We start from the raw sequence: 56,236 nt of genomic DNA on the forward strand, positions 1-56,236 counted from the left end.
TGGTCTCGGGGCTGGTGCTCATGGTCGGGCGCTGACCGTACGACGCTGCGGGCCGGCTTCCCGGGGCTCCGCCCAGGACCCTCCCCCAGACTCCGTCCGGGGGGACCCCACGCCTCAAACGCCGGCGGGGCCGGGTTTTGCCTCCCGCCGCCGGCAGGGCTCACCGAGTGGCCGCCACCCTCAGTGAGGAGGCGCGGGCGATGATCCGCGGCTCGGGGGCCGTCACCACCCTCGGGGCGTCGACGTCACCGCGCAACCGGGCCAGCAGCAGCGCCACCGCATCGGCCGCCGCCCGGTCCAGGCCCAGGTCGACGGCGGTCAGCGGCGGCTCGCAGGTGCGGGCGCGCAGACCGTCGTACCGGGTGACGACCATGACGTCGTCCGGGACGGCGCGCCCGCTGTCCCGGACCGCCCGCACGGCGCCCACCGCGAAGGCGTCCACCAGCGCGCACACCGCGTCGATCCCGGGGTGCTCGGCGAGCAGGGCGGCGCACCGCTCGTAGCCGGCCCGTTCGCCGCCCGCCTCGGGGGCGGTCGCCACGATCGGCTCCCAGCCGTGCGCCTCGGCGGCCCGCTCGAAGGCCGCCCGCGCGTCCACGGACGAGTGCCGTGCGCCGGAGCCGATGAGCAGGGCCGGCCGCCGGGCGCCCTGCTCGTACAGGTGGGTGAGCAGCAGCTCGGCGACCAGCCCGCCGCGCAGGTCCACCCACGAGGCGTCCTCGTCGGGCGACACGGGCCGGCCGAGTGCCACGTACGGCAGTCCGCGCTCCTTGAGCACGGCCACCGCCGCGTCGTCCGCGTCGGGCTCCACGACGATGGCCCCGTCGATGTCGACGGAGTACAGGGCGGACCCGGACATCACGGGCGGCACGAGGACCAGCGCGTAGTCGTGGACGAGGGCGCTCTCGGCGGCAGCGGCGGCCACCTCCATGTAGAACCCCAGCCGGGACGGCCCTCCGGCCACCGCGAACGGCATGGACGAGGCCAGCGCGATCGCCTTGGCCTGCCCGCGCCGCAGCCGCTGGGCCCGCAGGTTGGGCCGGTAGCCGAGCTCGCCCGCGACCTGCTTGATCCGCTCCCGGGTCCGGGGGTCGACCTTGCCGATCCCGTTGAGGGCGTGCGAGACCGTCGTACGCGACACCCCGGCGACCCGCGCGACGTCGGCGATCGTCGGCGGCCTCGGGCCGGAGCCGGAAGTGGACATCTGCGGCGTCGCTCCCCTCACTCTGAGCACTGGTGACCCCTCCATCATCGCCGACGGGCCCGGCGCCCCTCACAGAGGACCGCCGGGCCCCCCGGTCCGTCGCCGGGAGCCGGGCGTCACAGCCTCCGGCAGAGCAGGGCGTCCGGGGTCTTGCCCTTGGCCCAGGCCCCGGTGAAGGCGATGCCCGCGGCGTACTCGTCCACCGCGCACTGGCCCTTGTAGGTGCCGTACGCGAACTCTCCGCCCGGGCCACCGGCGGGCCGGTTGTCACCCCGGTCGAACCAGACGGTGCGGCCGGCCGTGCCGAGGGTCCTGCCCGCCTGGGCGCACAGGACGGCGGAGACCGCCTGGCCTCGGACGCTGTAGCCGGTCATGAACTGGTTCGGCCCGCACTGGTACTTGGTGTAGCCGCCCGCCCAATCACCTTGCTGGACGTGGCGTTCGTCGCGCACGGCGGTCGGCGCCGGGCCGGTGGCCGCCAGAGCGGGGGCCCCGGCATCGGTGCACAGCCCGCGCCCGTCGCGGTGCGCCACGCCGAGGAGCCGCTGTCCGTCGGGGCAGGCCGCCTTGCGGGCCCCGGAGTCCCAGTCCCCGAGGGTCCGTACGCGTGCCGACTGGACCGCGTCGGCGTGGTCGAGGTTGAGCATGTCCCAGGTGTCGGTGACGGCGACCTGGCCGCTCTTCTGCGGCGAGGCGATCAGCCGCTGCCAGTCGGCGGCGCGCCAGTCGCCGCCGTCCAGGATGCCGGAACGGCGGCCGCCGGCATCGAAGTTGAGGATCGACCAGGTGCCGTGTCCCGTCCATCCGACCAGGGGCCAGTAGGCGAAGTCGGTGTCGTTGGCGATGAGGTGGTCCACGAGGTTGCCGAACCAGGCGCGGGCCTGCGGGTTGGTCTCGTCGCTGCCGATGCCGAACTCGCTGATCCACAGGGGTGCGGTGAAGTGGGCGCCGGATTCGGCCGTGACGTAGAAGGCCTGGCGCCGCAGGGTCGCGAACAGGTCCTCGCGGGAGAGTTCCTGGTAGCGCGGGTCGTGGGTCTCGCCCATGCCGGTCGCGCCGGTGTGGTTCGGCCCGGTGTAGCCGTAGAAGTGCGCCGCGTACACCAGCTTGTTCGAGGCGACGAGGGTGTGCGAGAGGGTGCGTACCGGTTCCAGTGTGGGCCGCCCGTGGGGCAGCCCGTCGGCCGGGATGCCCTGCCAGTTGATGCCTTCGACGATCACCAGCAGGTCGGGATTGGCCTCGGTGAGGAGCCGGTCGCCGAGGTGCTGGGACGCGGCCCACCAGTCGTGTCCGTTGCCCCAGTTCCAGTTGGGGTCGTCCGTGACGGTGCGGCGGACCTCGTTGTAGAGGTCGGCGCCGACCACGCGCTTGTTGTCCTTGTAACGGCGGGCGAGGCCCAGCCAGTCGTCCTCCCACCGGTCGGTGGACTGGCTGGTGTTCCAGCGTTCGTTGCCGTCCAGGCCGCAGCAGAAGCGTGAGGTGTTGGTGTGGTTGTTGAGGATCACCGCGAAGCCCTCGGCGGTGGTGGCGGCGATGACGGCGTCGAAGACCTGGAGCGGGGTCTTGCCGCGCAGCTGCGGGTTGGCGGCGACCGAGGCGTCGGACACCACGCGCTGATCGTGCAGCATCTCGTTGGAGAAGGGCAGCCGGATGCTGTTGATGCCGAGGTCGTGGAATCCGGCGAGGATGCTCGCGATCGGCGCGCGGTCCAGGCCGAGCGGCATCTGGTCGGCCTTCTCGCCGTCGTGGTGGTTGGCGGCGTCGTTGATGTCGCCGGAGCCGTTCCACGATCCCTGGGCCCCGTGCCAGTTCGCGGACTTGAGCTTGAAGCGGTTTCCGTCGGCGTCGACGACGTAGCGGCCCCGGGTGCTGAGGGGCGGGCGCCAGGAGTCGGACAGGTCGGCCTGGATGCCGCCGGCCGTGGCGGTCGCGGTCGTCGTGGACGCGAGCGCGGACGCGCCGGCCGGGGTCGCGCCGGGCACCACGGACAGCAGCGCGGCGGCGAGTAACGCCGGTAGCAGGGGCCAGGCTGGTCTTCTCACTGGGCACTCCAGGGGCTGGGGGGTGGTCATATGCGGGGCAGGCAGCGGGGTGGATCGACGCATCGTCGACCCGGCTGCCGTGGCCAGGGAACACGGCTGCGCCGAAAAGGTGAAGCGCTGCGGGAGCGGCGGCCGTCACGCCCCTGCGCCGGCGGCCCCCGGCTACCGCGTCGCGGGTGTCGGCGTGAGGCGGCGGGCGCCCGCGCCGGGGGCGGCCTCGATGACGCGCGGCGGCCGGTGGCCCGCGGTGGCGAAGGCGGCCGTCATGCAGTCGCCCACCGCTCTCTCCCGCCCGGCCTCGACCAGGGCGATGACCGAGCCCCCGAAGCCGCCTCCCGTCATCCGGGCGCCGAGTGCCCCGGCCTCCAGGGCGGCGGCCACGGCGAGGTCGGTCTCCGGGCAGGAGACGCGGTAGTCGTCGCGGAGCGAGGCGTGGCCGGCGGTGAGGATCGGGCCCAGGGCCGCGGCGTCGCCCGCCCGCAGCCGGGAGACGGCTTCGGCGACCCGGGCGTTCTCGGTCACCACATGGCGGACCAGGGGCACGAGCTCCGCCGGCAGGGCCTCCAGGGCGCGCGTGAGTTCCCCGGCGGGCAGGTCGCGCAGGGCGGGCAGGCCGAGCAGCGCGGCCGCGCGTTCGCAGCCCGCGCGCAGCGCGGCGTACGCCCCGTCGCCGAGGTCGTGGGTGACCCGGGTGTCGATCACCAGCAGCCGCAGCCCTTGGCCCGCCAGGTCGAAGGGCACCTGCCGGTGGTGCTCCGGGGTGCGGGCGTCGAGATGGAGGGCGGCCTCGGCGGTGCAGCAGACGGAGGCCATCTGGTCCATGATTCCGCAGGGGACTCCGGCGAAGGCGTTCTCCGCGCGCTGGGCGATCCGGGCCAGTTCGGGCCCGCGCAGGTGCAGTCCGTACAGCTCGTCGTAGGCGACGGCGACCGCGCACTCCAGCGCGGCGGAGGAGGACAGGCCGGCGCCGGTGGGCACCGTGCTGTCGAAGTGGAGGTCCGCGCCCCCGACGGGGTGTCCGGCCTCGGCGAGTGCCCAGACCACGCCGGCCGGGTAGCCGGCCCAGCCCGTCACGACGCCGGGGGTCAGCGCGGCCACGGCCAGTTCGGTGATCCGGCCGTCGCCCTGCGCGCTGTGCAGCCGCAGCCGTCCGTCCGTACGGGCCCGGGCGGCGAGCAGGGTGGTCTGCGGGAGGGCCATGGGCAGGGAGAAACCGTCGTTGTAGTCGGTGTGTTCACCGATCAGGTTGACCCGGCCGGGGGCCGCCCAGACCCCGTCCGGGGAGCCGCCGTAGAGGCGCCGGAAGGTGTCCGCGACCCGGTCCGCCCGGCTGTCCTCGTCCCACCGGGCGGTCACGACAGGGCCTCCCGCAGTCGCCGCGCGGCCGCCTCGGGGGCCACGTCGTTCATGAAGGCCTCCGTACCGGATTCCGTCCCGGCGAGGAACTTGAGCTTGTCCGGTGTGCGGCGGACCGTGAACAGTTCCAGGTGCAGGGCCAGTTCCCCGCCCCGGGTGCGGGGCGCCTGGTGCCAGGCCGAGACGTAGGGCGCGGGAGCCCACCGCTCCGGCTGCCCCGGCAGGGGGAACAGCCGGTCGAAGCGGCGCAGCAGGTCCAGGTAGATGCCCGGGAACTCGGCCCGCTCCGCCTCGGTGAGGCGGTTCAGGTCCGGGACGCGGCGGTGCGGGTAGAGGTGCACCTCGTACGGCCAGCGGGCGGCGTACGGCACGAAGGCGGTCCAGTGCTCCCCGGCCGTCACGACCCGCTCGGTGGCGGCGCGGGCGTCGCAGAGGAGGTCCTCGAAGAGGTTGCGGCCGGTGGTGGCGCGGTGGGCGGCCGCGGCGGCGGTCATCTTGGCGGTGCGCGGGGTGGTGAAGGGGAAGGCGTAGATCTGGCCGTGGGGGTGGGCGAGCGTCACCCCGATCTCGGCGCCCCGGTTCTCGAAGCAGTACACCTGCTCCACGCCCGGGAACGCGGAGAGCTCCGCGGTGCGGTCGGTCCACGCGTCGAGGACCAGGCGGGCGGCGGCCGGGGTGAGGTCGGCGAAGCGGGCCTCGTGCTCGGGGGTGAAGCAGACGACCTCGCAGCGTCCGGCCGCGCCGGCGAGGGAGGGGAAGCGGTTCTCGAAGACGGCCACCTCGTAGTCGGCGGCGGGGACTTCGCTGAGCCGGCCGCCCCGGGAGGGGCAGAGCGGGCATTCACCGGCGGGCGGGTGGTAGGTGCGGTCCTGCCGGTGGGAGGCGATGGTGATCCAGTCGCCGGTCGCCTCGTCCCGCCGTAGTTCCGGTTCGCCGCGTACGCGGTCGAGGGGGCGCAGGTCGGGCGCGTCGCGCACGGCGCTTTCGTCGGTGTCGAAGTAGATCAGTTCGCGGCCGTCCGCGAGTTCCACGAGGGTCTTCTTCACCGACCAAGAATAAACATCTTCAAACATGACCCAGCAGCCTGTGGGGCGGGATTTCCTCACACTCCCACAACACCTCCGTGCTACCTTGCGACCTTCCGACCTGATGCGCCGACACCCCCGGGAGTGACCCGTGGCCGAGCAGGCTGCCCAACTGGCCCACCAGCGGCGGACCCTCATCCTGGACGCGGTCCGGCGCGACGGCGCCGTGCGGGTGGCGGACCTGGTCGGCCGGCTCGGCGTCTCGGACATGACGGTCCGCCGGGACCTGGACGCCCTCGCCCGGCGCGGCCTCGTGGAGAAGGTCTACGGCGGGGCCGTCGCCCCGGCCGGGGCCAGCGGGCACGAGCCCGGCTTCGACGCCAAGGCCGATCTGGAGGGCGACGCCAAGGCCGCCATCGCGGACACGGCCGCCACCCTGGTGGAGCCGGGCGGCGTGGTCGCGATCTCGGGCGGCACCACCGCGTACGCGGTCGCCACCCGGCTGCTCGGCGTCCCGCGGCTCACCATCGTCACCAACTCCCTTCCGGTGGCGGAGCTGGTGCGCACCGCCGACCACGACGGCGGGCCCGACGCCCCGACGCTGCTGCTCACCGGTGGCTCCCCCACCCCCTCGGCCGCCCTGGTCGGCCCGCTCGCCGACCTGGTCATCGCTTCCCTCCACGTGGACCTGCTGGTGCTCGGCGCGCACGGGGTGGCGGAAGGCGCCGGGCTGACCACTCCCAACCTCATGGAGGCCCGGACCAACCGGGCGCTGGTCGCCTCGGCCCGGCGCGTCGCCGTCGTCGCCGACCACAGCAAGTGGGGGGTGGTCGGGCTCAGCGGCTTCGCCGCACTCGATCAGGCCGACTGGTTCGTGACCGACGCGGGCCTGCCCGCCCCCGCCCGCGCCGTCCTCATGGAGACGGTGGGTGAACTCCTCGTCGCGGGCGAGGAGCGCTGAGCGATCGTCAGGCGCCCTTTCCCCGCAGGAACTTCCGCAGCTTCGTCAGCGGCCACGCGTTGATGACGTCGTCCTTGGTCAGCCAGCCGCGCTGGGCCGTACCCACCCCGTAGCGCATGTACGGCAGATGCGTGGTGGAGTGCGCGTCGGAGTTCACCGCGAACTTCACGCCGTACCGCTTCGCGCTCAGGATGTCCTCGTCGCACAGGTCGAGCCGCTCGGGATGCGCGTTGATCTCCAGAGCGGTACCCGTCCGCGCGCAGGCCTCGAAGACCGCGTCGAAGTCGGCGTCGATGCGGGGGCGTTTGCCGATCCTGCGGGTCGTGGGATGGCCGATGACGGCGACGTACGGGTTCTCGCAGGCGCGGATGAGGCGGCGGGTGAGCTCCTGCCTGCTCTGGTCGAAGTGGGAGTGGATGGATGCCACGCACAGGTCGAAGTCCGCGAGGAACTCGTCGGGCCAGTCCAGGGTGCCGTCCGGGCCGATGTTGAGTTCCGTGCCGTGCAGCAGCCGCATCTTGTGGTGCGCGCCGTCCAGGGCGCGCACCGCCTCGCGCTGGGCGAGGATCTTCTCGCTGGTCATGCGCTGCATGTAGAGGTTCGGGGCGTGGTCGGTGACCGCGTAGTACGCGTAGCCGCGGGCGGCAGCGGCGGCGACCATGTCCTCCAGCGGGGCCAGGCCGTCGGTGAGGTCGGTGTGGGTGTGCAGATCCCCGCGGATGTCCTTCTCGTCGAGGAGGTCGGGGAGTTCACCGCGCAGCCCGGCCGCGATCTCGCCGCGGTCCTCGCGCAGCGTCGGCGGTATCCACGGCAGTCCGAGCCTGGCGTAGATCTCCTCCTCGGTGGCGGAGGTGACGCTCGCGCCGCTCTCGGCGTCGAAGAGCCCGTACTCGGAGAGCTTGAGGCCCTGGCGCACCGCGAGCGCGCGGGTGCGGATGTTGTGGGCCTTGGAGCCGGTGAAGTACTGCAGCCCCGCGCCCCAGGAGGCGGGCGGCAGGACCCGTAGGTCCACCTGGAGGCCCGTGGCGGTCCGTATGGAGGTCTTCTTCTCCCCGCCGGCGATGACCTCGGCCGTGGAAGGGAGGGCGGTGAGGGCGTCCATGAACGGAGCCGACCGGCGGGCCGCCACCAGGATGTCTACGTCGCCGATGGTCTCCCTCATGCGGCGCAGGGAGCCCGCGTACGTGCAGCGGACGCAGCCGGGGATCTCCGACAGTTCGGCGACGAGCTGCTCGGCGATGTCCATGGCCGCGCTGACGAGGATCCGGCCCTCGCCCGCCTTCTGCAGCACGGAGATGCCGTGCAGGATGTTCTCCTCGGTCCGCTCGCCGAAGCCCTTCAGGTCGCGCAGCCGCTCCTGGTGGATGGCGTCGAGCAGCTGGTCGACGGAGCTGATGCCCAGCTCCTCGTACAGGGTCATGGCCTTGTGGGGGCCCAGCCCCGGGATCGCGATCAGCTCGCGCACCCCTGCCGGTACGACCGCCCTGGCCTCGTCGACGACGGACATCCGGCCGGTCCGCAGGTACTCCAGGATCTTGTCGGCGACCGACTTGCCGACGTGCGGGATCTCGCGCAGGGCCTTGGCGTCGAGCGTCGAGACGTCCTGCGGACAGCCGCCGACGGCACGGGCCGCCTTCTCGTAGGCGCGCGCCTTGAAGGCCTCCCCGCCCCGGATCGCGATGAGGTCCGCGTACTCCTGCAGCAGTGCCTCGACCTGGTCGTTGGCTCGGGCCATGCCTCCAGGGTGCCCCGCAGGCGCCGGGCGGGCACCCCGGACGGCCTAGCCTGGAGGGATGGGCGGTGAACTCCTGACGCTGTTCCTCGCCGGTGACGTGATGCTCGGCCGCGGCGTCGACCAGATCCTTCCGCACCCCGGCGACCCGGCCCTGCCGGAGGCGTACGTCTCCGATGCCCGTACGTACGTCGAGCTGGCGGAGGCGGCGAACGGCACGATTCCGTGGCGTGCGCCCTATTCCTGGCCCTGGGGGGAGGCGCTGGGCCTCCTCGACGCGGCCGCGCCCGACGCCCGGGTCCTCAACCTGGAGACCTCGGTCACCCAGAGCGACGACATCGCCCCCGGCAAGGCGGTCCACTACCGGATGCACCCCGCCAACCTGCCCTGCCTGGCCGCCGTCCGGCCCGATGTCTGCGCCCTCGCCAACAACCACGTCCTGGACTACGGCCGCCGCGGGCTGGCCGAGACCCTCGATTCGCTCGCCGCGGCGGGACTGCGGGCGGCGGGCGCGGGCCGGGACCTCGCCGAGGCGCGGCGGCCCGCCGTCGTACCCATCCCCGGGAAGCGGCGCCTGCTGGTCTTCTCCCTCGGGACGGCGTCGAGCGGCGTCCCCCACGGCTGGGCGGCCACGGCGGACCGGAGCGGGATCTATTTCTCCGACGAGTCCTCGGACGCGGCCGCGGCGGATGCGGCCGGCCGCATCCGCCGGGCGAAACGATCCGGCGACCTCGTGGTCGTGTCGATCCACTGGGGGTCCAACTGGGGCTACACGGTCCCCCGCGACCAGATCCGCTTCGCGCACACCCTCGTCGACAGCGGCGCGGACGTGGTCCACGGGCACTCCTCGCACCATCCGCGCCCGTTCGAGGTGTACCGGGGCCACCTGGTCCTCTACGGCTGCGGCGACCTGATCGACGACTACGAGGGCATCGGCGGCAACGAGCGGTACCGGGACGATCTGCGGCTGCTGTACCTCGTCGCGCTGGAGCCGGACACCGGCCGGCTCGACCACGCCCGCCTCGTCCCCCTCCAGGCCCACCGGATGCGGCTGCGGCACGCCTCACTCGAGGACTCCGTGTGGCTCCACGAGGTCCTCGCCCGCACCGGCCGCACCTTCGGCACGCACCTGGCCCGCGACCCGGAGGGCGCCCTCACCGTCCGCGGGGGCTGAACGCCGGCCCCGGTGGGCCGTGCGGTCACCGTCCCGGGAGGGTGAGTTCGCGTCCCAGGTGGAAGCTCTCCCGCTCGTCGACCACGTACGGGGCCATGACCTCGCGCCGGCGTCTCTCCGCGTCGGAGGACCGCCACGCGTCGCAGGCCTGCCGGGATTCCCAGAGCGACACTCCGGTGACCTCGTGCCCGTCCTCGGACCAGTACGCGAACGCGCCGCGCATGCCCTCGGGGCGGGATTCCGGGCGCCAGGCCCGCTCGAACTCCTCCAGGGTGCCCTCCTTGATGCGGCGCGTCGTCACCCAGACGAAGTGCTCCTCCATGGCAGCCTCCTCAAGGGTCATCGTCCCGACCCCTCTCTTCGACCACCGTAGGTCCGTCGGGCCCCTTCCGCCTCAGGGCATGGACCGGACGGGACGCCGCGGCCCCCGGTCAGTCCACCCCCAGCAGGCGGCGCCGGTCCTCGGGACTGGAACGGAACGCGGCGCAGGACGCCCGGTGGACGATGCGGCCCTTCTGCATGACCGCGACGTCCTGGGAGACGGAGAGGGCGAGCCCCAGGTTCTGCTCGACGAGGACCACCGCCATGCCCTGCGCGCCCACCTCGCGGATCACCTCGCCGACCTGGGCGACGATCGCCGGGGCCAGGCCGTCGGACGGTTCGTCGAGCAGCAGCAGACGCGGATTGCCCAGCAGGGCGCGGGCGATCGCGAGCATCTGCTGTTCCCCGCCGGAGAGCTGGTCGCCGCGATGGCCGAGCCGCTCCCCCAGCCGCGGCAGCAGGTCGAGGACGCGGTCCCTGGTCCACGGGCCCCGCGCCGGACGCCGCGAGGCGATCGCCAGGTGCTCCGCCACGGTCAGCGGCGCGAACACCCGGCGCCCCTGCGGTACGACGCCCACCCCGGCGCGGGCGATCACGTCGACGCGGGCCCCGGCGATCTCCCGGCCGCCGAGGGTGACGCTGCCCCCGTACGGCCGGACGAATCCCGCGACGGTGGAGACGAGGGTGGTCTTCCCGACCCCGTTGCGGCCCAGGACGGCGACGGTCCGGCCCGCGTCGAGGTCGAGGTCGACGCCGCCCAGGACCACTCCGCCGGCGTAGCCGGAGCGCAGCTCGCGGATGCTGAGGAAGGGTGTCACGAGGAGACCTCCATGGTGCCGAGGTAGGCGCTCTGGACCTCGGCGGAGCCCCGCACCTCGTCCGGGGAGCCGGTCTTCAGGTGTCTGCCGAGGTGCATGACCGTCACCGTGTCGGCGAGTTCGAAGACCATGTCGAGGTCGTGTTCGATGAGGAGTACGGTCACGTCGCGGGGCAGGGCTGCGATCAGCTCGGTCAGTCGCGCCGTCTCCGCCGGGGACATGCCGGCGGCGGGTTCGTCCAGCAACAGCAGCCGGGGTTCGGTGGCCAGGGCGACGGCGACTTCCAGCTGCCGCCGTTCGCCGTGGGAGAGGGCGGCCGCCGGGGTGTCGTGCCGGGTGGGCAGGCCCACGCGTTCGAGCAGCGTGCGCGCCCGGGCGATCGCCTCGGCCCGGGCGCTCACCTTCCGCAGGCCTCCGAGTCCGAATCCGGTTCCGGCGGCCCGGCGCACCACGGCGAGCAGGACGTTCTCCAGGACGGTCTCGCGCAGGAAGAGACTGGAGTGCTGGAAGGTCGCGGCGACGCCGAGCGCGACGCGGCGCTCCACGGGCAGCCGGGTCACGTCCTGCCCGTCGACGAGGATGGTTCCGGCGGTGGCCGGGAGCGTTCCCGAGATCAGGCCGAACAGCGTCGACTTGCCCGCGCCGTTGGGGCCGATGACCGCGTGCCGGGCACCGGGCCGCACGGTGAGGTCGACCTCGTCCAGGGCTCGGAAGGAGCCGAAGTGCCGTGACACCCGGCGCAGTTCCAGTAGATCGAGATCCGTCACGCCGTCCTCTTCCGGGTGGTCCTGTGCGGGAGCCGTACACCGGCCAGCCCGCGGGGCAGCGTGTAGACGGCGATGACGAAGAGCAGTCCGAGCAGCAGCGGCCCGCGTCCGGCGACGGCTTCGAGGTTTCCGAGGTAGTCCCGGGTGAGCCAGACGAGTGCGGCGCCGGTACAGGCCCCCCACATCGAGCCGGCGCCGCCGATGACGACGGCCAGCAGCGCCAGGGCGGCGATCTCGAATCCCGCGTCGCCGGGCGAGACGAACCGCTGCACCGCCACCCACAGGGCCCCGGCGGCGCCGGCCAGCGCCCCGGCGCCGCAGTACACGGTCAGGGCGTAGCGCCGGGTGGGGTAGCCGATCGCCCGCATCCGGTGCTCGTTGTCGCGGATCCCGCGCAGGGCGAGGGCGAACGGTGTCGAACCCAGCCGGGAGACGGCCGCGAAGAGCAGCAGGAACACGGCCAGGACGTAGAAGTAGACGAGCCCGTCGAGCTCCAGCGGGGGCATGCCGGGCAGCGGTACGACGGGCGGGATGCCGGAGATCCCGTCGGAGCCGTTCGTCAGGGACTTCCAGTTGACGGCCGCGCTGTAGGCGATCTCGCCGATGGCGAGCGTCAGCATCAGGAACACGACGCCCCGGGCCCGCACGGCCAGCCATCCCGTGGGGACGGCGACCAGCGCGGAGACTCCCGCGGCCATGAGGAGTTGCACGGTCCCGATGTCGGTGATCCTCGTCGCCACGATCGCCGCCGTGTAGGCGCCGACGCCGAAGTACGCCGACTGGCCGAGGGTCGGCAGTCCGGTCAGGCCGGTGAGCTGGTTCACGCTCAGGGCGAGCAGGGCGAGCACCAGGATCCGCGACAGGGTGCCGACGGCGTACGGGCCGAGCACGAAGGGGGCCAGAGTGAGCGCGACGACGACGGCGGTCACCGACAGGCGTCGTACGGAGGGTCTGGACGGGTTCATGTGCGCACCGCCGAGGGGACGAGGCCGTTCGGGCGGACCACGAGGACGGCCAGCATGGTGCCGAAGAGGAGGAAGGGGGCGTACTCGGGGAGCAGCGCCACCCCGAGCGTCTGGACCTGGCCGATGAGCAGGGCCCCGGCGAGCGCGCCGCGCACGGATCCGAGGCCACCCACGACCACGACGACCAGGGAGAGGACGAGCACGGTCTCGTCCACGCCGGGCCCGGGACCGAGGATCGGCGCCCCGAGGACCCCGCCGACGGTGGCCAGGGCCGCGCCGAGGGCGAAGACCCCGTAGAGCACCTTGCGGATGTCGACGCCCAGCACGCGGACCATGTCCCGGTCGGCGACGGTGGCCCGTACCAGTGCTCCGAGGGAGCTGCGTTCGAAGAGGAGGTGCACGAGGAGCGCGAGGCCTGCCGCGACGCCGATGAAGACGAGCCGGTAGACCGGGTACGTGTGGCCGAGGAGGTCCACCGTCCCGCGCAGGGACGCCGGCGGATCCGTGGGCAGCACCTCGCCGCCGAAGCCGGCGGCGAGGAGGTCGGCGACGATGAAGGTGATGCCGAGCGTCAGCACGGCCTGGTCCAGGTGCCCGCGCCGGGCCAGCGGCGCGGTGAGGGCGGTGAGCGCCGCTCCGCCCATGGCGCCCGCCAGAGCGCCGGCCGTCAGGGCGAGGAGCAGACCCCACAGGCCGCCGTCGGAGAGCGCGTAGGCCACGTAGGCCCCGACGAGGTAGAGCGTGCCGTGCGCCAGGTTGAGCACGTCCATCATGCCGAAGACCAGGGACAGGCCGACGGCGATCGTGAAGAGCAGCAGACCGAAGGCGATCCCGTCGACGACGCTGACGAAGTTGCCGTCCAACCATCCGGCCATGTCAGCCGCCCAGCCGGCCGAGCTCGGAACGGACGGTGTTGGCCCCCTGCTTGACCTCGCGCAGGTACCAGGGCTGTACGGGTGTGCCGTCGCTGTTGAACCGCCACGTGCCGCGGGGGCTGTCGATGTCTCCGACCTTGGCGATGGCGGCGTTGACGGATTCCGAGGTCACCTCGGAGCCGGCCGCCTTGATCGCCTTGTCGAGCACCTGCGCCGCGTCCCACGAGGCCATCGCGTAGGTGGTGGGGGCGGAACCGTAGGCGGCCGTGTAGGCGGGGGCGAACTGCTTGTTGGCCGGGTTGTCCAGGTCGGCACTGTAGTTGAGCGCGGTGAGGATGCCCTCGGCCGCGTCCCCCTGCCCCTTGAGCACTCCGCCCTCGGTGAGGAAGCCGGGTGCGTAGAGCGGGATCCTGCCGGCCAGTCCGAAGTCCCGGTACTGCTTGACGAAGTCGACGGCCGCGCCGCCGGCGTAGAAGCAGAAGACGGCCTTCGCGCCGGACTTCTCGATCTGCGAGAGGTACGGCTGGAAGTTCTTCGTCCCCGGGAACGGCGTGTAGACCTCGTCCCCCGCGAGCGTGCCGCCCGCCGGGAGGAAGGTGGACTTGAAGCCCTCCACCTCGTCCTTGCCCGCCTGGTAGCCGGCGGCGACGAGGAAGACCGGACCGCCGGCCTTCTCGGCGACGTACGTGCCGAGCGCCTTGCCGGGTTCGTCGTTGACGTACGACGTGCGCCAGACGTAGGTGGTGGCGGTCAGCGTCGTCGGGGAGGCGTTGGAGCCGACGAGCGGGACCTTGCTGCTCTCGAAGAGGTCCTTGACCCCGTTGATGGTGGCCGAGCTCACCACTCCGCTCACGGCCAGCACCCGGTCCTGCTTGACGAGCTTCTCCGCCGCCGGCTTGCCGGAGTCGGCCGTCTCCCCCTCGTCCGCGACCACGATCTCCACCTCGCGACCGCCGAGTCTGCCGCCGTGCTGTTTCACGTAGAGCTCGAAGCCCTGCTTCATGTCGTCGCCCAGCGCCTTGTAGGTCCCCGACTGCGGGACGAGGAGCCCGAGCTTCACGGGACCGCTCTGCTCGTCGTCGCCGCCTGCGCCGAGGCTGGCGCCACCGCATGCCGTGGCCAGCAAGAGGGCCGCCGCTGCGGCGATCGGGCCAACGGGACGAAACCGACCTGCCATGGGATCTCCGTATGTCGTCTCCGGGAAGTGACACGTGTCTATCGTGTTTTTTGGACGACCGTCAAGACTTCACAAGACGTGAACGATGCCATAACACTGACCCTCGTCAATTTGACTCAATGCCACTTCGGCGACGGGCTCTTGACCAGTCAGGGAGTGAAGCACCATGACCGACGATCCATCGCGGCGCGAAATCCTCAGGAACAGCGGGGTGTTGGCGGGAGCCGCACTGCTCTCCGGCATCCCCGGCGTCGCCATCGCACAGGCCGCCCCCCGCACGGACGCGTCCTCCCCCGAGGTGGAGCTGCCCGCGGGCCGTCTGCGCGGAGCCCTCGAAGGAGGCCTCGCCGTGTTCAAGGGCGTGCCCTACGCGGCGCCCCCGGTCGGCGCCCTTCGATGGCGGCCGGCGCAGCCCCACCCCGGATGGCAGGGAACGCGCGACGCGACCGCCTTCGGCCCGAGCGCGCCGCAGCTCTACCGGGAAGGGGGCGATCCCGTACTCGGATCGCACGGCTCGCCCCCCTTCGACGAGGACTGCCTCACGCTCAACGTCTGGACCCCCGGGGCCGATGCCGCCAAGCGGCCGGTACTGGTGTGGATCCACGGCGGCGGCTTCGTCTCCGGCTCCGGCGCGGTGCCCGGCTACTCCGGCGAGACCTTCGCGCGCAATGGCGACCTCGTCGTCGTGAACCTCAACTACCGCCTCGGAGCGCTGGGTTACCTCTACTTCGGCGAGGACGGGGCCGGCGGGAACTTCTGGCTCACCGACCAGCTCGCCGCGCTGCGCTGGGTCCGGGACAACATCGCCGCGTTCGGCGGCGACCCGGACAACATCACCCTCGCCGGCCAGTCCGGCGGTGCGCTGTCGGTCGCCGCGCTCGCCGGCGCCGCCCGGCCCAAGGGCCGCCCGCTGTTCCGGCGGGCCATCCTGCAGAGCCCGCCGCTCGGCCTGAAGATCCCCACCCGTGCCGAGTCGCTCCAGCGCACCGCCACCTTCCTGGACATCGTCGGGGCCGCGAACGTGACGGAGCTACGGGCCGTGCCGTGGCAGCGCCTGATGGCCGCCACCGTGGAGATGTTCGGGCGCACCGCACGGTGGGGATACTGGTCGACCCCGTTCCTGCCGGTACTCGACGAGGGCACGCTGGACCGCGACCCCGTCGACCTGCTGATCGGCGGGGCCGGGGCGGACATCGACGTCCTGATCGGCTGGACCAGGGAGGAGGCCAACTTCGCCTTCGCGCTCAGCGAGCAGTACGCCGCCGCGACCAAGGACCAGGTGCTCGCGCGGGCGCGGGACACCTTCGGGAACCGGGCGGACCGGGCGTACACCGCCTACGAGGAGGCCCGGCCGGGCGCCCGCCCGGTCGACGTCCTCATGGACCTGATCACCGACGACCTCTTCCGCATGCCCGCCGTGGCGCTGGCCGAGCGGCGCGCGGCCCGCGGACGGCCGGTCTGGGCGTACCAGTTCAACCTGCCGACGCCCGCGCACAACGGTCAACTGGGCGCCGCGCACTGCCTGGAGCTGCCGTTCGTCTTCGACAACTTCGACAAGTGGTCGCAGGCGCCCTTCCTCACGGGGCTGAACCCGCGGGTCCGCGACGGTCTCGCCGCGACCGTGCACGCGTCCTGGATCTCCTTCATCCGCACCGGCGACCCCAACCACGACCCCATGCCGCGCTGGGACCGCTACGACCGGGACTCCCGTACGACGATGGCCCTGGACTCCGTGACCGCCGCCGTCGGGGACCTGGCGGGGTACTGGCGCCGCCTGCACCACCCGGGCTAGGACCCGGGCCCCGCCTCCGCCAGGCCGGTGACCTCCTGCACGTGCAGGAGGCTCGGCTCGGCGAGCACCTCGTGCAGCTGCTGGAAGATCCTGCGCGCGGCGACCGCGTTCCAGTCCGCGGGGAGCAGCTCGCCGGGCAGGCCGGGGTCCAGGTAGGGCAGCCGGCGCCACTGGGTGAGCATGGGGACGTAATGGCGGAAGGCCTCGCCGCCGTCGATCTCGCGCTGCTGCGCGAGACCTTCGGCGACGGGGCCGTACGCGTGGGTGAAGGTGGCGTACTGTGCCTGGATCGCCGGGAAGTCCCACCACGAGCTGACCGTCTCGGGCAGGTCGCTGAAGGCGGCGTAGTCCGCGGCGAACAGATGGACGTAGTCGCTGAGTCCGAGCCGGATGAGCATGTCACGGGCGTCGTCGAGCAGCCGGCCCGGCGCCAGCCACACGCCGGGGGCGATGTTCCCGAAGCCGAGCCAGGTCAGCCGGGTGCGCAGCTGGTAGCGGTAGGACCGCTCGGACTCGGGTACGGAGAAGACGGCCATGGCCCAGCCGTCGCTCAGCTTCGCCGGTTCCAGGCTGCCGAAGATGCGCCGGTCGCCCTCGTCGAAGACGGGCTGCGCGGCCGGGCTCAGCCGGTAGCCCGTGGCGCCGCGGCGCTCCGCTTCGAGGACGCCCTTCTTCTTGAGGCGGGAGATCGCCGAGCGCGCCGCCGGGCCGTCGACGTCCAGTTCGGACATGAGGGTGATCAGGTCGGCGACCGAGATCCAGCCGCCGAGGCGGCGCAGGAACGCCCCGTAGACCGTGTTGATCAACGAGCTGGGCCTGAGGGGACTGTCCGCCATGATCGCCTTCCGTCGTCTGCGGCAGCGATCCTACCCAGCCGGCGGCCCGGCGCCGTCACCGCGCATAGGCGCCCGACAGGAGATGGCCCGCTCCGGGGGCCACGGCCGGCAGGTCCAGGGCGCGGAGCATCTGGTGGGCCGTGCACACCGCTGCCGAGACGACGGGCTTGCCGAGGAGCTGTTCGGCCTCCTCGATGGCCCCCAGCGAGGGCATCTGGACGCAGGCGGAGAGCACGACGGCGTCGGCGTCGGCGTGGTCCAGGGCCCGGGCGAGCCCCGGCAGGCGCGCGGGGTCGTGCGCGGCGACGTCCAGGTTGTCGGGGATCTCCAGGGCCTCGTAGTCGAGGACCTCGATGCCCTCGTGGGTGAGGTAGTCGACGACCGTCCTCGTCAGCGGGCGCATGTACGGGGCGATCAGGGCGATCTTCTTCGCCCCGATGGTGTGCAGTCCGTGGACGAGGGCTCCGGCGCTGGTGACCACGGGGGCGGGGGCGCCGTTCTCGACGGTGCGGGCGTGCAGGCGTGCCTCGGAGGTGCGGTGGTAGCCGAGGCCCATGCTCATGATGGCGACGAGGCAGGCGTAGCCGAGTACGTCGACGCGCGCGTCGGAGAGTTCGACGGCGCAGCGGTCGGAGTCGGCGTCCATGGCCTTGAGCTGTTCCGGGGTCACATGGGTCATGCGCATCCGGCTGGAGTGGAAGGTGAACCGTTCCGGGGCGATGGCTTCCCGGGCGCGCAGGATCGCCGGGACCTCGGTCTCCATGGTGACGTTGGAGCTCGGCACGATCTGGCCGATGCGGTAGGTGCGGGGGCGGGACATGTGCGCTCCTCAGCGGGCGTCGACGACGGGGTTGTTGAGGGTGCCGATGCCCTCGACGGTGGCCTCGACGGTGTCGCCGGGGCTCAGGAACTCGGGCGGGACCATGCCGGCTCCGACTCCCGCGGGAGATCCGGTGGCGATGACGTCGCCGGGTTCGAGGGTGACGCCGGAGGAGATGTCGGCGATGAGGCGGGCGATGGGGAAGAGCATGTGGCGGGTGTTCGACTTCTGCTTGGTGACGCCGTTGACGCGCAGGGAGAGGTCGAGGGCCATGGGGTCGGGGATCTCGTCGGCCGTGACGACGGCCGGGCCGAAGGGGGCGTAGGAGTCCTGGCCCTTGGAGAAGAACCACTGGCCGGAGCGGCGCTGGTCGCGGGCGCTGATGTCGTTGACGATGCTGTAGCCGAAGATGTGCTCGTACGCGTCCTCCTCGCTCACGCGGAAGGCGGTGCGTCCGATGACGACGGCGAGTTCGCACTCCCAGTCGAGCTGGGTGGTCAGGTCGGCGTTGTGCAGGATCGGTGCGCCGGGGCCGGTGACGGCCGTGGCCGGCTTGCTGAAGAGCACCGGGCGCGAGGGCCGCTCCTTGTCGGTGTCCAGGCTGCGGCTGGACTCCTCGACGTGCTCGACGTAGTTCAGTCCGACTCCGATGATCTTGCCGGGGCGCAGGGGTGCCGCGAGCGACACCTCCTCGATCCGGTGCACGGCCGCGCCCGGCCAGGCCGCGGGGCCGCCGGCCAGCAGGCCGCGGGCGGCTTCCTGAGCCGTCTCCCCTGCCCGGATGAAGGACAGGAGGTCCGCGGGCAGTTGTGCGCCGGCCGCGGAGGCCAGGGAGGCGAGGTCGACGACCAGGTCGTCGACCTGCGCTCCGAGCAGGTGGGGCGAGCCGTCGACGGTGTAGGTGACCAGCCGCATGGGTGGGTGCTCCTTGCAGGTGAGGGGTGCCGGTGAAGGGTGCCGGTGAAGGGTCGGTGCTCCGCCGCGCCGGCGCCGGTGTCAGGGCCGGCGGCGTCCGGCGCGGCGGAGCGGTTCAGGAGGACGCGGGCTGGTGGCCGCCGTTGTCGGTGTACGCCTCTTCGCGGTGGAAGCCGAGCGAGCGCATCACGGGGAAGTCGTTGAAGGAGAAGAGGCAGGCGTCCTCGGACGGGTCGAGGTTCTCGTGTTCGTGCCAGGCCCAGGAGGGCACGCAGAACATGTCGCCCTGCTGCCACTCGAAGCGCTGCCCGGCGATCACCGAGACTCCGCGCCCCTTGGCCGCGGTGTAGATGACCGAGCCGGTGTGACGGTGGGCCTTGGTTGCCTGGCCGGGGCGCAGGAGCTGCATGTGGGCGCCCATGGTGGGCATGACGGAGCCGCCGGTGAGCGGGTTGGTGTACTCGGCGATCACTCCGTCGTACGGGGATCCCTCGGTGGCCTCGGCCAGGTTCCGCAGGGCCTCGTAGGTGGGCTCCCAGGGGAAGGCCAGCAGTGGCGAGTAGGGCCGGGTCCACTTCTCCGAGCCGTACGGCAGCAGGTTCGCACCGTACGTCAGCACGGAGGAGTTGATGACCTTCCCGGGGGTCTGGTACAGCTCGGGGTGGACCTCGTAGAACCCGGCGTCCAGGGCGTTGACCAGCGGGATGTCGAGGCCGTCCTGCCAGATGACGGGGGCGTCGTCGGCTTCGTTGCCGTGCTCGTGCCAGGTGCCGTTCGGGGTGATGGCGAAGTCTCCGGGTCCGACCTTCAGCTTCTGGCCGTCGACGATGGTCCAGGCGCCCGTGCCCTCGTGGACGAAGCGCAGCGCGGCGGCCTGGTGGCGGTGGGCGGTCATGGCCTCGCCGGGGCCCATGATCTGCAGGCCGGTGTAGAGGAGTCCGACGGCGGCGCTGACGTCCTTGCGGCCCGGGTTGACGAGCATGACGACGCGGCGGCCAGCGTCGTCGGCCTTGACCAGGTCCAGGGCCTTGCGGACGAGGGGCCGCAGTTCGCTGTAGCGCCACAGCACGGGTACGGACTTGGGCTGCGGGTACCAGGGCTCGATGTCGTTCGCGACGGTCCACAGCGCGCCCGCTTCGAGCTGGGCGAGTTCCCCGTAGAACGCGGCGAGTTCGGGTGAGTCGGATACCCGGGCGCGTCCCAGCCGCGTGTCGTCGTACTCGGTGGTCATGCGTCCTCCTTCGTGAGTCCGGTGGTTCCGGTAATGCCGGTGATGTCGGTGGAGAGGGGTGCCGCCGTGTGCGCCGGGTCCGTCGCGAAGGTCACCGGGGTGCGGGGGCGGTTGTCGACGTGGAGCCGGAAGACGTCGAAGCGGTTGTAGTGGCCGACGATGTCGTGCATCTGCTTGGGCTGGATGCACCGGGCCAGGTCGATCTCGGCGTAGACGATGCCCTCCTCGTCGACGAGGGGTTCGGTGACCGGGCGGCCGTCGGGGCCGAAGATCCCGGACAGGGCGCTGCGGGGGCGGGTGAACTGCTTGCGCAGTTCCTCGTCGTCGCCGGCGACGGCGTCGACGATCTCCGGTGAGATGGTGGAGCAGGCGACGACGGAGAAGACCTTGCCCTCGAAGCTGTGGGCGGCGGTGCGGACGGCGATGGCCTCGGCCATGTCGTAGTCGGCGGGTGCGACCGGCAGGGCGATGTAGCAGGAGGCGTGGACCAGTTCGCCCTGCGCGAGGAGGGTGAAGCGGGCCAGGGTGTTGGTGTTCTCGCCGCAGGCGAGGGCGCCGAGCGGGCCGACGGGCGTGGGGTGGACCTTGAGGGAGCTGCCGTCGCCGCCGGTCCAGGTGAGCTTCTCGGCCCAGGTGGGCACCAGTTTGCGGTGGACGCCGAGGAGTTCGCCTTCGGGGCCGATGGTGAGCAGGGTGTTGTAGAGGACGCCGAGGCTGTGCGGGCCGCGCTCGTTGACGCCGATGACGAGGACGATGCCGTACTGGCGGGCGGCGGAGCGCAGTTGGTCGACATACGGGCCGGGGACGTCGATGGCGGAGCGGTAGAGGCGCTCGAACCAGGGCGAGCCCTGGACGGGGTTCATGGTCCAGTTCCAGTACGGGTATCCGGGGACGAACACCTCCGGGAAGACGACCAGTTCGGCGCCGCCCGCCGCCGCCTGCGCGATGAGCCCGACCGCCTTGTCGACGGTCGCCGCGGCGTCCAGGTAGACGGGGGCCGCCTGCACGGCCGCGGCGGTGAAGCGGGGCAGATTGTCCATCGGTTCTCCAGGTCAGCAGGCGGATACGTTGGCGGGGAGGCGCGGAACCCAGCGCTGGTGCACCGGCGTGGAGGCCGCGCGGAGCAGCTGGAGGCGGGGCGGCACGCGGTCGGTGCGCGCGCCCGGGGGGCGGCCGCTGCCCGCCCGCCAGGAGGCGGGCCAGGGTGCCGCCGGGCCGCTGTAGCCCTGGGCGGCCGCGGCGTGCAGGGTCCACAGGGGGTCGTGCAGCTGGGCGCGGCCGACGGCGCACAGGTCGGCCCGGCCGGCCAGGATGATGGAGTTGACGTCGTCGTACGTGGAGATCGCGCCGACGGCGATGGTGGGCAGCTCGGTGGCGTTGCGGATCAGGTCCGCGTACGGGGTCTGGTAGCTGCGGCCGTAGCGGGGCCGCTCGTGGGCGACGACCTCACCGGTGGACACGTCGATCGCGTCGGCGCCCGCCTCACCCAGGGCGCGGGCGATCTCCACCGCTTCGGCCTCACCGGTGCCGCCGTCGGCCCAGTCGGTGGCCGAGATGCGGACCAGCAGGGCCTTGCCCTCGGGCCAGACGGCGCGTACCGCGCGCAGTACCTCCAGGGGGAAGCGCAGCCGGCCGGTGAGGTCGCCGCCGTACTCATCCGTCCGCTCGTTGGTCAGCGGTGAGAGGAAGCCGGACATCAAGTGGCCGTGTCCGTACTGGAGTTCCAGGACGTCGAAACCGGCGCGGTGGGCGCGTGCGGCGGCGGTGGCGAAGTCGCGCGTGATGGCGTCCATGTCCCGGCGGGTCGCTTCCCGCGGGATCGCGGAGTTCTCGTCCCATGCCTGCGGGGAGGCGGCGAGGAGCGGCCAGCCGTCGGCGCCGAGCGGGACGGCCCGGCCGTCGGCCCTGGGCACGCCGGTCGCGGCGCGGCGGCCGGCGTGGGTGAGCTGGATGCCCAGGCAGGTGTCGGACTGCCCGTGCACGAAGTCGGTGATGCGCCGCCAGGCGGCCTCCTGTTCGTCCGTGTACAGGCCGGGGCAGCCCCGGGTGGCCCGGCCGTCGGCGCTGACCGCGGTCATTCCGGCGAGGACCAGGCCGCTGCCGCCCAGGGCCCGGGTGCTGAGGTGGACGAGTTCGAAGTCGCCCGGCACCCCTTCCCGCGCGGTGTAGAGCGCGGTGGGCGGTACGACGACCCGGTTGCGCAGGAGCAGGCCGCCCAGCCGGAACGGCCGGAACATCGGCGGGACGGTGGTGGCGGCGGGGGTCCCGGGCCGGGCGGCCGTCAGGGGGCTGTCGTCGGCGTGCCAGGTGTCGACCGCGGTGGTGAACCCCTCGTCGCGTACGCGCAGGTTGTCGTAGGTGACGCGGCGGCTGCGGGTGAGGAGGTTGAAGGCGAACTGCGGGGGCTCCTGGTCGGTATAGCGGCCGACGTTCTCGAACCATTCGAGGCTGGCCTGGGCGGCGCGCTGGGTGGATTCGACCACCGGCCGGCGTTCGGCTTCGTAGGCGGCGAGCGCCGAGGTCACGTCGGGGTGTTCGTGCAGGCAGGCGGCCAGGGCCAGGGCGTCCTCCATGGCGAGCTTGGTGCCGGAGCCGATGGAGAAGTGGGCGGTGTGCGCGGCGTCGCCGAGCAGGACCACGTTGCCGTGGCGCCAGGAGGCGTTGCGGATGGTCGTGAAGCGGATCCACTTCGAGGCGTTGGGGATCAGGCGGTGGCCGTCGAGGTGCTCGGCGAGGATCTCCTCGCACCGTCGCACGCTCGCCTCGTCGCTCTCGCCCCGCGCGAATTCCCGGTCGGCGAGGGCCTCGAAGCCCGCTCGCCGCCAGTCGTCCTCGGCGATCTCCACGATGAAGGTGCTGCGCCGGTCGTCGTAGGGGTAGGCGTGGACCTGGATGCTGCCGAAGTCCTGCTTCTCGACGATGAAGGTGAAGGCCTCGAAGACGCGGTCGGTGGACAGCCACATGTAGCGGGAGTGCCGCTCGTCCAGGTCGGGGCGGAAGCTGCTCGCGTAGGTGTCGCGGGCCGTGGAGCGGATCCCGTCCGCGGCGACCACCAGGTCGTAGCCGGCCGAGAGTTCCTCCACGGGCGGGGCCTCGGTGCCGTAGTGCACCCGCACGCCGAGCTCGGCGCAGCGGTTCTGCAGGATCTCCCGCAGCCGGTTTCGGTCCAGGGCGGCGAAGCCGTGGCCGCCGGAGACGTGGACCTCGCCGCCGTAGCGGACGTCGATGTCGCTCCACCGGGCGAACCGGGCGGACATGGCGGCGAACACGGCGGGGTCGGCCTGCGCGATGCCGTCCAGCGTCTCGTCGGAGAAGACGACGCCGAAGCCGAAGGCGTCGTCGCGGGCGTTGCGCTCCCAGACCGTGATCTCCCACTCCGGCGAGAGCCGCTGGGCCAGGGCCGCGAAGTACAACCCGCCGGGGCCTCCTCCGATGACTGCTACACGCACGGTGTTCCTCCTTGTGGTTCCGTAAAGCAGAATATGCTGCATATTTGGCGACCGTCAAGAATGCAGCACATTCTCTCGGGCGATGCGCCGCCTCGGGTCACGCGAACAGCTCGGGGGCCTGCGGACCGGCCTGGGTGAGGACCTCCCGCACGTCGGCGGGCCAGGCCTCGGACCCCTTGGCGCGCGCGGCCGAGTGGGCGATGACCATGCGCCCGGTGGCGGCCGGCTCCTCCCCCTCACCGCGGACGGTGAAGGCGTAGTGCAGGGAGCTGGTTCCGACCTTGACGACCGCCAGTTCGGTGCGGACGGTCTCGCCGAACCACAGCCGGGCGCGGTAGTCGGCCTCGAAGTGGACGCGGGGGGTGCTGCCGAAGAGGTGGGCCAGGCCCAGCCGCCTCAGCAGGACGGCCTCGGCCGCCTCGACCCAGCGCACCACGGTGGAGTGGTGGTAGTGGCCGGCCGCGTCCGTGTCAGGCCATTCGACGCGCCGCTCGACGACGACGCTGGGCAGGTTCCGCGCCGGGGCCGGGGGGCCCGCGTGCGCGCGCTCGCGCAGCTCGGCGCGCCGGAGCTTTCCGTTGCTCGTGCGCGGGAGGTCGGTGACGAACTCGACGGCGCGCGGGTATTTGTAGGGCGCGACGGTCTGCTTGACGTGGTCCTGGAGTTCCTTGACCGTCGCCGCGTCGGGCGCGACGCCCGGGCGCAGGATCACGTACGCCTTGACGACCATGCCGCGCTGCTCGTCCGGGGCCCCGACGACGCCGCATTCCTCGACGTGGGGGTGGGTGGCGAGCGCCTTCTCCACCTCGGGACCGGCGATGTTGTAGCCGGAGGAGACGATCATGTCGTCGCTGCGGGCCACGTACCAGAAGTAGCCGTCGGCGTCCCGGACGTAGGTGTCGCCGGTGATGTTCCAGCCGTGCCTGACGTACACGCTCTGGCGCGGGTCCTCCATGTACCGGCAGCCGGTGGGGCCGGTGACGGCGAGGAGTCCGGGCTGCCCGTCGGGGACGGGGTCGCCCTGTTCGTCGACGACGCGGGCCCGGTAGCCGGGAACGGGCCTGCCCGTGGAGCCGGGGCGTATGTCGCCGTCGGCGGCCGAGATGAACACGTGGAGCATCTCGGTGGCGCCGATGCCGTCGATGATGCCCAGTCCGGTGGCGGCGTGGAACTGCTCCCACACGTCCGCCGGCAGCGCCTCCCCCGCGGACACGCAGCGGCGCAGGCCCGCCAGCCGGCGCACCGCGCCGGCCGCCATGATCGCCCGGTAGGCGGTGGGGGCCGTGAAGAGCACGGTGACCCCGTGCTCCTCCACCAGCTCGGCCAGCCGCTGCGGCGCGGCCTGCTCGATCAGCAGGGTGGCCGCGCCCGCGTACAGCGGGAAGACCACCAGTCCGCCGAGTCCGAAGGTGAAGGCGAGGGGCGGGGTCCCGGTGAAGACGTCGTCCCGGTGGGGGCGCAGGACGTGGCGGGAGAAGGTGTCGGCGTTGGCCAGGACGTCCCGGTGGAAGTGCAGGGTCGCCTTCGGCCGCCCGGTCGTGCCCGAGGTGAAGGCGATCAGGGCGACGTCGTCCGCGGCCGTGGCGACGTTGGCGAACCGGCCGTCCTTCGTGGCGCAGCGCGCGACGAGGTCCTCCTCGCCGGGGCCGCCGTAGGCGACCACGGCCAGGCCGGGGGTGTCGGCGGCGGTGAGCTCGTCGAGGTAGCGGTGGTCGCACACGGCGACGGCCGGCCGGCTGATCTCGTGCAGCTGCGCGAGCTCGCCGGCGCGCAGCAGCGGCATGGTGGTGACGGCGACGCCGCCGGCCTTCAGGACACCGAACCAGGCGGCCACCAGCCACGGGTTGTTGGGGCCGCGCAGCAGCACGCGGTTACCGGGTACGAGACCGAAGTCCTCTGTGAGCACCCGGGCGACCTGGTTGGCACGTTCCAGCAGGTCACCGTAGGTCCACCGGTCCGTGGGCGTCAGCAGGCAGGGCCGGTCGGCGCCCCAGCGCCGAACGGTGTCGTCGAGGATCCGCTGGGCGCAGTTGAGCCGGTCCGGGTAGTGCAACTCCGGGAGGTCGAAGTGCAGTTCGGGCCAGAGGGGGAAGGGCGGGAGTCGATCACGACAGAACGTGTCGACGTGGGCAGAGGGGGAGAGCTCCATGGGGCGGCACCTCAATCTCGGGGCAGCGGGGAGAGTGGAGCAAGTATCTCGGTAATCTGGCGACCGTCAATGATGCGCGATACGGGATTGCGTTAACAGCGTGTTACGCAGTCCGGGTCGACGGCGGCGTTCCGTCGGGGTATAGATCACAAACAGGGACAATTCACCCGGCACCTGGGAGGCCGACATGGCGCGGCTGTACGTCGACGGCGACCTGCTCGTCGTGCATCTGTCCTGGTGGGAGAAGATCTCGGCCCGACAGGAGGGGCCGCGGGTTCCGCTGGCCGCCGTGGCCGATGTCTCCGTCGTACGGGACTGGTGGCGCCCGTTGCGCGGCGCACGGGTCCGCGGCAGGCTCGTGCCCTCCGTGCGGTGCCTGGGGACCTGGCGGCACGCCACGGGCCGGGACTTCGTCGCCATCCGCGCCCGCCACCTGCGGGTGGTCCGCGTCGACCTGCGGCCGCCGTCGCCGTACGCCCGTATCTCCGTCAGCGACCCCGAGTCCGACGAGACGGCCGCGGCCCTTCGAACGGCCCTGGACCGGCGGTCGGGCACGGACCCCCGGCAGGCCTCCGTCCGCGCGTAGGGCGCGGCAAGATATCAGCCTTTCGGGTACCAGCCCGGATGTTTATCCAATAGTGATGGCCCTCCCGCAACGGCACCACAAGGGGCACTAGCGTCCCGTGACACCCCGGGAACGCGGGTGTGCCCCGCACGGCGCGTGCGGCCCCCCTGCCCCGCCACCCTCCCGGCCCACGGAGCAAGGAGGCACTGTGCTGTCATTCCGCCGGAGGTCCATCAACAGCCTGTCGGTGGCCACGAGATACACGATCGGAAGCGGCTTCGTCATCACCGCCCTGGCCGTCACGCTGATCGCCCTGCTGATCCCGGTGGACAAGTTCGGCGGCCGGACCGCGGGCGCGGCCGCCCGCCCGGCGGCCGAGGACGACGGCGCCGGGATCCTGAGCACGGCGTACGGGCCGCTGACCCCCGCGGACCGGGACTTCGTCCGCAAGGTACGGCTCGCCGGACTGTGGGAGCTGCCCGCCGGCCGGCAGGCCCAGCAGCGCGGCACGCGCGCCGCGGTGCGCACGGCCGGGGAGCACCTCGTCGAGGGCCACACCGAACTGGACCGGCAGGTCATCCAGGTCGGCCAGGCCCTCGGCATCGACCTGCCCAACCAGCCCTCGGAGCAACAGCAGGACTGGCTCGGCCAGTTGACCCGCGCCAAGGGCGACGAGTACGAGCGGCTGTTCATCCAGCTGCTGCGCCGGGCGCACGGAAAGGTGTTCGCGCTGCTCGCCCAGATACGGGCGCAGACACGCAACTCCATGGTCCGCGCGCTGGCCACCTCCGCCAACACCACGGTCCTGGACCACATCACGGTCCTGGAGGACAGCGGGCTCGTCGACTTCGACGCGCTCTCCGACGCCACCCCCGCCCCCGTCCCCGTCACGTCCCCTCCCCCGTCCGCCCGACGAAGCGAAGTGAAGTGATCGCATGAGTGAAAAGGGCCATAAGCGCCCCCGGTTGTCGAAGAGGCTCCTGGCCACCGTCGCCGCGCTGCTCCTCGGTGGCGGCGGGGTCGCCGCCGTCGCCGGCAACGCCAACGCGGGCCAGGAGCAGGACCGTACGGCTCGGGTGACGGCCACCATCGACTGCCCGGACGTGGGCGACAAGCTCACAGCCGTACCCGACCAGGCCCGCTCCGAGGTCGACGACAGCCTCGCCGAGCTCGACGTACAGGTGGCCGACGCCTACCGGCGGCTGGCATCCGGAGAAGCCCGCGGCGACGCCCTCCTCGGGGACCTGCGGGCACAGCGCGACAAGACCATCACCCGCATGACGGACGCGATAGCCCGGTCCGCGAGCCGCCCCGAGGAGCTGAAGTCCCTCGCCGGATGCCGGATGAAGCAGGCGTCCGCGCAGGAGGACGACGCCGCTGCCGATCCGGAAGCCGCCCGCGCCATCGGCGGCAAGGCCGGACCGGCGCGCAGCGACTTCGTCTCCATCACCAAGGTCCGGCCGAACGTCCGCACCCCCGCACCGGCGGCCGGCGCCTCCACGGGGTCCTTCAGCTCGCGGTGCGGCCGCAACGAGAACGGCCACTCCAACCCCGACAACGTGATCGTCGCGCCCGGCGTCTCCAACGGCGCCCACCACATGCACGACTACGTGGGCAACAAGTCCACCGACGCCTTCTCCACCAACGACAGCCTCGCCGCGGCCGGCACCACCTGCGGCAACGGCGACCAGTCCAGCTACTACTGGCCCGTGGTCAGGCTGCGCGACGGCAAGGCGGCCCAGGACGCCAAGGCGCCCGGCGGCGGGCTGGACGCGAACGTCGGCACGATCCTGCGGCCCAAGCAGGTCACGATCACCTTCAAGGGCAGCCCCGTCGGCAAGGTCACCGCGATGCCCCGCTTCCTGCGCATCATCACCGGCGACGCCAAGGCCTTCATCAACGGCACGGCGAACGCCAACGCCTCCTGGAGCTGCACCGGCTTCGAGGACCGCCAGCTGAAGGACAAGTACCCGATCTGCCCCAAGGGCAGTGACGTGGTGCGCACCTTCACCTTCCAGAGCTGCTGGGACGGCCGGAACACCGACAGCGCCAACCACCGTACGCACGTGGCGTTCCCGGACAGGAACGGCCGCTGCCCGAAGGGCTTCAAGGCCGTTCCGCAGCTGGTGCAGCGGATCACCTACGGCATCGCACCGGGCGCGCGGTTCGCCGTGGACAGCTTCCCGGAGCAGTTGCACAAGCCGGTGACCGACCACGACGACTTCATCAACGTCATGTCGAACGGCCTCATGGCCACCGCCGTCGACTGCATCAACGGCGGGCGCACCTGCCGCTGACGCCCGATGCCCCCGGGCCGGGCGCCCTCCTCCCCCACCCAACGCGCCCGCCCGGGACAGGTGTTGGCCCGAAGCCGACTTCGGGCCAACACCGCACACCCGTTCCCGCACGACGCTGCGAGGAGTCCCATGTCCGGCTCTCGTACATCCGCAGACTCCGACGGGGAACTCACCCGGCGGCTCAGGAGGGGATTCGGCGCGGGCGCCACGGACCCGGCCGTGTGCGACCTCCTCTACCGGCGGCACCGGCGGGCGGCGCTCGCGTACGCGCGCACCTGCTGCCGTACCCCGCAGGACGCGGAGGACCTCGTGTCGGAGGCCTTCCTGCGGACCTTCCAGGCCATCCGCGCCGGCGCCGGACCGCGGGGCCCCTGGCGGGCGTACCTGCTGGCCGTCGTGCGCCACACCGCCATGCAGTGGCGGGACGGCGAGGGCCTGACCCTCCTGACCGGGGACTTCGACGCCTGGTGCCAGCAGGCGGCCGCCGGGAGCGATCCGCAGTCCCGGCTGCTCGCGGGCGAGGACCGCCGGCTCGTCGTCCGCTCCTTCCGCACGCTGCCGGCGCGCTGGCAGGCCGTGCTGTGGCACACGCTCGTCGAGGAGGACCCGCCGCACGAGGTCGCCGCGCTGCTGGGCATCAGCCCGAGCGCGGTGACCTCGCTGGCCTTCCGGGCGCGGGAGGGGCTGCGCGAGGCGTATCTCCGCGCCCATCTGGACACCGCGGCGGACCCCCGGTGCGGCCACTTCAGCGGCATGCTCGGGGCGGCGGTGCGGCGCGCGGCCCGTACGCGTGCGCCGCACGGGCTCGCCGTGCACCTGGCGGCGTGCGGGGCCTGCGCACGGGCGTACGCGGAGCTGATCGACCTCAACTCCACGCTGCGCGGCGCGGTTCCGGCGGCCGGCACAGCGGCCGCCGCCTGAGCGCGCCCGGCGAGTGGAACCGGCCCGGCCCCGTGCTGACGGGGGCCGGGCCGGCTGCCGTGCGCCGGTGGATCACAGGCCGTTGACCCGCGCCATCCGCCCGACGACCAGCGGGGTGAAGTCCGCGGTGACCACACGGGCCGTCCTGCGGCCCACCCTCGAGTGCTGGCGCCGCACCTGGGCCATCAGCCGACGGCTGCGCAGGGCCATCTCCAGCTCAAAACGGGTGCGGGGATCCCGCAGTCCGGTACCGAAGAGCTTCTCCAGCTGCCGCATCCGGTAGCGGACCGTCTGCGGATGCACGCTCAGGGCCTTGGCCGCCTCGGGTGCGCCGCCGCCCTCCAGCCAGGCCAGCAGGGTCACTTCCAGCCGTTCGCTCTGGCGCGGGGTCAGATCCGCCAGCGGCCGCAGCCACCGGGCGGCCAGGGCATGGGCCAGCGGCTCGTCCTGGAGCAGCAGCAGGGTCGAGAGGTGGTCGTCGACGAAGACGGCGCGGGCCTCCAGGCCGCCCGCGCGGGCGGGCGTCAGCGCCAGCAGGCGCAGCGCCCAGCGCAGCGAGGACGCGGTGTCCCGCAGCGGGACGGCGTGGCCGACCGCCGCGAACCGGCCGCGCAGGGGGAGTTCGAGCGGGGCCCGGGTGTCGGGATCGGGGCTCGGGACCAGCAGGCACGGCCGGCCGGCGAACGTGCCGGCGAGCGCGTCGTCCAGTACGGTCGCCAGCTGCTGCGTCTCGCCGGGCGTGGCCGGTGCGATGGCCCGTACGGACGCCGGGAGGGGCCAGCCGGCCGCTTCGGCGAGCTCCGAGAGGGAGCTCGCGGATGCGGCCCGGTCGTCGGTCAGGGCCTTGAAGAGCTCCTGGCGCGCCCGACTGCCTTGGTCCGCGCCCTCGGTCTCGGGCTCGGGCTCGGGCTCGGGCTCGGCCTCAAGGGCGGCCTCGGTCTCCGCTCCGGTCGGTTCCGGCGGCGGTTTCACCGCCCGCGGACCGGGCCGCCCTTGCGGACCGCGCGGTGCCGGCAGTGCCTGCAGGCGTTGGGGCGGCCGGTGTTGCTCCTGTTCCGTGCCCGACCGGCTCTCGCGCACGTCCCGTTCACAGGGGGCGTCGCGGTAGCCGAGAGCGACGAGCAGAGCCTCTTCCACACACTGCCTGAGCAATTCGTCATCGATGGCATCGTTGTCATCGATAAGCGTGGAAAATCCCGGAATTCCATGCAGAAGCTCCTCCACTATCTCGGCGGCCAGCGCGGGGAGTTCCCTTCGCAGGACGCGGGTCCACTCTCCGCGTGGGCGGGACCAGATGCGGTTCAGAAGTTCGCACATCGTTTCCTCGTTCGTGCCGGGGTGAGGCCTGCCCGGTGCGGGAGCGACAGGCCTGCCGAGGTCGCGTTTCTCGTCAACTGCCCTGTTCGACAAGAGAGTTGCGATCCTCGTACTACCTCCTGGAGGGGACCGGCCCCCTACGGTCCCGTGATTTTGCCTTGTTTTTGCCGTCGGGGACGCGTAGGCCGCGGGCAGCGCTGTGGCCTGTCGCAACCTCCACTGGAGGGGAATCTTCCGGGGTTGTTCGGTGCGCCACAGACGCGGTGCGAGAAATTATCACGTTTCGATAAATCCTGTGGAGGAGCCGTGCAGCTCCACGATGCTGCTGCACTCCGGCCCCAAGCACCTCGGCCGGCGCAGGAATTTCACAGCGCTGCCGGGCACGACCGTCAACGACCCCCGGGTGCCGAGCGCCCGCTGGAGTGCTCGGCACCCAGGCGCACAGGAGATCTGGATGCCCCTGCCCCAGCTGCACATACCGCGCTCGCACCGGGCCCGCCGCAGGAGTCTTCCCGCGCCCGCGGCTCCGGTCGCCGCCGCGGCCCTCGCCTCCGTCATCGTGGCGGCCCGCGCGGGCGCCCTGACCCACCTCTGGGACTTTCTCGACTTCGGGGCGGGCGTACTCTCGCTCGTCTCGCTCACCGCCACCGTCCTGTGGGGGCTGGTGGCCACCGACCGGGTGCTGCTCGGACCCGGCCACCGACTGCTCGCCCAAGGCGTGCACCGGGGCCTGGCCGTGGCGGGGCTGGGCTTCCTCGCCCTGCACGTCTGGATCAAGGTCGCGGAGCAGAAGACCACCGCGGCCGCCGCCGTCCTGCCCTTCGCGGACGACGGGCAGCCGGTCCTCCTCGGACTCGGGTCGCTGGCCGGATACCTCTTCGTCTCCGTGGCCGTGTCCGGCGCGGTGCGCAGCGTGTTCGCCACCAAGAGCCGCTCCCTGTGGTGGCGTGCCCTGCACTTCGGCGCCTACCCGGCCTGGGGGGCGTCGCTGGTGCACGGGCTCAAGGCGGGCCGCCCGGGCGGTGCCTGGGTGACCGCGGCCTACGCACTGTGCCTGATCGGCGTGGCCACCGTACTGGCGCTCCGGATCAAGTCGCGGATGCACGGCGCCCGTTCGCGCCCCTCCCCGGCCCCTCCGACGCGACCGCGGCCGCGGCCGCGCCCCGGTTCGGGGACCGGGACCGGTCCGCGCAGGAACGTGTCCGTACGGTCGGTGCCGCCGCCCCGGCCGGAACACCCCCCGTACGCCGCCGCGTACGCACCGGGCGGCTCCGACCGGCAGCCCGCCACCCGAGAGCGGTGGACGTGACGGGCGAACCGCGCCCCGGCCTCGGCTGCGTGGGCGCCCCCAGACTGCTCGCCGGACTGGACCGGACCCCACGCCTCGACCGCTCCGCCCATCTGGCCGTACACGGCACACTGCCCCGGTACCGCCCCGACGAACTCGTCGGCCTCGCCGACGACATCGACCTGCGGGGTCGCGGCGGGGCCGGCTTCCCCTTCGCGCGCAAACTCCGGGCCGTCACCCGGTCCGCCCGCGGGCGGGACGCCCCCACCGCCGTCGTCGTCAACGGCAGCGAGGGAGAACCGAGTTGCCTCAAGGACACCGCACTGCTGCTGCACGTCCCGCATCTGGTGCTCGACGGGGCCCTGCTGGCCGCTGCCGCGCTCTCCGCCGAGGACGTGGTGGTGGCCGTCACCCGGGCGGACGTGGAGCAGTCCGTACGGGACGCGGTCGCCGAGCGGGGTCCGGCCGGCCGCCGGGTGCGCGTGACGAGGCTGCCCGAGCGGTTCGTGACCGGGGAGGGCACCGCCCTCGTCGGCGGCCTGAACGGCGGGGCGGCGCTGCCGTCCGGGCAGAGGGTGCGGACCAGCGAGCGGGGTCTGGGGGGTGTGCCGACCCTGCTGTCGAACACCGAGACCTACGCCCAACTCGCCGTCGCCGCCCGGCTCGGCGCTCCGGAGTACCGCGGGACCGGCCTGCCGGCCGAGCCCGGCACCGTGCTGCTGACCGTCGCCGGGTCCACGGTCGTCGAGACGCCGACCGGGGCCTCGCTCGCGTACGTCCTGGAGCTGTGCGGCACCGATCCGGGGCAGGGGGTGCTGGTCGGCGGCTACCACGGCCGCTGGCTGGACGCCGGGTCCGCGCGCTCCGCGCAGGTGTCCCGGCAGTCCCTGGCGGCCTTCGGCGCGGTGCTGGGGGCTGGGGCGGTGCTGCCGCTGCCCGAGGACACCTGCCCGGCCGGCGAGGTGGCGCGGGTGACCCGGTGGATGGCGAAGGAGTCGGCGGGCCAATGCGGGCCCTGCGTACGGGGGTTGCCCGCACTGGCCGACGTACTGGAGGAGGCCGTCAGAGGTGGCGGCCGGGTGGCCCTGGAGGCGGTGGAGGAACGTCTGAAGGGCGTCCGGGGCCGCGGTGCGTGCAGCCATCCCGACGGCACCTCGCACTTCGTGGCCTCGGCGCTGGCCGCCTTCCCCGACGAGTTCCACGACCACGCCCTCGGCAGCGGGTGCGGCCGGCGGGTGCTCGGGGCGCTGCCGCTGCCGCGCGACGAGAGTCCGGAGCGGCTGGTCGTGGACTGGACCCTGTGCAAGGGGCACGGGCTGTGCGTGGACATCCTTCCCGATGTCGTACGGCTCGACGCGGACGGCTATCCGGCCCAGGCCTCCATGCCGGTGCCGGGGCGGCTGCGGCCGAAGGCGCTGCGCGCGATCCGGCGCTGCCCCGCTCTCGCGCTGCGGATTCAGGAATGAACCGGGCCGGTGCACGGCCGCGGGCCGCCTCCGAGTTCATTCTTGGCGCGATCTGACAAATTCCCCGGGATATGAACTCCCACTCTCCCGAGGCCCGTATGAATGACGAGGGCATGACATCGCGGGACCGAATCCGAAGGAGACGAATCGTGAAGAGAATGCGTCGTGGGATGTGCGCCGGGTCTGCGGTCGCGGTACTGCTGCTGACGGCCGGATGCGGTCTCGGCAGTGAATCCCCGAAAAAGAGCAATGCGGTGCAGCCGGTGAGCGACAGCAAGAAACTCGGCTCGGAGTACGGCTCCGGATACGGCTCGGGATCCGATACGGGCTACGGAAGCGATCCGGGCACACCCACGGTGGGCGAAGCCGGGAAGAACGGTCCGGCCGGACAGCTGAAGGTGGCGGAGCTCCCGAACCTGGGCGGCGCGGTCACCGACGGGGCCGGCTTCACGCTCTACCGCTTCGACAAGGACACGGCGAAGCCGCCCAAGTCCAACTGCGACGGGGACTGCGCCAAGGCCTGGCCTCCCGTGGCGGCGGACGACGCCACGGCGGGTGAGGGGATCGACGCGGGCCTGCTCGGTTCGGTCGCGCGGGCCGACGGCACCCGGCAGCTGACCCTCGCGGGGTGGCCCGTCTACCGCTACGCGAAGGACGCGAAGGCGGGTGACGCGCTGGGCGAGGGCGTCGGCGGAACCTGGCACGCGCTGGGCGCCGACGGAAAACCGGCCGCCGCGGCCAAGAAGCCCGCGCAGGAGGCCGAGAAGACGGAGAAGGGAGTCGAACTCTCCGTCCGGCAGAACGCTTCGCTCGGCGGGATCCTGGCGGACGCGGAGGGCCGCACGCTCTACCGCTTCGACAAGGACAGCGCCTGGCCGATGAAATTCGGCTGCCTCGACGCCTGCCTGGACGCGTGGAAGCCCGCCCAGCCCGTCGACAAGGCCAAGGTGTCGGGAATCGCCGCCGAATTGGTCGGCTCCGTGAAGCGCCCCGACGGCTCCGAGCAATTGACCATCGACTGCTGGCCGGTCTATACGTTCACCGGCGACAAGGAGCCCGGCGATATCAACGGACAGAACAAGCAGGGCCTTTGGTTCGCCGTGACCGACAAGGGCAAGAAGGCGAAGGCGGCCGGCTAGCACCGACGGGCCCACCGGGCCCCCTCAGATCCGTGGTGCCCGGCTCTCCCCACCGGGCACCACGGCCACACCCCGATCAGCCAGTGAGGACGCCATGCCACGGACCGCCTGCCGGACCCTTCCCGTCATCGCCGCGTGCGCCGCCGCGCTGCTGGGCGGCGGGTGCGCCGGACACCCGGCACCCCTGACGCCATCGACCTCGACGACCTCGGCCTCGATCGATGAAATCGCGGCCGCCATCGGCTGCACCGCCGAAGTGAGCGTCCAGGCCGAGGAGTTGCGCCAGGCCGGATGCCAAACCGGGCAGGGCGCCTTCCGCATGGTCACCTTCGCCGGAGCGGAGGGGCAGGGCTCCTGGCTCGCCGAGGCCCGCACGTACGGCGGCAGTTACCTGGTCGGCGACCGCTGGGTCGTCACCGCCCAGCCCGCGGAGGCCCTGGCCGCCCTGCGCACCCGCCTCGGCGGCTCCCTCGAATCCCCGTCGGAACACAGCGGTCACGGCGCAGCGCATTCGACCGGCGGATGACCGGAGGATGACCGGCGGCGTGTCGGCCAGTTGTCCGGATATCTCCTCATTCGCGAGACGCACAAGGCCCGACCTTCGGGATGATTCGCCCCGGCTCCGCGTGCAACAAGGTGAGCGGGTAAGCGACTTCGCGAAAGGAACTGCCTCGTGCGCCTGAAACGCTCCGCACCGCTGCTCACCGCCGCCGGGCTCATCGCCACCACCCTGCCCCTGCTGACCTCGACCCAGGCCACCGCCGCCCCGGCGGCGGACTACCTGCGGCAGAAGCCCGCCTGGCACCGCTGCAGCGCCGACCAGCCGGCCTCGTACGAATGCGCCACGCTGAAGGTCCCGCTCGACTACCGGCGTCCGGACGGGCAGACGATCGACCTCGCGATATCCCGGATGAAGAGCGAGAACCCCGCCAAGCGCCACGGCGCCATGCTGCTCAACCCCGGCGGTCCGGGCGGCTCGGGGCTCGATCTGCCGCTGATGGTGAACGAGGCGATGCCGAAGGAGGTCCGGGAGCAGTACGACCTCATCGGCTTCGACCCGCGCGGGGTCGGCGCCAGCAGCCCGATCACCTGCGGGCTGACCGACACCGAGCAGGCCATCGACCGGCCGTACCGGCCGGAGAGCTTCCCCTCCGACGTGGAGTGGGCCCGTACGGTCGCCGACAAGTGCCGCGAGAAGGCCGGCGCGGTGCTCCCGTACATCACCACCCGCAACACGGCGCGCGACATGGACACGATCCGTACGGCGCTGGGCGAGCGCAAGCTCTCGTACCTGGGCTACTCGTACGGGACCTACCTGGGCGCGGTGTACTCGCAGATGTTCCCGGAGCGGACCGACCGCTTCGTGCTCGACAGCGGCGTGGACCCGCAGCGGATCTGGCGCGGCATGCTCCAGGTCTGGGCCACGGAGGCCGAGCCCGCCTTCGCGCGGTGGACGCGGTGGGCGGCGGAGCGGTCGGGCGAGTTCGCGCTGGGCGACACCCCGAAGGCCGTGTCCGACACGTTCTGGGGGCTGGTGGAGCGGGCCGACCGGGACCCGATCGACTTCGACGGGCAGAAGGTGACGGGCGACGACATCCGTGCCGCGCGGGCGGTGTTCTTCTATCCGGCGCAGGCCACTCCCCTGGTGGTGGCCCTGAAGGCGGCCGCCGAGGGCAAGCCGCTGCCCCCCGGCCCGGCCGTGGCGGAGGCCAAGAGGCTGCTCGGAGGCGCCCCGGCCGCCGAGCCCGCCTCGGACAACGGCACGGCGGTGTTCTGGGCCGTGGTGTGCGGGGACGCGGGCACCTGGCCCCGCTACACCGAGCAGTACGAGCGGGACGCGGCCAAGGACAAGGTCAAGTACCCCCTGTACGGGGACTTCGCGTCCAACATCAAGCCGTGCGCCTTCTGGCAGCGGCCGGTGGAGGCGGCCACGCCGATGAGGACGCGGGCGAACGTGCTGACCGTGCAGAACGAGTGGGACTCGCAGACCCCGCTCACCAGCGGCCAGGGCCTGCACCGGGCGCTCAAGGGCTCGCGGATGGTGCTGGCGGCGGGCGGTGAGGGCCACGGCGTGTACCTCGCCGACCCGAACTCCTGCGCCAACGCCCCGGTCAACACGTACCTGACGACGGGCCGGCTGCCCGCGGAGGACGTGACCTGCCAGAACCCGGCGGGCGGAACGGAGCGGCGCGAGTCGCTGACGCCGTCTCCGTCGCCGTCCCGTCCGCTGCCGTTCCCGGCCGGTCCGAACCGCTTCTGACCTTCTGACCTTCTGACCTTCTGACCTTCTGACCGCTACGGGTGGATGCCGTCCGGCAAATCGGCCAGGCCGGGCGCGGACAGGTGGAGCACCTGGTACCGCTCGGTGGCGTCCTCGTCCTGCGGGACGGTGTCCGCCCACACGACGAACCTGAGCAGGCGCCAGTCCCGGGGGTCGACGGCGAGCACGGCGGTGTGTACGCCCTCCCGCCGTGCGAGCTCCGCCAACTCCCGGGTCTCGCGCTCGATCCGCTCGGCCAGTCCCAGGCCGTCGGGATCCGGGCCGGGGCCGTCCGGCAGCGCGGTCAGGCGGCGCGACGCGGCCGCCGGGACGGCGGTGCGGGCGGGCCCGGCCAGGGCGGCCAGCCCGGTCCAGTGCCGGACGGGCGGCCGGCCGAAGTCGCGGATGATGCCCTGGAAGCCGGCGCCGCCGACCAGGAACCGGCCCATCGCGCCGATGTCGTTCCAGAGGTAGAAGGGCGCGTACTGGTTCACGGGCGAGCCGTCGACGCCGCGTTCGCGCACCAGGTACGCCTTCAGCCCCAGCCCGGCGCGGTCGTCGAGGAGGTGGCCGTGGTCGGCGACGCGCTTGCGGATGATCCGCATGTCGTAGTCGGCGGGGAGGGTGATCTCGTACTGACTCGCGTACACGGGGTGCGTCGGCCTTCCGGTCAGGGGTGATCAGCTGCGGGACGTGGTGTGGGCGGCGAGCAGCCCGAGGAGGCCGTCGACGGCCCGGCCGAACACGTCGGCGGAGTCCGCGGCCCGGGCCAGCACGTAACCGCCCTGGAGCACCGCGACGATGGCGGCGGCGGTGGCGTCCGGGTCGAGTCCGGCGGCCAGTTCGCCGCGGTCCAGTCCCTCGGCCAGCACTCCGGAGATCCGCTCGCGCAGCCACGTGAAGGTCTCCTCGACCGGGCGGCGCAGGGCGGGGTCCGCCATGACGTCGGGGTCCTGGGTGAGCCGGCCGACGGGGCAGCCCTTGAGCACCTCGCGTTCGCGCCGCAGGTACGCGGTGATCCGCTCGGGCGCCGTACCGGGCGCGGCGAACTGCGCCTCGGCCGTGGCGCGCAGCTCCGCGGCCGTACGGTCGATCGCGGCGAGCGCCAGCTCCGGCTTGCCGGCGAAGTGGTGGTACATGCTCCCCTGGCCGACTCCGGCTCGCTGCTGGATGGCCTTCGGGCTGGTGGCGACGTAGCCGCGTTCCCACAGCAGTGCGCGGGTGCTCTCGATGAGGCGTTCGGACGTGCTCATGCCTGCAGTGTACATACCAGTAGGTACAGAACTCTTGCCGGTACGGGCTCCACCGCGGCCGCCGCGCAGCGGGGTGAGCAGGCCGGCGCCGAGGATCAGCAGGCAGAACGCCCCGCAGGCCAGGCTGATGGCCGGAACCCCGTGACGCTGGGCGAGCACCGTGAGCACGGCCACGCCCACCGGGCCCGAGGCGTTGTGCACCGCCCAGAAGGCGGAGGTGACCCGGCCCAGGAGGTGGTCGGGGTGACCTGCTGGCGCAAGGTCATGGAGCTGACCCCGGCCAGGGTCATCCCGAACATGAACACGGCGGCCAGCACGGCGATCAGCGGCACGCTGTCGCTGACGCCGGTCACCGTGATCCCGGCGCCGATCATCGCGACCGAGGCCAGCCAGCAGGTCCCGAAGCCGAAGACCCGGCGCAGCGCCCCCGCGGCGGCGGCCGCGGTGATGGCGCCGATCCCGCTGAAGGCGATCACGTAGCCGAGCGTGGCGGCGTCCCGGTGGAGTTCGCGGCCGATCCGGAAGATCAGCAGGTCGGTGGCGCCCATGGTGACGAAGGTCAGCAGGGTGAGCAGGACCGTCAGCGGCCGCAGCAGCGGATGGGCCCACAGGAAGCGGAACCCGACGACGAACACCTCGCGGAACATCCCCGCCCCGCCCGGCGCCCCCGCCCGGTCGGCGGGGGCGCCGGCGGGCCGGGTGAAGCGCACCCACCCCAGGCTGACGGCGGAGACCAGGAAGGTGGCCCCGTCCAGGCCCCCGCCCAGGTCGGGCCCACCGAGGCCGCGAGCAGCCCGGCCGCCGCCGGCCCGAGCAGGGTCCCGAGGGCGAAGGTACCCATCAGCCGCCCGTTGGCGGCGGTGAGGTCCTCGGTGCGCACCAGGTTGGGTACGGCCGTCACGTACGCCACGTCGAACAGCGTCCTCAGGGCGGTCAGCGCGGTGAGCACGTACAGCAGCCAGATCCGCGGCCCGCCGGCCCACCAGAGGAACGGCACCGCGCCCAGCAGCACCGCCCGCGTCAGATCGCAGACGATCATGAGCCGGCGGCGGTCCACCCGGTCCACCACGTAGCCCGCGAACATCCCCGTGCCGATGCCGGTGGCCCCGGAGACGACGGTGAGGATGCCCATCTGCACGAGGGACCCGGTGGCCTGCATGACCAGCAGTGGAAGCGCCAGCAGCGAGATGGAGCCGCCGAGGACGGACAGCGCCTGGCCGAGCCAGAAGACGGTGAAGTCCTTGTTGCGCCGGAGCGGGCCGGGCAAACCGTCGGGTGCGGGGTGCGATGTGATGGTCCGGCTCCCTCTCACGGTGTGGACGGGGCGTCGACACCGGGACGGTAGGCGACGGATCCCGTCCTGTCACTCGCGTTTTCGGGAGCCGGCCCGTGGGTGCTACCGGCGGGCGGCGGCGGGGGTGTTGCCGGTGATGGTGCCGTCCGAGCCGGACACCGTCACCTTGTGGCGGACCCCGTCCGGTCCGATCACCACGGCCAGCCAGGCGCTGCCGCCGCCCTCCTGGCCGACCACCCGGATGCTCTCGACCTTGCCGCCCTCCACCGCCGCGGCCGCCTTCTCGGCGGCCTGGCCGACGGCCAGCGACGGCAGGGGCGCGGGTGCCGACTTCGCCGGGCCTCCGGGGCCGCCCGCAGCGCCGTGGGGCTTCGAGGCCGGCCCCCTCGCCTCCCGCCAGGCCTTCAGGTCCTTGAGCGCCTCGCGGTCACCCGCCTTGTGGGCACCGCGCTCGCCGCCGGGTCCCCTCTTCCCGCCATCGGCCCAGGCGAAGCCGGGACCCCCGACCACCCTCGCGTCGTGGCGCCCGTCCACCGCCACCGCGACGGCCACCGCCGCACCGCCGGCGATCACCACGGCCGCGCCCAGCGCCGCCCAGCGGGCCCCCTTGCGCCGGGGTACCAGGCGCATCGGGTTCACGCGCGTGCGCGCGCCGGCCTCCGGAGCGTTCTCGGGCTGCTCGGGCGGCGGGAATGACTCAGACATACCGGGACTCCTCATACACAACCAGGCACGTCACCCGGCTCGTTGCCGAGCATGCCGAGCCGATCCTGAAGCCCACCTGAAGCCACCTGAAGACCTCTTCAGCCGGGCGCGGGCGGGGCCTGAGACCCTGGTCGGCATGCGCGTACTGGTGGTGGAGGACGAACGGCGGCTGGCCGTGGCCCTGCAGCGGGGGCTCCAATCGGAGGGGTTCTCGGTGGACGTGGCCCACGACGGGCCGCAGGGGCTGTGGATGGCCACCGAGCACGACTACGACCTGATCGTGCTCGACATCATGCTGCCCGGCCTGAACGGCTACCGGGTCTGCGCCCGGCTCCGCGCCGCCGGCAACGAGTCGGGGATCCTGATGCTCACGGCGAAGGACGGCGAGTACGACGAGGCGGAGGCCCTGGACACCGGCGCCGACGACTTCCTCTCCAAGCCCTTCTCCTACCTCGTCCTGGTCGCCCGGCTGCGCGCGCTGGCCCGGCGTACGCGCCGCCGCGGCCCGCAGACCATGCGGTTCGGCGACCTCGTACTGGACCCGGCCCGGCACGCGTGTTCCCGCGGCGACACCGACATACGGCTGACGGCCCGCGAGTTCGCGGTCCTGGAGTACCTGGCCCGGCGCCCCGGCGAGGTCGTGCCCAAACGGGAGATCCTGGAACAGGTGTGGGACATCGCCTTCGCCGGCGATCCCAACGTGGTCGAGGTCCACATCAGCGCCGTACGCCGCAAGATCGACGCGCCGTTCGGCCGCGCGGCCCTGGAGACCGTACGCGGCGCCGGCTACCGGCTGGCGGTCGACGGTGGCTGAGCCCGCACTCCGACACCTGCGGCGCCTCCTCCTCCGGTCGCCGCTGCGTCGCCTGCGGCCCGTGACCGTCCGCGCCCGGGCCACCGTGGGCGCCGTCGTGGTGGTCGCCGCGGCCCTGGCCCTGGCCTCGTTCGCCCTCCTCGGGCTGCTGGAGGCCAATCTGCTCCGCAACGCCGAGCGCGACGCGGTACGGCAGGCCGACGTCGTCGCCCGGCTCGCGGCCTCCGGAGACCTCGACGCGATGCGGCCGCCCCTGCACGGGATCGAGTTCGTCCAGGTGGTGAACGCACGCGGCCGGGTGCTGCGCGCCTCCCCCAACCTGGCCGGTGAACTCTCGCTCGCCCCCGTCAAACCCCTGCGCCCCGGTACGGTCTTCCACACCTGGCGGCTCCGCCCGCTCGGCGGCGAGCACCGCCAGCGGGTCGTCCAGGTCACCACGGAGACCCCGCAGGGCATGGTCACCGTCTTCGTGGGGACCTCGCTGCGCGACGTGGACGCGGCCGACGACACCACCGCCGCCGCCCTGGCCGTCGGCGGCCCCTTGCTCCTCGCCACCGTCGCTCTCGTGACCTGGCGGGTCACCGGCCGGGCGCTCGGGCCCGTCGAGGCGATCCGCGCCGAGGTCGCCGAGATCAGCGACCGGGACCTGCACCGGCGGGTGCCCGTACCGCCCACGCGGGACGAGGTCGCGCGCCTGGCTCAGACGATGAACACCACCCTGGACCGGCTGGAGTCCGCCGGGACCCGCCAGCGTCAATTCATCGCGGACGCCTCCCACGAACTGCGCAGCCCCATCACGGTGCTGCGCACCCAGCTGGAGGTGGCCCTGGCCGTCCGGGACCCGGAGCTGTGGCCGGAGCTGATCGGCGGCGCGCTCCAGGACATCGAACGGCTGCAGCAGCTCTCCTCCGACCTGCTGCTGCTCGCCCGCATCGACGCCGCCCAGCCGGTGGCGGCGGTCCGGCTGGACCTGGGGACCGTGGTCCGCGACGTCGTGGAGGCGCGCCTGGGGGACCGCGTTCCCGTACGCACCGCGCTGGAACCCGGCATCGAGGTGGAGGGCAGCGAGCTGTGGCTGGCCCGGGTGGTCACGAACCTGCTCGACAACGCCCAGCGGTTCGCCGGCGGGCGGGTGGACGTCGTCCTGCGCGCCACCGGCGGGCCGGACGCGCGGACCGCCGTACTGGAGGTGGTCGACGACGGCCCCGGCATCCCGCCCGGCGACCGGGAGCGGGTCTTCGAGCGCTTCACCCGCCTCGACGACGCCCGCAGCCGCGACCACGGCGGGGCCGGCCTGGGTCTCGCCATAGCCCGCGACGTGACCGCCCACCACGGCGGCAGCCTCACCGCCGAGGACTCCCCGCGCGGGGCCCGGCTGGTGGTGCGGCTGCCGGCCGCGCGGCGGTCGGCTTCGGGCTGAGGCTCAGCCGAGCAGGGCGTACACGGTGGAGGCCGTCGCGGACGGCTCCTCGGCGCCCTCGGGGGTCATCGTGACGTCGGCGAAGGCCATCCGCTTGCCGAGCTTGGTGATCCGTACGTGGATCAGCACGTCCGCGCCGATCACCGGCCGCTGGAAGCTCGTCGACTGCTGGACGGTGGTCATCGGGCCGTACGCCCCGCGCGCGGCGGAGATCGCGATGACGGTGGCGGTGTCGGCGGCCGCCATCAGGGCCTGGCCGGAGAGGCCGCCGCCGTCCCGGGCCAGGGTGTCCGACCAGGGCAGGCGCAGGACGGCGTGCCGGTCGCCGGCCTCCTGGACGGACAGGCCGAGGTCGAGCACCCAGGGGGCGAAGTTGTCGGCGAGGATCTTGTCTGCTTCTGCGGATGAGAACGTCACCGGGCGATTGTGGCGGCCCGGCAAGGCCGCCACAATCCCCTTCGGCGCACCGGTGTCAGAGCGTTGCGGCCAGCTCGGTTCCCTGCCGGATGGCCCGCTTGGCGTCGAGCTCGGCGGCGACGTCGGCGCCGCCGATGAGGTGGGCCTCGATGCCCGCCGCGCGCAGCGCCTCGTACAGGTCGCGGCGCGGCTCCTGGCCGGTGCACAGGACCACGGTGTCGGCGGGTACGAGGCGCTGCTCGTCGCCGACGGTGATGTGCAGGCCCTCGTCGTCGATGCGGTCGTACGTGGCCCCCGCGACGGAGACGACCCCGCGGTGCTTGAGCTCCGCTCGGTGGATCCAGCCGGTGGTGGTACCGAGGCCGGCGCCGACCTTGGTGGTCTTGCGCTGGAGCAGGTGCACCTGGCGCGGCGGGGCGGGGCGCTCGGGCCGGGCGAGCCCGCCGGGGCCGGCGTACTCGGTGTCGACGCCCCAGTGGCGGAAGTAGACGGCGGGGTCCTGGGAGGCGCCCTCGCCGCTGTCGGTGAGGTATTCGGCGACGTCGAAGCCGATGCCGCCGGCGCCGACGACGGCGACGCGCTCGCCGACGGGGGCGCCGTCGCGCAGCACGTCGAGGTAGCTGACGACCTTGGGGTGGTCCACGCCCTCGATGTCGGGGGTGCGGGGGGTGACTCCGGTGGCGACGACGACCTCGTCGTAGCCGCGCAGGGTCTCCACGTCCGCGCGGGTGTTCAGGCGGACGTCGATGTCGTGGGCGGCCAGCTGGGTGCCGTAGTACCGGATGGTCTCCTCGAACTCCTCCTTGCCCGGGATGCGGCGGGCGATGTCGAGCTGGCCGCCGATGTGGCCGGAGGCCTCGAAGAGGGTGACGGCGTGGCCGCGGCCGGCGGCGGATACGGCGCAGGCGAGGCCGGCCGGGCCGGCGCCGACGACGGCGACGCGCTTCTTCAACCGGGTGGGAGAGAGTACGAGTTCGGTCTCGTGGCAGGCGCGCGGGTTGACCAGGCAGCTGGTGATCTTGCCGCTGAAGGTGTGGTCGAGGCAGGCCTGGTTGCAGCCGATGCAGGTGTTGATGGTCTCGGAGCGGCCGGCGGCCGCCTTGGCGACGAAGTCGGCGTCGGCGAGGAAGGGCCGTGCCAGCGACACCAGGTCGGCGCGCCCGTCGGCGAGGAGTTCCTCGGCGATCTCCGGGGTGTTGATCCGGTTGCTGGTGACGAGGGGGACGCTCACCGCGCCCATCAGCCGCTTGGTGACCCAGGTGTAGGCGCCGCGCGGGACGGAGGTGGCGATGGTGGGGATGCGGGCCTCGTGCCAGCCGATGCCGGTGTTGATGATGGTCGCGCCGGCCGCCTCGATCTCCTTGGCGAGGTGGACGACCTCGTCGAGGGTGGAGCCGCCGGGGATCAGGTCGAGCATGGAGAGGCGGTATATGAGGATGAAGTCCTCGCCGACGGCCGCGCGGGTGCGGCGGACGATCTCCAGCGGGAAGCGGACCCGGTTCTCGTACGCACCGCCCCAGCGGTCGGTGCGCTTGTTGGTGGCGGCGGCGATGAACTCGTTGATCAGGTAGCCCTCGGAGCCCATGATCTCGACGCCGTCGTAGCCGGCCGACTTGGCCAGGCGGGCGGCCCGTACGAAGTCCTCGACGGTGCGCTCGACCTCGATGTCGGTGAGCTCGTTCGGGACGAAGGGGCTGATGGGGGCCTGGATCGCGCTGGGGGCGACCAGGTCCTTGTGGTAGGCGTAGCGGCCGAAGTGGAGGATCTGCATCGCGATCTTCCCGCCCTCGGCGTGCACCGCGTCGGTGATCACCCGGTGCTCGGCGGCCTCGTCCTCGGTGGTGAGGCGGGAGCCGCCCTCGACGGGGCGCCCGGCGTCGTTGGGGGCGATGCCGCCGGTGACGATGAGCCCGGCGCCACCGCGGGCGCGCTCGGCGTAGAAGGCGGCGAGGCGCTCGAAGCCGCCCTCGTGCTCTTCGAGGCCGGTGTGCATCGAGCCCATGATCACGCGGTTCGGCAGGGTGGTGAAACCGAGGTCCAGGGGGCTCAGCAGGTGCGGGTACCGGCTCTGGGCAGTCATGGGGGCGCCTCCTCGCGCGGGGGTGATGGACCTGTTCTAGCGGCCTCACCCCGGTTATGCAACTAAGTGCACAACCGGGGTGAGGGCAGCGGGCCCCGGAATTCCATGCCCCCCGGGGCCAGGCCCGCCCCACGCTGTGGCGGAGTTCACGCCCCCCGCCCCGAGGCGCGCAGATGGCCGCATTCCGACCTTGTCGGCCCCTGCCCCCCTCTCTAGCGTCACAGGGCGCTGGGACCTCACGCCGGTGAGGTCCGTGAGGGGGGACCCATGAACAAGGCGCTACGGCGCGCCCTTGCCGTTGCCGGGGCACTGGCCATCCTGCCGCTGGCCGGCTTCTCGGCGCAGGCGCAGCCTCCGGCCCCGCTCTCCGCGGACGCGGTCGCCGCGATGAGCCCGGAACGGCAGGCCGAGGTGCTCGAGCCGCTGAGGGCCGCCGCCGATGCCGCGGCCCAGGTGGGCCTGGGCCCGCGGGCCGACGTCTACACCCAGGTGGAGATGGCCTCCGACTACCGCTCCGTCAACGTCTACCTGACGGATCTGCGCGAAAGCCGGGCCTTCCTCGCCGCGGTGCGGCAGACCAACCGAAAGGTGAACGACCGGCTGATCCACGTGGTGCAGGCGAAGAAATCCCGCCAGGACCTCATGAAGGAGATCTCCGGGATCACCGGACGCTCCGACCTGCCCTTCACCGTCTCGCTCGCCGGCAGTTCCGCCGACGGCAGCGTCATCGAACTCTCCGTGGACGATCCGCGGGCCGCCGAGGCCTACTTGGCCTCACCGGCCGTCGCGCAGCAGCGCACGGGCTCCTCGGCCACGCCCGTCCGCGTCAAGCAGGCACCGCCGTCCCGGCCGCTGAACCGCTGGAACGACACCTCGCCGTTCTACGCGGGAGCCGCCCTCGGGCCCGCCCACGGCAGCCAGTCGAACTGCACCAGCGGGATCCCGGCCATCAGCACCTGGGACGGCCGCCAGTGGCTGGTCACGGCCGGTCACTGCTACAACGTCAACGACAACGTCTGGACGGCCGGCGGCAACTACATCGGCCAGGTCAAGTTCAAGAAGCCCGAGATCGACTCGCTCTTCATCGAAGCCGCCACGAACCGCTATACGTGGGACGGCCTGGACGCGAACGGCTACACCCGCTACCTCAACGGCGTGCGCAACGTCGCCGTGAACGACTTCACCTGCCAGCTGGGGTACAACTCCAAGGTGGTCTGCAACATCCGCACGGTGTACGCGGGCAACGCGAAGTGGAACGTCAACGGCACCGACGTGTGGGGGAGTTACGGCGTACCCCACTACGGAGGCATCGTGGGCCGAGGCGGCGACAGCGGCGGCCCGGTGATCTACATCAACGACCAGAACTCGCGTCAGCTGAACGGCATCGTCAGCTACGGCTGGGGGTGCAACGCCTCCCAGGAGTGCAGCACGGGTCTCGGCTGGGTCGACGTCTGGTCCATCTTCAACGGCTTCGCCATCAAGTTGAATCCGTCCTGAGCCGTACGGAGCCAGGTGCCCCCGACCGGCTCGGTCGGGGGCACCCCCGTATCGGGTGGATGTCAGCCGCGGCGCAGCCGGATCGTCAGGATCTGGAACGGGCGCAGGGTCAGGGGGATCGTGCCGTTCGCCGTGGGGGCTCCCACCGCCGAGGCCGGCAGGGGGCGTTCGAGGAGGTCGCTCTCGTCCGCCGCCGCGATCGGGAAGGACGGTGCGAGGGTGGCCGTCGCGCGGCCGCCGCGGGACTCGTAGAGGCGGACGATCACGTCGCCGCTGCGGTCCTCGGCGAGTTTGACGGCCTCGACGACCACCGCGTCGTTGTCGACGGAGAGCAGCGGGTTCACCGGGCCCGCGCCGTGCAGCGCCCGCTCCGGCAGGTTCAGGGCGTGGCCCTCGCGGACCGCGTCGCCGATGGTCGCGCCCGGCGCGAGCGAGAACCGCAGGGTGTGGCGGCCCTGGTCGGTCTCCGGGTCCGGGTAGCGCGGGGCCCGCAGGAGGGAGAGGCGGACCGTGGTGGTCTGGCCGCCGTCGGGCCGCATGGCGCGGGTCACGTCGTGCCCGTAGGTGGAGTCGTTGAGCACCGCGACGCCCCAGCCCGGCTCCTCCGCGTGGATCCAGCGGTGGGCGCAGATCTCGAACTTGGCCGCCTCCCAGGAGGTGTTGGTGTGGGTGGCCCGGTAGACGTGCCCGAACTGGGTCTCGGACGCGGTGCGTTCGGCCTTCACGTCCAGCGGGAAGGCGGCCTTGAGGAACTTCTCCGTCTCGTGCCAGTCCACGTCCGTGACGATGTCCACCGTCCTGGCCCCGGCGCGCAGCGTGACCGACTGGACCACCGAGGACGAGCCGAAGGAGCGGGTCACCGTCACCGTGCCGGACGACCCCCCGCTCTCGGTGACCTCCAGGGTGTCCACGCCGACGAGATCGGTGACCTTGTGGCGGTAGAACTCGTCGATGTCCCACGCGTCCCACATGTTGGGGAAGTCGGGATGGATCTGGAGCAGGTTGGCCGCGGCGCCCGGGGCGAGCGACTCCCGGCCCGCCTCCAGGTCGTAGGCGGAGACGATCAGGCCGCGGCCGTCCATCTCCACCAGCAGCCGGCCGTTGGCCAGGACGTGCCCGCCGCCGTGCCGCTCCTCCACCGTGACCGGCTGCCCCCCGGCCTCCGCGGCCGGTCGGCCCGCGCCGCCGGCCGGGATGCCGCGGCGGGCGTGCGGGGCGCAGTTGAACACCAGCTCCTCCTCGCCCCGCCCCGCCAGGGCCTGCTGCGCGGCGAGGGTGATCCCCTGGAGCTCCTCGCGGACGGACGCGTACGTCGCGCGCGCCTCGCGGTGCACCCAGGCGATTGAGGATCCCGGGAGGATGTCGTGGAACTGGTGCAGCAGCACCGTCTTCCAGACGCGTTCCAGGTCCTCGTACGGGTACCCGAAGCCCGGGACGCGGACGGCGGCCGTCGCCGCCCACAACTCGGCCTCGCGCAGCAGTGATTCGCTGCGCCGGTTGCCCTGCTTGGTCTTGGCCTGGGAGGTGTAGGTGCCGCGGTGCAGCTCCAGGTAGAGCTCGCCGGCCCAGACGGGCGCGTCCTCGTACTCGGCGTGTGCCTTCTCGAAGAAGGCGTCGGGCCGCTCGATCTCGACCCGCGGGGAGCCTTCGAGGTTCCGCTGGCGCCTGGCGCGGGCGAGCTGCTCGCGCGTGGGGCCGCCGCCGCCGTCCCCCCAGCCGAAGGGGACGAGCGAGCGCGAACCCCTGCCCTTCTCCTGGTAGTTGCGGGCGGCGTGCGCCAGCTGGGCGCCGCCCAGATCGGAGTTGTAGGTGTCGACGGGCGGGAAGTGCGTGAAGACGCGGGTCCCGTCGATGCCCTCCCACCAGAAGGTGTGGTGGGGGAACTTGTTGACCTGGGACCAGGAGATCTTCTGGGTCAGGAACCACCGGGCGCCGGAGAGCTTCACGATCTGCGGCATCGCGGCCGTGTAGCCGAAGGAGTCGGGGAGCCACACGTTGTGGGTCTCGATGCCGAACTCGTCGAGGAGGAACTTCTTGCCGTAGAGGAACTGGCGGGCCATGGCCTCGCCGCCGACCATGTTGGTGTCGGACTCCACCCACATCCCGCCGACCGGCACGAACTGCCCGTCCGCGATCTTCTTCTTGACCCGCTCGAAGAGCTCGGGCCGGTGGGTCTTGATCCAGTCGAGCTGCTGCGCCTGCGACATGGCGAAGACGAACTCGGGGTGTTCGTCCATCAGGTGGACCATGTTGGACGCGGTGCGGGAGACCTTGCGCACCGTCTCGCGCAGCGGCCACAGCCACGCCGAGTCGATGTGCGCGTGGCCGACCGCGCTGATCCGGTGCGCGGAGGCGTGGGCGGGGGCGGCGAGCACCCCGGCCAGCTCGGCGCGGGCGGCGGCCGCGGTGCCGGGCACGTCGCCGAGGTCCACCGCGTCCAGTGCGGCGTCGAGGGCGCGCAGGATCCCGTACCGCCGCGCGTCGCCCGTGCCGAGCTGGGTCATCAGGTCGTAGAGCACCTCCAGGTCCTGGACGAGCTCCCACACCTCGGTCTCGAAGACGGTGAGGTCCATCCGGGCGAGCCGGTAGAGCGGCTGGTCGCCGCTGGTCAGCCGGTCGCCCTCGTACGTGGCCGAGTGGTCGACCAGCACCGGGTTGGAGGCGGCCTCGACGTACCACTCGATCCGCTCGCCGCCCTCGGCGCGGTCGGCGACGCGCACCCAGTCGTTGTACGGGTTGAGCGCCTTGATCTCGCCGCCGTCGGCGCGGTGGACCAGGCCCTCGCACTGGAAGCCGGGCATCATCCGGTCGAAGCCGAGGTCGAGGACGGCCTCGACGGTACGGCCGGCCCACGCGGCCGGGACGGTGCCGGTCACCTTGAACCAGGTGGTGCCCCAGGCCGGGCCCCACATGTCGCCGATCGCGCAGGGCCCGTACGTCGCCGCGAGGCCTTCGGCGGCGGGTACGGGCTCGCCCGGGACCTCCCAGCGCTCGACGGTCAGCGGGACCGGGTGGGTGTGGACGGCGGGCTTGATGCGCTCCTTGAGGACCCGGCGGAGGCGGTGTTCGGTGATGCTGCGGTCGTCATGCATGACGGCTGCTCCAGGAGAAGGGGGTGTCGTGGCGTGCGGGGTGCGGGGGGCGGCGTACGCGGTCGCGGGCTCAGGTCTTGACGGCTCCTTCGCCCACGCCCTTGAAGAAGAAACGCTGGAGGGCGAAGAAGAGGAGCATCATCGGGATGAGGGCGGCCATCGCTCCGGCGGCGATGAGCCGCTGGTCGTTGACGGTGGTGGCACCGGCCAGGGTCTTCAGGCCGAGCTGGAGGGTGTAGTGGTCACTGTTGGTCAGGACCAGCAGGGGCCAGAGGAAGTCGTCCCAGGCGCCCATGAAGCTGGTGATGCAGACGACGGCGAGGGCGCCTTTGGCGGCGGGGAGGAAGACCCGGGTGAAGCGGGCCCATTCGCCCGCGCCGTCGAGCACCGCGGCCTCCTCCACTTCCCGGGGGACGGCGAGGAAGGCCGCCCGCATGATCATGATGTTGAGGACGGAGACCGCGCCGGGGAGCCAGACGCCGATGAGGCTGTCGACCAGGCCCAGCTCGCGGACCGTGAGGAACATCGAGATCATCACCGACTCGAAGGGGAACATCAGGCTCGCCACGAGCACGGTGAAGACGCTCTTGCGGCCCTTCCAACCCGCGCGGGAGAGGGCGTACCCGCCCATGGCCGCGAACAGCGTGTTCGAGGTGACGGCGAGGGCGGCGACGATCAGGGTGTTGCCCACGTACTGGAGCAGCGGGAACGATTCGGCGACCCGGACGTAGTTGTCGAGGGTGGGCTGCGAGGGCAGCACGCCGTCGTACACGTTCTCGGTGCGGCCGCGGAGCGAGGTCAGGAACTGCCAGACGATCGGGCCCAGCATGACGACGAGCATCAGGACCAGCGTGGTGTACCGGCCTGCCAGGCCGATCCAGCGGCGGCGGCTCAACTCTCGTCACCCTTCGACAGACGGCGGCCCAGCAGGCTGAAGACCAGCGTCAGGAGGAACAGCAGGATGGAGATGGCGGAGGCGTAGCCGGTCTCGCCGGAGAAGCCGAGGCCGACCTGCCGGATGAGGAAGGGCAGGGTCCGCGCGCCGCCGCCGGGGCCGCCGCCCTCGCCGCCCAGGATGTAGATCTCCGTGAAGACCCGGAGGGCGGAGATCGCGGAGAGCGTGCCGACCAGCAGCATCATCGGCTTCACCTGGGGGACGGTGACGCTGAAGAAGCGGCGCACGGGGCCGGCGCCGTCGATGGCGGCCGCCTCGTAGAGGGAGGTGGGGACGTTCCCGAGCGCGGCGAGGTAGAAGACCATGTAGTAGCCGAGGCCCTTCCACACGGTCACGATCATCGCGGAGACCAGCAGCATCGTGCTGTCGGTCAGGAACGGGATCGGCTCGGAGATGATGCTCAGCTTCCGGAACAGCGTGTTCACGAGGCCGTCGCTGCGCAGCACCCACTGCCAGATCAGGCCGACGACCACCGCGGAGGCGATCACCGGGGTGTAGAAGGCGGAGCGGAAGAAGCCGATGCCGGGGATCTTGGCCTGGACGAGGACCGCGAGCGCGAGCGGCAGGAGGACCAGGCAGGGGACGACGACCACGAGGTAGAGCACGCTGTTGCCGGTCGCTACCCAGAAGTCGGGATCGGCGAAGGCGCGGCTGTAATTGTCGAAGCCGACGAAGGCGCCGCCGCGCAGGACCTGGGCGCTGGTGAAGGAGAGGATGACGGTGTTGACGAACGGCCAGAGGCCGAACAGCACCACCATGACCAGGCCGGGGGCGAGGAAGAGGTAGGGGGTCCACCACGCCCGATGGCGCAGCCCCGTCCCGGTCTCCATCGCCTGCCGGTCCTTCCTGGCCCGGTGGTCCTTCCTGGCCCGGTGGGTGGCAGCCGTCACTTCTTGACCGCGCCCGCGAGCAGCTTGTCGGCCTCCTCCTGGGCCTTCCTCACCGCCGTACGGGCGTCCTGCTCGCCCTTGATCGCCTTCTGCACCTCCCGTACGACGGCGTCGCCGACCTGGTTGGTCCACTGGACGGGGGTGTTGGCGTCGAGTGCGGCGGTCTTCAGCTGCTCGGCGCCGATGGCGCGGGCGAGGGTCTCCGCGTCCTTGCCGTCGCCCCTGTCCGCGAAGCGCGGGTCGGCGAGGCCCTGGGCGTTGGAGGGGTAGATGGTCGCCTTCTTGGAAAACTCCACCTGGTTGGGGCCGTTGGTGACCCATTTGGCGAACTCGGCCGCCGCGTCGAGATGTTTGGTGTCCCTCCTGATGCCGAGGGACTGGGCGTAGATGCCGATGTGGCCGAGCTTGCCGGTGACGGCGCCCGCGACGTGGGTGTTCGCGTAGACCTGCGGGGCGTTCTGCTTGATGTCCTTGACGAAGCCCGGGGAGCCGGGGCCGAAGACGATCCTTCCGTTGCCGTAGAGCTGGTTGATGTCGTCCGACTTGAGCAGGGACTCCTTGGGCATCGCGCCCTTGGCGTACAGGTCCTTCATCCGCTCCACCCACGCGACGGCCTGGTCGGTGTCGAAGGTGAACCGATCCTGCTGCGCGTTGAGTATCGGGACGCCCATCTTCTGCCAGTCCCCGGGCAGTCGGCCCTTGGGGTCGGCCATGAAGGCGGAGTACCGGCCGCCGGACCTGGCGGCGATCTGCTCGGCGTAGTCGAAGAACTGCTCCACGCTGGTCGGCGGCTTGGCCGGGTCCAGGCCCGCCTTCTCGAAGAGCTCCCGGTTGTACGTGAGGATCTCCGGGGTCACGTACCAGGGGTACGCGTACACGCCGTCGCCCTTGCCGGGGAGCTTGAACTGCTCCCAGGCGCCGGGCACGTACTCCTTGGCGGAATCGCCGTCGAGTGTGGCGACGTCGGCGAGCATGCCGCGGTCGCCGAGGAGCTGGAAGGAGTCGGTGGACAGGTTGACCACGTCCGGCAGGGCGCCGGCCTGGGCGTCCGCGACGAGCTTCTCGTTGTAGCCGTCGCCGGGCACGTCCTCCCACTTGACCTCGACCTCGGGGTACTTCTCCTCGAAGGCGTCGATCACGCCCTGCACGTAGGCCGTGAAGGCGGGCTTCAACTGGAGGGTTCGAAAGCGGATCTCACCCGCCACCCTGCCCGTTCTCTCCCCCTCCTTCCCACCCCCGGACCCGCCGCTCATGCCACAACCGGCGGCCGATAAGAGGGCCCCGGCCACCAGCGTGGCCACCGCGATCCGGGTCGGGTTCGTACGCGTCATCGTCGCCGCCTCCGCAGAAGCCCGGCCTCATCGCCGGGAGCGGTGCCCACGGTCGTCCGAAAGGAAGACCCCGTCAATGAGGCAGAGCCCCCACTGGCCGGCGATAGGCAGGTTCCGAATCCCCGGAGAGGGGCGCGGGTACCCTCCGAACCCACCTTGCTGCCTCCTCCGACCTGCACTAATGCGCTTTAGCGCAAAGGAAGTCGAGGGCGATCTCGATTCCATAACGACCCTGCCCGAAGCCAGCGGTTTGACTTCTTGTCGACGGTTCGCGACGCCTCGCACTAATGCGGTTTATCCCGGGCTACCGCATGGGGTACTCGGCCTTCTCCGCGAGCTTTCCGTCCTTGAAGCAGAAGCGGAACACTGTCTCGTTGCCGTTCTTCGTGTCACCACTGGAGAGGTACCAGGAGCAGACGCCGCCCTCGGGCTCGGCCGGGCCGCCTTCCTTGAGGGCGCCCTTGACGAAGGTGTCGCCCGAGGGGAGCTTGGCGCGGACCTCGCTCTCGACGTCGCCCGTTTTCACGGCCTCGTAGACCTTGGGGTCGACCAGGGTCTTGTCGGCCATGTCGAGGACCTTGCCCATGCCGAAAACCAGGAGCACCAACAGCCCCACGCCCAGCACCAGGGCCACCCCGCAGCCGATCAGACAACCCTTGCGCTGCGCCACGCCCGTTCCTCCGTATCGTTCGCGTCCGGGGCGGTCGCCCGGACACTGCGACCCTCGCAAAGGGCGGGGTGCCGGGGCTGTCCTCCAAAGTCGTCGGCTGCCGCGACGATCGTCGTTCGAGGTCGGACCCCCTCTGCCGGGTATACATGGAGGACATCGACTATTCGGGCGAAACGAGAGGAACCCACCGTGAGTGAGCAGCACACCATCGAGCCTCTGATCGTCGTCGGCGTGGACGGCTCGAACCATTCCAAGGAGGCCCTGCGCTGGGGGGTCGAGCAGGCCAGGATGATGGGCGGCCGGGTGCACGCCGTCATGGCCTGGGAGTGGAACACCAACCCCTTCGCCATCGGTGCGGGCGCCGACCGGGCCGCCGAGAGCGACGGGGTCACGGCTGAGGAGGCGGCCCGGCGCAAGCTGGCGGACACCGTCGCGGCGGCGGTCGGCACCTCGCCCGGCGTGCCGGTGTTCCGGCGCGTCGAACAGGGCACCGCGGCCCAGGTGCTGGTCGACGCGTCGAAGGAGGCGGACCTGACGGTGGTCGGCACCCGCGGGTACGGCGGTTTCAAGGGCGCGCTGTTGGGGTCCGTGAGCCAGCAGGTCGTGCAGTACTCCGCCAGTAGCGTGGTGGTCGTCCGCGAGGCCGTGGACGAGGACTAGGACGAGGACTAGGGCCGGGGCTGGGGCTGGGGCTGGGAGCGGGCAGCTCAGGCCCCGGGAGCCGTGAGGTCCCCGGGGTCCGTGTTGGCCCCGCACAGGATGACGGCCACCCGCTCCCCCAGCGGCTCCGGCGCGCCCCGCAGGGCGGCCGGCGCGGTGGCGGCGCCGACCTCGACCACGATCCGGTGCTCCTCCCAGAGCGCGCGCCGGGCGGCCGTGATCGCCTCGTCGGGCACGAGGACGGACCGTACGTTCTCCTCCTGCGCGGCGGCGACCGCGTCCGCCGAGACCCGGGGTGCCCCGAGGGAGTCGGAGGCCACGGAGTCCACGGCGACGTCCACCGGGCGGCCCGCCGCCAGGGCCGCGTTCAGGGCCCGGCAGTTCTCCGGCTCGGCCGCGATCACCCGTACGCCGTGCTCGCGGGCGGCCGTGGCGACCCCGGCGAACAGTCCGCCGCCGCCGACGGCGACGACCACGGTGTCCAGCCCGGGCAGGCCGGCCCGGATCTCGTCGAGGAGGGTGCCGGCGCCCGCCGCGATGAGCGGGTGGTCGTAGGCGTGGCTCCTCAGGGCCCCGCTCTCGGCGGCGAACTCCTCGCAGGCGGCAAGCGCTTCGGCGTACCGGTCGCCGACGAGCCGCACCTCGGCCCCGTAGCCGCGCAGCCGGTCCACCTTCACCCGGGGGGCGTTGCCGGGCAGGAACACGGTCGCGGGTACGGACTGGGCGCGGGCCGCCCAGGCGCAGGCGAGCCCCGCGTTGCCGCCGGAGGCGATGGTGACGCCGGCGGCGGGCAGGGTGCCGGCCGCGTGGTGGGCGGCGAGGAAGTTGCGGGCGCCGCGGGCCTTGAAGGAGCCGGTGTGCTGGAGGTGCTCCAGGGCGTACCAGACGCCCTCGGACGCCGGGACGACGGCGACGGGCCGCACGGTGCCCGCGATCCGGTCGGCGGCGGCGCGTACGGCGGCGTAGTCGAGCTGCGTTTCCATGAGCGGACTCCTCGTCAGGATGTGGGCCCGGACGGCCTGGCGGCTTCGATCAGCTGGCGCAGGGCGCCGTAGTACACCTCGTGGTCGGTCAGCGGTGGCAGTACGTCGGCCAGCCCGCCGGAGAGCACGGGGAACTCGGCCGGATCCAGCGCGGCCACGGCCGCCCGCGAGGCGGCGGTGGCGGCGGCCGGAGCCCGGTGGTCCACGAAGGCCGCGCTGCCCAGGGTGAGCAGGTACATGCGGCGGTAGACGGTCATCGCCTCGGCGACGGTCATCCCCGCGGCCACGCTGTCGGCGAGGGCGGGCTCGACGAGCCGGGCGAGGAGCTTGCGCCCGAGCCAGGGCCGGCCGCCGCGCAGGACCAGCAGCCCGGGATGCGCGGTGAGCAGCCGGTAGAGGGCGGTGAAGCGCTGCTCGGTCGCCCGCGCCCAGTCCGTGCCGGCGGGGATGTCGGGGAGCTGCGCGGCCAGGTGCTCTGTGCACAGGTCCAGCAGGCCGGCGAGGTCGGTGCAGCGGCGCTGGACGGTGGCGTGGGAGACGCCGAGCCGTTCGGCGAGGGTGCGGAAGCTCAGCCGGTCGGGCCCTTCCTCGTCGATGAGGCGCAGGGCGGCGACGGCGATGGCCTCGGGCGTGGCGCGGTCCAGGGCAGCTGATCTCCTCGGCATGAGATACACCGTAACATACCTCGTAACATACGACGTATCACCGGTCTCGTGTGCGATCGACTACGGCCATATTGCTGGTCATTGACGGATAACCAACGACGTACGTTGACAGCGCGTAGCCGCCTGGCTGCACTGGGCGCAGGACAGCACTCGATCACTCGACCGTCCCCTCCTGCCCCCCACGCCAAGGAGACTCCGTGCCGCTGCCGCCCCGCCTGCGCGCCTCGCTCCCCTGTCTGACCGCGGCCGCCCTGTTCGCCCTCGCACTCTCCCCCGCCCCGGCGGGAGCCGAGCCCACCGCGACCTCGGACACCCCGCTCGCGCTCACCCCGCCCATGGGCTGGAACAACTGGGCGCACTACATGTGCGACATCGACGAGGCCAAGGTCGTCGCGAACGCCGACGCGCTCGTATCCACCGGCCTCGCCGCCAAGGGCTACGACACGGTCACCGTCGACGACTGCTGGATGACCAGGAGCCGCGACGCGCGGGGCGCGCTGGTCGTCGACACCGCGAAGTTCCCGCACGGCATGGCCTGGCTGGGCGACTACCTGCACGCCAAGGGGCTGAAGTTCGGCATCTACGAGGACGCCGGCTCCCTCACCTGCGAGAAGTACCCCGGCAGTGGCGCCCCGCAGGGCGGCGGCG

At 72.4% G+C, this 56,236-nt stretch carries 51 protein-coding genes and 1 pseudogene (2 of these 52 cut by a window edge); 18 read left to right on the forward strand and 34 right to left on the reverse strand.

Annotation, left to right across the window (positions count from 1 at the left end):
• A protein-coding gene (locus tag ACGFYU_RS11355; RefSeq protein ID WP_393827028.1) for a sulfite exporter TauE/SafE family protein crosses the window boundary here: on the forward strand, positions 1-35 show its 3' portion. It extends 676 nt beyond the left edge of the window; the window shows 35 of its 711 coding nt (coding positions 677-711); its start codon lies off the left edge, out of view; its stop codon occupies positions 33-35.
• Positions 36-160: 125 nt separating this feature from the next.
• On the opposite strand, the gene ACGFYU_RS11360 is transcribed toward ACGFYU_RS11355, so the two are convergent.
• The 4 genes from ACGFYU_RS11360 to galT form a co-directional block, all read right to left on the reverse strand.
• A complete protein-coding gene (locus tag ACGFYU_RS11360) occupies positions 161-1,204 on the reverse strand; it encodes a LacI family DNA-binding transcriptional regulator (protein ID WP_393827029.1) in 1,044 nt (347 codons plus the stop codon).
• 116 nt (positions 1,205-1,320) lie between these two features.
• Positions 1,321-3,276: a glycoside hydrolase family 5 protein gene (locus ACGFYU_RS11365; protein ID WP_393827030.1), complete on the reverse strand. Its 1,956-nt coding sequence runs from the start codon at positions 3,274-3,276 to the stop codon at positions 1,321-1,323.
• Positions 3,277-3,408: 132 nt separating this feature from the next.
• Positions 3,409-4,602 carry a galactokinase gene (gene galK / locus ACGFYU_RS11370; protein ID WP_393827031.1) on the reverse strand — a complete coding sequence of 398 codons (1,194 nt, stop codon included), beginning with the start codon at positions 4,600-4,602 and terminating at the stop codon, positions 3,409-3,411.
• Complete coding sequence (gene galT, locus ACGFYU_RS11375) at positions 4,599-5,648, reverse strand: galactose-1-phosphate uridylyltransferase (RefSeq protein ID WP_393827032.1); 1,050 nt, start codon at positions 5,646-5,648, stop codon at positions 4,599-4,601. Before galT ends, galK begins: the two co-directional genes overlap by 4 nt.
• Positions 5,649-5,778: 130 nt before the next feature.
• Between galT and ACGFYU_RS11380 the strand changes: the two genes are divergently transcribed.
• The gene (locus ACGFYU_RS11380; protein ID WP_393827033.1) at positions 5,779-6,588 is read left to right on the forward strand and encodes a DeoR/GlpR family DNA-binding transcription regulator; all 810 of its coding nucleotides are present in this window, start codon (positions 5,779-5,781) and stop codon (positions 6,586-6,588) included.
• A gap of 7 nt (positions 6,589-6,595) precedes the next feature.
• Here ACGFYU_RS11380 and polX read toward each other — a convergent pair whose 3' ends face one another.
• Positions 6,596-8,323: a DNA polymerase/3'-5' exonuclease PolX gene (gene polX, locus ACGFYU_RS11385; protein WP_393827034.1), complete on the reverse strand. Its 1,728-nt coding sequence runs from the start codon at positions 8,321-8,323 to the stop codon at positions 6,596-6,598.
• A 58-nt stretch (positions 8,324-8,381) separates the two neighbouring features.
• Between polX and ACGFYU_RS11390 the strand changes: the two genes are divergently transcribed.
• Complete coding sequence (locus ACGFYU_RS11390) at positions 8,382-9,494, forward strand: CapA family protein (RefSeq protein WP_393827035.1); 1,113 nt, start codon at positions 8,382-8,384, stop codon at positions 9,492-9,494.
• A 25-nt stretch (positions 9,495-9,519) separates the two neighbouring features.
• On the opposite strand, the gene ACGFYU_RS11395 is transcribed toward ACGFYU_RS11390, so the two are convergent.
• The 6 genes from ACGFYU_RS11395 to ACGFYU_RS11420 all read right to left on the reverse strand — a co-directional run bounded on the left by ACGFYU_RS11395 (position 9,520) and on the right by ACGFYU_RS11420 (position 14,417).
• A complete protein-coding gene (locus tag ACGFYU_RS11395; RefSeq protein WP_393827036.1) occupies positions 9,520-9,837 on the reverse strand; it encodes an antibiotic biosynthesis monooxygenase in 318 nt (105 codons plus the stop codon).
• 88 nt (positions 9,838-9,925) lie between these two features.
• Positions 9,926-10,633 carry an ABC transporter ATP-binding protein gene (locus tag ACGFYU_RS11400; RefSeq protein ID WP_393827037.1) on the reverse strand — a complete coding sequence of 236 codons (708 nt, stop codon included), beginning with the start codon at positions 10,631-10,633 and terminating at the stop codon, positions 9,926-9,928.
• A complete protein-coding gene (locus tag ACGFYU_RS11405) occupies positions 10,630-11,400 on the reverse strand; it encodes an ABC transporter ATP-binding protein (RefSeq protein WP_393827038.1) in 771 nt (256 codons plus the stop codon). Before ACGFYU_RS11405 ends, ACGFYU_RS11400 begins: the two co-directional genes overlap by 4 nt.
• Positions 11,397-12,365, reverse strand: a complete 969-nt coding sequence (locus ACGFYU_RS11410) for a branched-chain amino acid ABC transporter permease (RefSeq protein WP_393827039.1) — start codon at positions 12,363-12,365, stop codon at positions 11,397-11,399. Before ACGFYU_RS11410 ends, ACGFYU_RS11405 begins: the two co-directional genes overlap by 4 nt.
• A complete protein-coding gene (locus ACGFYU_RS11415; RefSeq protein WP_393827040.1) occupies positions 12,362-13,240 on the reverse strand; it encodes a branched-chain amino acid ABC transporter permease in 879 nt (292 codons plus the stop codon). The genes ACGFYU_RS11410 and ACGFYU_RS11415 overlap by 4 nt, the downstream gene beginning before the upstream one ends.
• A 1-nt stretch (position 13,241) precedes the next feature.
• On the reverse strand, positions 13,242-14,417 hold the full coding sequence (locus ACGFYU_RS11420) for an ABC transporter substrate-binding protein (protein WP_393827041.1): 1,176 nt from the start codon (positions 14,415-14,417) through the stop codon (positions 13,242-13,244).
• Between the two features lie 166 nt (positions 14,418-14,583).
• Between ACGFYU_RS11420 and ACGFYU_RS11425 the strand changes: the two genes are divergently transcribed.
• Positions 14,584-16,209 carry a carboxylesterase/lipase family protein gene (locus ACGFYU_RS11425; protein ID WP_393827042.1) on the forward strand — a complete coding sequence of 542 codons (1,626 nt, stop codon included), beginning with the start codon at positions 14,584-14,586 and terminating at the stop codon, positions 16,207-16,209.
• Here ACGFYU_RS11425 and ACGFYU_RS11430 read toward each other — a convergent pair.
• From ACGFYU_RS11430 to ACGFYU_RS11465, 8 genes and pseudogenes are all read right to left on the reverse strand, one after another.
• A complete protein-coding gene (locus tag ACGFYU_RS11430; protein ID WP_393827043.1) occupies positions 16,206-17,045 on the reverse strand; it encodes a PaaX family transcriptional regulator C-terminal domain-containing protein in 840 nt (279 codons plus the stop codon). The genes ACGFYU_RS11425 and ACGFYU_RS11430 overlap by 4 nt on opposite strands.
• Positions 17,046-17,100: 55 nt before the next feature.
• Positions 17,101-17,865 (reverse strand): Asp/Glu racemase, encoded by a 765-nt coding sequence (locus ACGFYU_RS11435; RefSeq protein ID WP_393827044.1) that lies wholly within the window; start codon positions 17,863-17,865, stop codon positions 17,101-17,103.
• Between the two features lie 9 nt (positions 17,866-17,874).
• Positions 17,875-18,780 (reverse strand): fumarylacetoacetate hydrolase family protein, encoded by a 906-nt coding sequence (locus ACGFYU_RS11440; RefSeq protein ID WP_393827045.1) that lies wholly within the window; start codon positions 18,778-18,780, stop codon positions 17,875-17,877.
• A 115-nt stretch (positions 18,781-18,895) separates the two neighbouring features.
• Positions 18,896-20,011: a cupin domain-containing protein gene (locus ACGFYU_RS11445; RefSeq protein ID WP_393827046.1), complete on the reverse strand. Its 1,116-nt coding sequence runs from the start codon at positions 20,009-20,011 to the stop codon at positions 18,896-18,898.
• Positions 20,008-21,051 (reverse strand): carbon-nitrogen hydrolase family protein, encoded by a 1,044-nt coding sequence (locus ACGFYU_RS11450; protein WP_393827047.1) that lies wholly within the window; start codon positions 21,049-21,051, stop codon positions 20,008-20,010. The genes ACGFYU_RS11445 and ACGFYU_RS11450 overlap by 4 nt, the downstream gene beginning before the upstream one ends.
• A 12-nt stretch (positions 21,052-21,063) precedes the next feature.
• On the reverse strand, positions 21,064-23,460 hold the full coding sequence (locus tag ACGFYU_RS11455; protein ID WP_393827048.1) for a bifunctional salicylyl-CoA 5-hydroxylase/oxidoreductase: 2,397 nt from the start codon (positions 23,458-23,460) through the stop codon (positions 21,064-21,066).
• Between the two features lie 97 nt (positions 23,461-23,557).
• Positions 23,558-23,971 carry an acyl-CoA thioesterase gene (locus tag ACGFYU_RS11460; protein ID WP_393827146.1) on the reverse strand — a complete coding sequence of 138 codons (414 nt, stop codon included), beginning with the start codon at positions 23,969-23,971 and terminating at the stop codon, positions 23,558-23,560.
• A gap of 15 nt (positions 23,972-23,986) precedes the next feature.
• Positions 23,987-25,609 (reverse strand): annotated as a pseudogene (locus ACGFYU_RS11465) (AMP-binding protein); the annotation flags it as partial.
• A 187-nt stretch (positions 25,610-25,796) separates the two neighbouring features.
• Between ACGFYU_RS11465 and ACGFYU_RS11470 the strand changes: the two are divergent.
• The 4 genes from ACGFYU_RS11470 to ACGFYU_RS11485 all read left to right on the forward strand — a co-directional run bounded on the left by ACGFYU_RS11470 (position 25,797) and on the right by ACGFYU_RS11485 (position 29,392).
• Complete coding sequence (locus tag ACGFYU_RS11470) at positions 25,797-26,195, forward strand: hypothetical protein (protein ID WP_393827049.1); 399 nt, start codon at positions 25,797-25,799, stop codon at positions 26,193-26,195.
• Positions 26,196-26,382: 187 nt separating this feature from the next.
• The gene (locus ACGFYU_RS11475) at positions 26,383-27,105 is read left to right on the forward strand and encodes a DUF4142 domain-containing protein (RefSeq protein ID WP_393827050.1); all 723 of its coding nucleotides are present in this window, start codon (positions 26,383-26,385) and stop codon (positions 27,103-27,105) included.
• Between the two features lie 4 nt (positions 27,106-27,109).
• Positions 27,110-28,471, forward strand: coding sequence for a DUF1996 domain-containing protein (locus ACGFYU_RS11480; protein ID WP_393827051.1), 1,362 nt, complete (start codon positions 27,110-27,112; stop codon positions 28,469-28,471).
• Positions 28,472-28,600: 129 nt separating this feature from the next.
• Positions 28,601-29,392: an RNA polymerase sigma factor gene (locus tag ACGFYU_RS11485; protein WP_393827052.1), complete on the forward strand. Its 792-nt coding sequence runs from the start codon at positions 28,601-28,603 to the stop codon at positions 29,390-29,392.
• Positions 29,393-29,464: 72 nt separating this feature from the next.
• On the opposite strand, the gene ACGFYU_RS11490 is transcribed toward ACGFYU_RS11485, so the two are convergent.
• The gene (locus ACGFYU_RS11490) at positions 29,465-30,364 is read right to left on the reverse strand and encodes a PucR family transcriptional regulator (RefSeq protein WP_393827053.1); all 900 of its coding nucleotides are present in this window, start codon (positions 30,362-30,364) and stop codon (positions 29,465-29,467) included.
• 799 nt (positions 30,365-31,163) lie between these two features.
• On the opposite strand from ACGFYU_RS11490, the gene ACGFYU_RS11495 reads away from it, so the two are divergent.
• The 5 genes from ACGFYU_RS11495 to ACGFYU_RS11515 all read left to right on the forward strand — a co-directional run bounded on the left by ACGFYU_RS11495 (position 31,164) and on the right by ACGFYU_RS11515 (position 36,862).
• Positions 31,164-32,018 (forward strand): hypothetical protein, encoded by an 855-nt coding sequence (locus tag ACGFYU_RS11495; RefSeq protein ID WP_393827054.1) that lies wholly within the window; start codon positions 31,164-31,166, stop codon positions 32,016-32,018.
• A complete protein-coding gene (locus tag ACGFYU_RS11500) occupies positions 32,015-33,463 on the forward strand; it encodes an NADH-ubiquinone oxidoreductase-F iron-sulfur binding region domain-containing protein (RefSeq protein ID WP_393827055.1) in 1,449 nt (482 codons plus the stop codon). Before ACGFYU_RS11495 ends, ACGFYU_RS11500 begins: the two co-directional genes overlap by 4 nt.
• Positions 33,464-33,633: 170 nt before the next feature.
• A complete protein-coding gene (locus ACGFYU_RS11505; RefSeq protein WP_393827147.1) occupies positions 33,634-34,602 on the forward strand; it encodes an SCO0930 family lipoprotein in 969 nt (322 codons plus the stop codon).
• A gap of 94 nt (positions 34,603-34,696) precedes the next feature.
• Positions 34,697-35,128 carry a hypothetical protein gene (locus ACGFYU_RS11510; protein ID WP_393827056.1) on the forward strand — a complete coding sequence of 144 codons (432 nt, stop codon included), beginning with the start codon at positions 34,697-34,699 and terminating at the stop codon, positions 35,126-35,128.
• Positions 35,129-35,275: 147 nt separating this feature from the next.
• Positions 35,276-36,862 carry an alpha/beta hydrolase gene (locus tag ACGFYU_RS11515; protein WP_393827057.1) on the forward strand — a complete coding sequence of 529 codons (1,587 nt, stop codon included), beginning with the start codon at positions 35,276-35,278 and terminating at the stop codon, positions 36,860-36,862.
• A 35-nt stretch (positions 36,863-36,897) separates the two neighbouring features.
• On the opposite strand, the gene ACGFYU_RS11520 is transcribed toward ACGFYU_RS11515, so the two are convergent.
• The 5 genes from ACGFYU_RS11520 to ACGFYU_RS11540 all read right to left on the reverse strand — a co-directional run bounded on the left by ACGFYU_RS11520 (position 36,898) and on the right by ACGFYU_RS11540 (position 40,114).
• Entirely contained in the window at positions 36,898-37,512 is a 615-nt protein-coding gene (locus ACGFYU_RS11520) for a DUF4865 family protein (protein WP_393827058.1), read from the reverse strand.
• Between the two features lie 30 nt (positions 37,513-37,542).
• Complete coding sequence (locus ACGFYU_RS11525) at positions 37,543-38,115, reverse strand: TetR/AcrR family transcriptional regulator (RefSeq protein WP_393827059.1); 573 nt, start codon at positions 38,113-38,115, stop codon at positions 37,543-37,545.
• 95 nt (positions 38,116-38,210) lie between these two features.
• Positions 38,211-38,762 carry a hypothetical protein gene (locus ACGFYU_RS11530; protein WP_393827060.1) on the reverse strand — a complete coding sequence of 184 codons (552 nt, stop codon included), beginning with the start codon at positions 38,760-38,762 and terminating at the stop codon, positions 38,211-38,213.
• The gene (locus tag ACGFYU_RS11535; protein WP_393827061.1) at positions 38,696-39,382 is read right to left on the reverse strand and encodes an MFS transporter; all 687 of its coding nucleotides are present in this window, start codon (positions 39,380-39,382) and stop codon (positions 38,696-38,698) included. The genes ACGFYU_RS11530 and ACGFYU_RS11535 overlap by 67 nt, the downstream gene beginning before the upstream one ends.
• Positions 39,383-39,511: 129 nt before the next feature.
• Positions 39,512-40,114: a hypothetical protein gene (locus ACGFYU_RS11540; RefSeq protein ID WP_393827062.1), complete on the reverse strand. Its 603-nt coding sequence runs from the start codon at positions 40,112-40,114 to the stop codon at positions 39,512-39,514.
• Between the two features lie 136 nt (positions 40,115-40,250).
• Between ACGFYU_RS11540 and ACGFYU_RS11545 the strand changes: the two genes are divergently transcribed.
• Positions 40,251-40,928 (forward strand): response regulator transcription factor, encoded by a 678-nt coding sequence (locus tag ACGFYU_RS11545; protein ID WP_393827063.1) that lies wholly within the window; start codon positions 40,251-40,253, stop codon positions 40,926-40,928.
• A gap of 61 nt (positions 40,929-40,989) precedes the next feature.
• Positions 40,990-42,348 (forward strand): sensor histidine kinase, encoded by a 1,359-nt coding sequence (locus ACGFYU_RS11550; RefSeq protein ID WP_393827064.1) that lies wholly within the window; start codon positions 40,990-40,992, stop codon positions 42,346-42,348.
• A gap of 3 nt (positions 42,349-42,351) precedes the next feature.
• Here the strand turns inward: ACGFYU_RS11550 and ACGFYU_RS11555 are convergent, their stop codons facing one another.
• Together ACGFYU_RS11555 and ACGFYU_RS11560 are read right to left on the reverse strand one after the other, a co-directional pair.
• Positions 42,352-42,765, reverse strand: coding sequence for a PaaI family thioesterase (locus tag ACGFYU_RS11555; RefSeq protein WP_393827065.1), 414 nt, complete (start codon positions 42,763-42,765; stop codon positions 42,352-42,354).
• A gap of 55 nt (positions 42,766-42,820) precedes the next feature.
• Positions 42,821-44,845, reverse strand: a complete 2,025-nt coding sequence (locus ACGFYU_RS11560) for an FAD-dependent oxidoreductase (RefSeq protein ID WP_393827066.1) — start codon at positions 44,843-44,845, stop codon at positions 42,821-42,823.
• 267 nt (positions 44,846-45,112) lie between these two features.
• Between ACGFYU_RS11560 and ACGFYU_RS11565 the strand changes: the two genes are divergently transcribed.
• Positions 45,113-46,342 carry a hypothetical protein gene (locus tag ACGFYU_RS11565; RefSeq protein WP_393827067.1) on the forward strand — a complete coding sequence of 410 codons (1,230 nt, stop codon included), beginning with the start codon at positions 45,113-45,115 and terminating at the stop codon, positions 46,340-46,342.
• Between the two features lie 62 nt (positions 46,343-46,404).
• Here ACGFYU_RS11565 and ACGFYU_RS11570 read toward each other — a convergent pair whose 3' ends face one another.
• The 5 genes from ACGFYU_RS11570 to ACGFYU_RS11590 form a co-directional block, all read right to left on the reverse strand.
• The gene (locus tag ACGFYU_RS11570) at positions 46,405-49,434 is read right to left on the reverse strand and encodes an alpha-mannosidase (RefSeq protein WP_393827068.1); all 3,030 of its coding nucleotides are present in this window, start codon (positions 49,432-49,434) and stop codon (positions 46,405-46,407) included.
• Between the two features lie 70 nt (positions 49,435-49,504).
• Positions 49,505-50,329 (reverse strand): carbohydrate ABC transporter permease, encoded by an 825-nt coding sequence (locus ACGFYU_RS11575; RefSeq protein WP_393827069.1) that lies wholly within the window; start codon positions 50,327-50,329, stop codon positions 49,505-49,507.
• The gene (locus ACGFYU_RS11580) at positions 50,326-51,219 is read right to left on the reverse strand and encodes a carbohydrate ABC transporter permease (RefSeq protein WP_393827148.1); all 894 of its coding nucleotides are present in this window, start codon (positions 51,217-51,219) and stop codon (positions 50,326-50,328) included. The genes ACGFYU_RS11575 and ACGFYU_RS11580 overlap by 4 nt, the downstream gene beginning before the upstream one ends.
• A 56-nt stretch (positions 51,220-51,275) precedes the next feature.
• Positions 51,276-52,610, reverse strand: a complete 1,335-nt coding sequence (locus ACGFYU_RS11585) for an ABC transporter substrate-binding protein (RefSeq protein WP_393827070.1) — start codon at positions 52,608-52,610, stop codon at positions 51,276-51,278.
• A gap of 304 nt (positions 52,611-52,914) precedes the next feature.
• On the reverse strand, positions 52,915-53,280 hold the full coding sequence (locus tag ACGFYU_RS11590; RefSeq protein WP_393827071.1) for a hypothetical protein: 366 nt from the start codon (positions 53,278-53,280) through the stop codon (positions 52,915-52,917).
• Between the two features lie 189 nt (positions 53,281-53,469).
• On the opposite strand from ACGFYU_RS11590, the gene ACGFYU_RS11595 reads away from it, so the two are divergent.
• Positions 53,470-53,940 (forward strand): universal stress protein, encoded by a 471-nt coding sequence (locus ACGFYU_RS11595; protein WP_393827072.1) that lies wholly within the window; start codon positions 53,470-53,472, stop codon positions 53,938-53,940.
• Between the two features lie 47 nt (positions 53,941-53,987).
• Here the strand turns inward: ACGFYU_RS11595 and ACGFYU_RS11600 are convergent, their stop codons facing one another.
• Entirely contained in the window at positions 53,988-54,923 is a 936-nt protein-coding gene (locus ACGFYU_RS11600) for a serine/threonine dehydratase (RefSeq protein WP_393827073.1), read from the reverse strand.
• A 14-nt stretch (positions 54,924-54,937) separates the two neighbouring features.
• Positions 54,938-55,588 (reverse strand): TetR/AcrR family transcriptional regulator, encoded by a 651-nt coding sequence (locus ACGFYU_RS11605; RefSeq protein WP_393827074.1) that lies wholly within the window; start codon positions 55,586-55,588, stop codon positions 54,938-54,940.
• A 197-nt stretch (positions 55,589-55,785) separates the two neighbouring features.
• Here ACGFYU_RS11605 and ACGFYU_RS11610 point away from each other — a divergent pair, with 197 nt between their 5' ends.
• Positions 55,786-56,236, forward strand: the 5' end (the start) of a protein-coding gene (locus tag ACGFYU_RS11610) for a ricin-type beta-trefoil lectin domain protein (RefSeq protein ID WP_393827075.1). It continues 1,244 nt past the right edge of the window; 451 of the gene's 1,695 nt are visible here — the first part of the coding sequence; the start codon lies at positions 55,786-55,788; the stop codon falls past the right edge of the window.

Source organism: Streptomyces sp. NPDC048337, from assembly GCF_043201175.1.
In the GTDB taxonomy this organism is placed as follows: Bacteria; Actinomycetota; Actinomycetes; order Streptomycetales; family Streptomycetaceae; genus Streptomyces.

Excerpts from the sequence above, each read along its gene's own strand:
- ACGFYU_RS11525 (WP_393827059.1), bottom strand. The coding sequence starts at position 38,115 with ATGAGCACGTCCGAACGCCTCATCGAGAGCACCCGCGCACTGCTGTGG.
- polX (WP_393827034.1), bottom strand. The coding sequence starts at position 8,323 with ATGGCCCGAGCCAACGACCAGGTCGAGGCACTGCTGCAGGAGTACGCG.
- ACGFYU_RS11480 (WP_393827051.1), top strand. The coding sequence starts at position 27,110 with ATGAGTGAAAAGGGCCATAAGCGCCCCCGGTTGTCGAAGAGGCTCCTG.
- ACGFYU_RS11600 (WP_393827073.1), bottom strand. The coding sequence starts at position 54,923 with ATGGAAACGCAGCTCGACTACGCCGCCGTACGCGCCGCCGCCGACCGG.
- ACGFYU_RS11570 (WP_393827068.1), bottom strand. The coding sequence starts at position 49,434 with ATGCATGACGACCGCAGCATCACCGAACACCGCCTCCGCCGGGTCCTC.
- ACGFYU_RS11420 (WP_393827041.1), bottom strand. The coding sequence starts at position 14,417 with ATGGCAGGTCGGTTTCGTCCCGTTGGCCCGATCGCCGCAGCGGCGGCC.
- ACGFYU_RS11390 (WP_393827035.1), top strand. The coding sequence starts at position 8,382 with ATGGGCGGTGAACTCCTGACGCTGTTCCTCGCCGGTGACGTGATGCTC.
- ACGFYU_RS11485 (WP_393827052.1), top strand. The coding sequence starts at position 28,601 with ATGTCCGGCTCTCGTACATCCGCAGACTCCGACGGGGAACTCACCCGG.
- ACGFYU_RS11545 (WP_393827063.1), top strand. The coding sequence starts at position 40,251 with ATGCGCGTACTGGTGGTGGAGGACGAACGGCGGCTGGCCGTGGCCCTG.
- ACGFYU_RS11605 (WP_393827074.1), bottom strand. The coding sequence starts at position 55,588 with ATGCCGAGGAGATCAGCTGCCCTGGACCGCGCCACGCCCGAGGCCATC.
- ACGFYU_RS11365 (WP_393827030.1), bottom strand. The coding sequence starts at position 3,276 with ATGACCACCCCCCAGCCCCTGGAGTGCCCAGTGAGAAGACCAGCCTGG.
- ACGFYU_RS11435 (WP_393827044.1), bottom strand. The coding sequence starts at position 17,865 with ATGTCCCGCCCCCGCACCTACCGCATCGGCCAGATCGTGCCGAGCTCC.
- ACGFYU_RS11360 (WP_393827029.1), bottom strand. The coding sequence starts at position 1,204 with ATGTCCACTTCCGGCTCCGGCCCGAGGCCGCCGACGATCGCCGACGTC.
- ACGFYU_RS11505 (WP_393827147.1), top strand. The coding sequence starts at position 33,634 with ATGTGCGCCGGGTCTGCGGTCGCGGTACTGCTGCTGACGGCCGGATGC.
- ACGFYU_RS11430 (WP_393827043.1), bottom strand. The coding sequence starts at position 17,045 with ATGGCGGACAGTCCCCTCAGGCCCAGCTCGTTGATCAACACGGTCTAC.
- ACGFYU_RS11585 (WP_393827070.1), bottom strand. The coding sequence starts at position 52,610 with ATGACGCGTACGAACCCGACCCGGATCGCGGTGGCCACGCTGGTGGCC.
- ACGFYU_RS11560 (WP_393827066.1), bottom strand. The coding sequence starts at position 44,845 with ATGACTGCCCAGAGCCGGTACCCGCACCTGCTGAGCCCCCTGGACCTC.
- ACGFYU_RS11440 (WP_393827045.1), bottom strand. The coding sequence starts at position 18,780 with ATGCGGCTGGTCACCTACACCGTCGACGGCTCGCCCCACCTGCTCGGA.
- ACGFYU_RS11530 (WP_393827060.1), bottom strand. The coding sequence starts at position 38,762 with ATGTTCCGCGAGGTGTTCGTCGTCGGGTTCCGCTTCCTGTGGGCCCAT.
- ACGFYU_RS11410 (WP_393827039.1), bottom strand. The coding sequence starts at position 12,365 with ATGAACCCGTCCAGACCCTCCGTACGACGCCTGTCGGTGACCGCCGTC.
- ACGFYU_RS11495 (WP_393827054.1), top strand. The coding sequence starts at position 31,164 with ATGCCCCTGCCCCAGCTGCACATACCGCGCTCGCACCGGGCCCGCCGC.
- ACGFYU_RS11425 (WP_393827042.1), top strand. The coding sequence starts at position 14,584 with ATGACCGACGATCCATCGCGGCGCGAAATCCTCAGGAACAGCGGGGTG.
- ACGFYU_RS11450 (WP_393827047.1), bottom strand. The coding sequence starts at position 21,051 with ATGGACAATCTGCCCCGCTTCACCGCCGCGGCCGTGCAGGCGGCCCCC.
- ACGFYU_RS11510 (WP_393827056.1), top strand. The coding sequence starts at position 34,697 with ATGCCACGGACCGCCTGCCGGACCCTTCCCGTCATCGCCGCGTGCGCC.
- ACGFYU_RS11415 (WP_393827040.1), bottom strand. The coding sequence starts at position 13,240 with ATGGCCGGATGGTTGGACGGCAACTTCGTCAGCGTCGTCGACGGGATC.
- ACGFYU_RS11580 (WP_393827148.1), bottom strand. The coding sequence starts at position 51,219 with ATGGAGACCGGGACGGGGCTGCGCCATCGGGCGTGGTGGACCCCCTAC.
- ACGFYU_RS11565 (WP_393827067.1), top strand. The coding sequence starts at position 45,113 with ATGAACAAGGCGCTACGGCGCGCCCTTGCCGTTGCCGGGGCACTGGCC.
- ACGFYU_RS11540 (WP_393827062.1), bottom strand. The coding sequence starts at position 40,114 with ATGTCTGAGTCATTCCCGCCGCCCGAGCAGCCCGAGAACGCTCCGGAG.
- ACGFYU_RS11470 (WP_393827049.1), top strand. The coding sequence starts at position 25,797 with ATGGCGCGGCTGTACGTCGACGGCGACCTGCTCGTCGTGCATCTGTCC.
- ACGFYU_RS11445 (WP_393827046.1), bottom strand. The coding sequence starts at position 20,011 with ATGACCACCGAGTACGACGACACGCGGCTGGGACGCGCCCGGGTATCC.
- ACGFYU_RS11395 (WP_393827036.1), bottom strand. The coding sequence starts at position 9,837 with ATGACCCTTGAGGAGGCTGCCATGGAGGAGCACTTCGTCTGGGTGACG.